This is a genomic window from Sphingobacterium sp. UBA2480, assembly GCF_002341965.1.
In the GTDB taxonomy this organism is placed as follows: Bacteria; Bacteroidota; Bacteroidia; order Sphingobacteriales; family Sphingobacteriaceae; genus Sphingobacterium; species Sphingobacterium multivorum.
Map to the genome: position 1 here is coordinate 1 of NZ_DDPA01000010.1, position 57,671 is coordinate 57,671.

A 57,671-nucleotide genomic window follows, 5' to 3' on the forward strand; every position below is an offset into this window, starting at 1 on the left:
GTCAAGGGCTTCTTGCGTTTATAATATCCCTTTTGTATATCTTTAAGTCCTTAGGTTATATGAACTCTCCCTTTACAGTGATGATAACACGAATTCCTTCTAATCCGATACCTTCAAAATCCTATTTTTTAATCCTATATTTTTTAAAAGATTTGCCCAAATTGTATTCGCATTTGGAGTATTATATAAAATTATGTTCATTTGTTTTTAATAGAGAAACATACCGTGAAAAACAAAGAGGGACAAAGTGATCAAGATTTATTGTTGGCAATGAAAGATAATAGTCGACACGCATTCGATTGTCTCTATCATCGCTATTGGAATAGATTACTGGATGTAGCGTATAGTAAGCTGGGAGATGCTGACGAGGCACAGGAGCTGGTACAACAGTTATTTGTGGATCTGTATCGAAGTAGGGAGAGTGTTCAAGTGCGTACGACTTTGGAAGGATATCTTCTTGCCGCCCTAAAATATAAGGTAATTGACCGTTATCGGAAGATCATGCGCCAAACGGAGAAAATGGATACATGGCAGTCTTTTACAAGCCAAGATGTCCCTTCTCCCGACGCCCTATTAGAAATTAAGGAAACAAATGAAAAGTTGGTTCGGATAATCAATACGCTGCCTGAAAAATGTAGGGAAGTATTCCATTTGAGCCGCTTTGAACATCAGTCTCATCAAGAGATTGCCGAGCAATTGAATATCTCCGAAAGCACTGTAAAGAAACACATCCATAAAGCATTGTTTATCTTACGTAAGGAGATGAAAACAGACTTTTTATTTTGTCTGTTGGCAACGATTTTTATATCCAAATAGGAGTCGACCTTCTCAATACATCGATCGCCTAAGCTTTTTTAGCAGTCAATTGTAGATCCTCAAAAGAAAAATTCAAAAAAAAATATTTTTTGAATAGAACCTTGCCTTCTTTCGTACGACTTATCTATAAACTGGCTAACCAAATGTATAACTATCAACGTTTAAAAGAACTCTTTGAGAAGTTTCTCTCAGGTAATCTAAATGCTTTAGAGCAGCATGAATTGGACCATTGGTACGCACAATCGGAAGATAAAACGTTTTTTGAGGAAAATCCACAATATCATCAAGCAGATGTGCGTGAGAAATTGCTCGGTAATATCCACAAGGAACTAAGAATAGATGCTGGACAGCGTAAATTGTCAAGGATCAGAAGACCTATAGTTCATTTTGGAATTGCTGCGAGTTTACTGGTTTTCTTTTTAACTGGATTGGCTGTATACCATTGGTATGGGAAGATCGCGACCGGGGGCCAACAACAGATTGCTGCAGAAACAGTAATGCCGGCAAGAGACCAGGCATTGATCCGGCTTGCTGATGGTCAAGTAGTCGATCTTGATCGACTGAAACCCGGAACCATGTTACGTGTTGGTAATTGCAATGTGATAAAAAACCGGGACGGCCAGGTGGAATATTTGCCGGCTAACAGCAATCCAGGCCAAGCGGTCATGAATCAGATCGAAACACCTAAAGGTGGCACAATTAACCTAAAATTACCAGATGGTACAGAAGTTACCCTAAATGCGGGTTCTAGATTGCGTTTCTCTCAAGATTTGGCCAGCCAGGAAATCCGTAGGGTAGAGTTGGTTGGAGAAGGACTTTTTCATGTAGCTAAATTGATGGAAAATGGGCATAAAAAGCGATTTATTGTCCATACCGCTGAGCAGGATGTGGAGGTATTGGGCACTATTTTCAATGTACAGGCTTATACTGGGGAAATGCTAACCAAAACAGCGCTAGTGGAAGGTAGTGTTGTGGTGAAATATCAGGGCGAGACCCGGACAGTTAAGTTGGAGCCAGGATATCAGGCTATCTGGGATAGCAATAAAAAGGCTGTCGATGTAGAACCTTTCGACAATACAGTTCAACTGGACTGGATCCATGGCGATTTTGTCTTTGAGAATGAATCGCTGAAAACGGTGCTTGATAAGGTTTCGCGCTGGTACAATGTGGAGATAAGATTTGAAAAGAGTTATCCAGATGTTACATTCTATGGTAGTGTCTCCCGTAAAAATAATCTTGCCGACGTTTTAGAACTCTTGAAAAAAACTTCAAATATCACATTTCGCGTTACGATGAGCAGTCAAGGAGAGAAAACTCTGATTGTTGAATAGAAGTACGCGCCTAATCTCATTGAACCTAAATAACTATGAAAGAACAATTACCTAATTTATGGACTGAAAGTCCATTAAGCCCACCTATGGGGCGAATGCTCAGAAAGGGTTTACTCGCAATGTACCTTATCGTTCCATCTTGTTTTCCCGGCATTAGCTGGGCCAATGGGCAGTCTATTACACTACATCGACAAGGTAAGCTATCGCAGATCCTAGAAGAGGTTAAAAAACAGACGGGATACGATTATATCCTGACGGGAGAACTTGCTAAAAGGGCTGGATCCGTTGATGTTGATCTGAACAAGGCAACCATAAAGGAAGCGCTCAACACGATTTTTGAAGGACAGAATCTGGATTACCTTATGGAAGGAAAGTCGATCGTTGTGATAGCCAAGAAGCCAACAGTTGCGCAGCAACAAAGCGTGAGTGGAATAGTCGTCGATGCAAATGGCAAACCGCTAGCAGGTGCTACAATTCGTGTAAAAGAAAAAACTATACAGACTAGTAGTGGGTCGCAGGGTGAGTTTCGGATTTCAGCAAAAAAAGGGGATATGCTGATCGTGACAAGTGTCGGATATCGCAGTGTTGAACAAAAGGTCGAAGAGGGAAATGTTTTAGTGCGAATGACTGTCGCGGATAACGTTATTAATGATGTCGTCGTCGTAGGGTATGGTACCACAAAACGTAGCGATCTAACAGGTTCTGTCGCTTCCGTAAATCCATCTGAAATTAAGAATGTACCCTTTACGAGTATTGATCAGGCTTTGTCTGGAAAAGCTGCCGGTGTACAGGTTGTACAGGCGGATGGTTCGCCCGGTGCAGTAGCACGGATTAGAATTCGTGGTGGAGCCTCGCTGTTAGGGACAAATGAACCTCTGTATATTATTGATGGTATACCTGTCAATGTACAAAATCGTTATGTATCGAGCAACGCTGAAGTTGTAAACCCCATGGAGTCCTATTATGGAGATGAGATGGGCAGCATGGTCTCTGGGTCTTTCAACCGTGGTTTGAATAGTTTGGCTGGCTTAAATATCAACGATATCGAAAGTATCGATATCCTCAAAGACGCATCGGCGACGGCTATTTATGGCTCGAAAGCAGCAAATGGCGTTATTATTATTACAACAAAAAGGGGCTTGGCCGATAGTAAGCCGATCCTAGATTTTAACTATTATACTGGTCTTACTTCTCCCTTCAAAGAGAAGATACTTAATGCAGATCAATATAAGATGATCATGAAGGAAGCTGCTCATAATCTCAATGTTGAACGCAGCAAATTAGGCCTTCCTCCTAGTGCAACTCCAACAGCTATCGAAAACGATCCTAGTTTTTTTGGGAACAATAATACAGATTGGCTCGGCCTGGTTTTACAAAAAGGTGTCTTGCAAAATGCTGATCTTTCTATACGGGGAGGAGGAATGAATACCAAGTACTACACCTCTTTGGCCTATAATAAGCAAAGAGGGACAATTATCGGCACCGATTTTAATCGTTTGGCTGGTAAGATAAATTTAGATGCTACGATAGCACCACGTTTTCGGATGAATACAAATATGGATTATAGTTACACGACAAACCATATTACAAACGGAGCCTATACACAGGCATTGTTTGCTCCGCCAACGGAGTCACCCTATAACGCCGACGGTACGTATGCCAATTTTGGCTTACTGCATGCCGAATATCAGGGTTATCAAAATCCATTAGCCATGGTTTCTGGAATCAATCAGGGGAAAACGGGCATGTTTTTGGGATCGTTGGCAGCAGAATGGGATATTTTACCGGAATTGAAATGGCGTTCTGTAGCCTCAATCAATTACAGTACCTATAATCAATTAAATTATGTGCCAAGCTATGTGATGATGAGCGGTTTTTATGGTGCCGGTGATTCGAATGGTGGTACAGGTAGTCAGGCCCATACCGAATCGATCAATACATTCATCGAAAATACATTGACTTGGAATAAGCAATTTGGTAAAGATCACCGCCTCAATGCGCTGATTGGAACATCCTGGGAAAATTATAAAATGAATTTTTTCTCAGCATCGGGCGCAGGTTATCCGGATGATGATTTTTTGAATAATTTAAATTCTGCTGCAATTCCGGTGTCAGTTAAAGGCAGTAGCCCTGCCCAGACCAATGCGCTTCTGTCTTTTTATCTGCGCGCTAATTATAGCTGGAAAGATCGTTACCTGTTTACTTTTACGGGTCGATCGGATCGTTCATCGAAGTTTGCTCCAGCTAATCAAACAGGCTATTTCCCTTCAGGCGCCGTGGCATGGAAAATTTCTGAAGAAGAGTTCTTAAAAGATGTGAGTTGGATTGACGAGTTGAAAGTACGGGTAAGTGCAGGTAAAACGGGGACGCAAAATATTGGAAGCAACCTCTATCGGACTTTATATTCCCCTGTAAGTTATGCTGGAAGGAATGCCTTCATTCCGACGCAGCTAGGTAACGATAAAATCAAGTGGGAAGCTACTACGCAGAAGGATGCTGGCCTAGATTATGCTTTTTTTAAAGGAAGACTACGTGGATCAATTGGATATTATGAAAAGGTAACAGATGGGCTATTGCTCAATATTACGACTGCGCCCAGCTCAGCTTACTCCAATGTGGTGCTCAATATTGCCAAGATACGCAATCGCGGTTTTGAGTTTGATATCCGTGGCGATCTGATTCAAAAGAAAGACTTTAATTGGAATTTAACGGTTAATATTTCAAAAAATAGAAATAAGGTATTAAATATCAACGGAGGACCTTTTTCCAATCCAAACAATCGCGATGGGCTTAACCTCGGGACCAGTATAGTCAAAGAGGGAGAATCATTGGGTCTATTGTACGGCTACGTAACAGACGGATTGATCCGGACAGCGGACGAACTGAAAGCTTATAAAGAAAGTTTTCCCTTTCTTGAATATATGGAGTATTACATCAATGTTGGCGATATGAAATATAAACTGGATCCCAATGGAATTGGGGAAGGTGAGCCTTTTTATAAACAGGATATTATTGGCAATGCGACCCCCGATTTCTTTGGGGGTATAACAAATACATTCAATTATAAGAACTTTGGACTATCGACCCTTTTCACATTCTCCTATGGTAATGACCTGATTTACCAGGCTGACGTTGCTAATGGTGCAGCTGACAATCTAGCCAATCGAGGAGTAAGTATATTGGGGCGTTATAATAGTGACAACATCAACGCAACACGGCCAAGGCTACTGTATGGTCATGCGCAGTTCAGACCATTGGCAGACGTCAATGTATTTGATGCTTCTTACCTGAAGCTCAAGTCCATCACGTTTTCCTATAATTTCAGTAAATCGTTATTGGAGACTTTCAAGTTAAGAAGCGGTTCGGCATATGTTTCGGCAACAAATTTATTCACCGTAACACATTACCCTGGAATGGATCCTGAAGTCTCGGATGATCCAACTTCTGTCATCGGTGGGGGACGTGATATCTCTGCTTACCCATCAAATAGGATGTTCTCTTTCGGATTACGTATTGGCTTCTAATCGTATGGATGACAAACTAATGGCGACGATGAATGATGTGTGTTAATGCTACTAAAAATAATAAACGAATGAAAAAGACCTTTCCACTATACTTCCTGTTAATTGCTTTAGCGGGATTAAATGCCTCTTGTGATAAGACGCTCAATGCGTTGCCAACACAGGAAAAAGTTGATGATAATGTTATTGTTGACCAAAAAAGCGCGGAAATTGCATTGAATGGTGTCTACTATTTACTTGTCAATGTAACTGAGAATAGAACAACAGGGCTGCCGGGAACGACCTGGGCTCCTTCTCACGAAGTGCTTCCAGCACGTTTTGCTGGGCTCATAGAAAATTATCAGGGCCCCAGTCAAGCAGACATGCATACCTTAAAATCCCGCGATGGTGAGGTGCTTAATATCTGGAGTGAAGGCTATAAACTTGCAAATGCTGCCAATGGAGTTATCGCCGGAATTGATGCCATAAATGAACAAAAGTTTGGTGGCAAAAGACGCGATGAAATACTTGGTGAAGTTCGTTTCTTGCGCGCTTATGCAAATTTTAAACTGCTGGCCTATTATGGGGAATTTTTTGATATCAATAGTAATTTTGGGGTAATGATCCGTACAAAGCCTGTGACGGTATCTACTATTGCTACGCCACGAAAAAAAGTAAAAGAAACCTACGATTTTATTTTGGAAGATGTGGACTATGCCATTACCCATGCGCCTGAAACGAATCCTAATTATTATGCAACTAAATGGGCCGCCATTTTGCTCAAAATGCGTGTTTTGATGTTGAGACAAGCCGCATCTGATTATCCGACGGTGGTCACATTGGCTAACCAGCTCATCGAACAATCCCCCTATGCACTTGAAGCTCATGTGGAGGACCTTTTCGCTACAAAAGGGTTGGCTAGCAAAGAAGTGATTCTCGGTACAAAGGCTTTTGCTAACCAAATTGCAGAAATGGAAAAGTACTATTTCCGCGCAAATTATACATATAATGCAACTCCACTTTTATTGGATCTTTTGAAAAATGATCCAAGAGCTAACTGGATGATTGGCACAGTCGCCAAACGTCAAGTTTTTAAGAAGCATACTGGAGGACAAGCGGAAGCTAAGTTTATTTTCCGTTTGACCGAAGCCTATTTATTGAAAGCTGAGGCTCTCGCCAAATCAAATGGAAGTTTGACAGAAGTCCGGGACTTACTTAAAATTGTTAAATCAAAAGCTGGAATTACAGATTTTACAGCATTAAACGCCATGAATACCCGTGAGCAACTTACGATGGAAGTTTTTAGGGAAATAATCCGGAGTCTAACTGCTGAAGATGGTTCTGATTGGATAGCCTTGCTGCGTTTACCCTTTGAAACGGTAAAACAATTCAATGGCAATATGAAGGAAAAATGGCAATATATATTACCAGTTCCCTATGCAGAATATGAAAAAAATCCAACTTTCGGAGAGCAGAATCCTGGATATGGGTGGTAAAAGTAGGTGACTTGTAAAATTAAAGCAACATAAACATAAAGAAATAATCAAATGAAACATATGCTAAAAATAGCCGCCATTATGGTATTTCCTATGATGGGAATGGCGCAGAAAAAGTTTGTTCTGGATGGCGAACTTAAAAATGGGACAACCGAAAAGCTTTACCTTTTTTATATGGACGATCAAGGTAAACAGGTATCTGATAGTGCTTCGGTTGTCAAAAACCATTTTCAATTTAAAGGCACACTTGCGGAACCTACCGTGGTGTTTTTGACCAGATCGTCGGATCCAGAGCGCGCAAATGAGGGCGATTATACACAAATGTACCTGGAACCTACCAAAATGAAATTGGGGTTTCAAGATGATAACCTAAAAAACTATACGCTGACTGGATCGAAATTGGATACTGAACACAAGCAGTTGGAACAGGATAAAGCAGCTATTAGGAAAGGAATGGAGCCCATCAGTAAGGCCTATGCTGCGAAAAATAAAGAGTATAGTCGTGCTGAGCGAGAACTTGAAGCTTTGGAAAAGAAAGTAAAGCTACTTAGTGAAGAGGCTGCTAACATCAAGAATCAATTTGAGCCTTTTAACGAAAAAGCAGCCCAGATTGATATGACCTTTATTAAAAACCATCCACAATCCTTTTTGAGCCCTTATTTGTTGCTATTCAGAATGAACAGCCTGCCTTTGGAAGAAACTGAAACATTGTTTGCGGGTTTTTCTAAGGAGGTACAAAGTAGTCATTTTGGAAAAGATGTTTCGAAAAAGCTAGATGAAAGTCGAAGTGGCGCCGTAGGCAAGATAGCTCCGGTATTTAGTACGACCGATATCGACGGCAAAGCCCTAAGTTTGTCAGATTTCAAAGGCAAGTATGTCTTACTGGATTTCTGGGCGAGCTGGTGTGTACCCTGTCGTAAAGGCAACCCTCACCTTATCAAATTATATCAACAATACAAAGGCAAAGGCTTCGAAATTATTGGTATCGCAGATGATGACAGTAAACCTGAAAAGTGGCACAAGGCGGTTGAACAAGATGAAATTGGCATTTGGAAGCATGTTTTACGTGGGGCAAAATTCGATGGAACAAATTTTGATCTTAGCAAAGATGTAACGCAGGGGTATGGCGTCAGTTCGTTACCAACAAAAGTGTTAATAGATCCGCAAGGCGTTATTATCGGACGCTATGGTGGTGGCAATGGCGACACAGATGAGCAATTGGATGCTAAGCTTGCTGATTTATTTAAGTAATCGAATATAATGTTCCTATACGTAAGGATGTCCAAAAGGATCGTAGTTACTTTAGTATTGCAGGTTATATAGCGTAAAAGCAATAAGGGGCTGTCTTAGACAGTCCCTTATTGCTTTTACTTACGCTGCTTATCTTACGAAATTCTTGCTATAAGTTGAGCAAGAATAGTTTTGTCCAGAGGTTTGGTCATGACGCCATCAAATTGATGTACCTGTCCTTCGGGAATCTGCACTGTTACTTGTGACTCGTCTGACGTGAGTGCGATAACTTTGCTGTTCCATCCCTGTTTAAGATTACTGTCTTTAACCGAATTGAGTATGTCCCAACCGCTAGGGCCATACATTTTGAGATCGGTGATAATAATATCCGTTCTATTTTCCTTCAAGTAGGCTATTGCTATGGATGAATCCTGATAGATTTTCACATCTTCGAAATGTTGCAATGCTTGTTTTACGAATAGATTATTGATCGGATTATCGTCAATGACGACAAAGCGTAGCTCTTTTGGGAGTTTGTCTAAGCTTGCCATTTGTTTCTTAATTTTCTTTTCTTCGGTAAACGGAACAACTAATGTAAATGTTGATCCTTTGCCTTGTTGACTGCTAACGCTTAAGGTTCCGTTTAGCTGTTCGGCCATGAGCTTAGAAATATGTAATCCCAATCCAAAACTATGCTTGGATTTCTGATCGGTCATATAATACTGTTCGAAAATATGTCCTTGATCTTTGGCAGAAATACCTTTTCCTGTATCCTTAACTACTATATGTAATTTGGAGCCCTGATCGTTGCTGATAAAGGCTTTCACCTCGATCTGACCCTTAACTGTATATTTAATCGCGTTGCTCAGCAGATTGGAAACAATCTGGCGTACACGATATGTACCGCTTTTAATTAAGATGTTGGGATCGATATCAATGTAACTAATGAGTTTCAGTCCTTTTTTATCTGCCTGAGCCTTTTGCATTTTAATGAGGTTGGCAAGCAATTGCGTTGGCGAAAAATACTCAGCCTTAATTTCCAGCGTGCCAGACTCTAGCTTGCCGAGATTCAGAATATCTTCAACAGTATCATTGATTACATGGATATCTTGTGTAATGGAGTCTAATAAAACGGGATCGACACGATTGTTCGCTGCATTGCTTTTCAGCAAATCAATAACACTGACCAACGAATTGACCGGTGTCCGTACGTCATGACTTATATTAGCTAATATACTGGCCTTTTCCTTTGATGTCTGTAAGGCATAGTCCCGTGCAGCGGTAAGCTTACGCTCATAGACGAGTGTATTATAGTGGTAAGACAACAGCAGTGTCACCATAATAATCATAAGAATAATAGAAGCGATGACCTGTTTGCCAAAAATGGAAGAGTTTTCCCTGTAAAGTTTGAAATCTTGAATTTCAGCAGCCCTTAATGTCTCATCTTCATGGGTTTTAATCCGCAGCAAGGCCGTGCTAATGGTACTAAATAAGTTGTAATTCGATTGTAGCAATTGTCTTTCCTTGTGCTGAAGCTCAGCAAATGAACGACGAATCTTACTGAAATCTTGCCGGTGAAATGTTTCGTTCTGTTCAATCAAACTTTGGATCTGGCTATGTATGGCCTTGATTTGATTAACGTTGAAATTCTGTTGCAGCTTATCAGCAACTAACGTGTCATTCTTCGCTTTGAAAATTCTGTTGAAAAGTTTTTCTTTCTTTCGAACAATGGTGTCCTTCTTACTTACATTGAGTGCGGTATCGCGTAATATTTTATTGACAACAGAATCTGCAAGTATCCGATTGTTCCCCGGTTGAACGGTTCTGTTTGTTTTAGTCAAGAGCGAAAGCGAGTCTTTTGCCAAAAAAATCATGTTGTCAACAGATTTTTTAATGTGAGCGAACTCGTCTGAAAGGGAGATATTTTGTTCCAAAGAGGTATTTGTAGCTGCAGTAAGTCCTTTTTGGGAAGATAATTTAGAGAGGGAGTCAATATAAAATCGTAGCGTGTCTAAACTGTTGCTATAATGCTTTAAATTTTCGGAACTGAAGTCTACAGTATAGGAACGAAAAGCATTTCCGGCAGCATTATAGGATGAGAAGAGTTCGTAGAAAAGATTGGTCAATTGATTTTTAGAACTATATGCTTTATTTAGACGAGCTTCGGTCTTTTGATACTCAATATACTGATAGGTAAATATCGAACCGATATAGACCAAGGAAAGAATCAGGAAGGCAATTAAAACTGTCCTGATAATAAATAATTTTTTACTGTTTTTCACGTTATTGTTCTTTCACCCCAATAAGTTAACTATAGCCTATTTTGTTTTGTCTGGAAGTCAAATTTAATACTAAAAAATCATATCCGCCGCTGACTGCTGTAGACAGTCAGCTACTTTTTTAAAATCTTACACAATCGTTTGATTGAAAGTTGGTGTGGAAGGATCCTATTTTATTTTTTATTTTGCATAGTGAAACCCATAGGGGGCCTTTTTAGGACCTCTTTATTTAGAAATAAAAACTTAAATTTTAATGAAAACACTCTTCTGTTCGATAGCGTTATCCCTTTTATTTGCGCAAGGACTCCATGCACAGTCTGGGGTTGCTATTATCCCCAAGCCTCAGGAAATCAATATAGGAGCGGGCCAGTTTCAGTTAAATCCACAAACTACCTTAAGTTTTAAAGGCTGCGATGTGAAGGATGTGTCTTTGTTTGTTGAGCAGCTGAGAAAAGTAACGCAATATCCCCTGAATGTGAGGAAACAGGCGAGCAATAGCATTGAATTTAGACTAGACCCTAAACTGTCCATCCCAAATGATGAAGGTTATCAGCTTGAGGTTTCCAATCGGGGAGTGGTTCTGACAGCAAAAAGTTCCCATGGGCTTTTCAATGCAACGCAATCACTGCGCCAACTTTTACCGACAGCTTTCGAGGGTAGTAACCCAACCAAAGAAATAAGCTGGAATATTCCTGCAGTGAGCATTAAAGATTATCCGCGTTATCATTGGCGCGGTTATATGAAAGACGTAAGCCGGACATTCTTTGATGTGAAAACCGTGAAAAAGTATCTGGATGTCATGGCCTTGTACAAAATGAATACTTTTCATTGGCATTTGACGGATGATCAGGGCTGGCGTATTGAAATAAAGAAGTATCCGAAATTGACTCTAGAAAATGCGACGGTATTTCATCGAACAGAAAAGCAACCTGCAGAACGCAGTGGATTTTATACGCAGGAGCAGATCAAGGAAGTTGTCCAATATGCGCGGGAGCGTAATATCACGATTGTGCCCGAGATTGATGTGCCCGGACATTCATGGCCGACCATATTAGCCTATCCTGAACTTGGGGTGAACAAGAATTCCTATCCCAATCACATTTTTCCTTTTGTGTCATCTTGGGGATATTGGGGAAATCAATTTACCCCCAATACACTGGATCCGACAAAAGAGTTTACGTATGAATTCTTGAATAATGTGTTCACCGAAGTCGCTAATCTCTTTCCGGGTAGTTATATTCATTTTGGAGGGGATGAGGTTCGCCATGATTTGTGGGAAAAAGAGACTCATGTGCAGGATTTTATGAAGCAACACCAGATTAAGGATGTCAAAGCCCTGCAGAGTTATTTCGTACAACGTGTTTCCGCTATCATTGTTCAAAAAGGTAAAAAACCGATCGGCTGGAATGATATCTTAGCAGATGCGGAAAACTTGCCGAAAAGTACAGCAATTATGAGCTGGCTTGGTGAAGAAGCGATCAAGGAGGCAACTAAAGAGGGGTTTAAAGCGGTAGCCACTCCTGCCTCTCATCTCTATTTTGATATTACCCAGGCTGATCGTAACGATGGAACAATGACTGATTTGGCCTATCCTCAAATAAATTCGCTGAAAAGAGTGTACGAATTTGACCCGTCTGCGGGGCTTAGTCCGGCCGAGGAGCAGCTTGTTCTCGGTGTGCAGGGAAATATGTGGACTGCTTTGGCGCAAGATATTAAAGATCTGAACGTACAGAATTTTCCGAGATTACTTGCCGTAGCCGAAATAGGATGGTCGTCCAAATCAGCGAAAGATTACCAAGCTTTCAATCAGCGATTGGATGCAAATCTTCCAAGATTGGATTCCATGCGTATTGATTATTATCGTCCCGGGGGATATATTGCGGGGGCATGGGGGCCTAATGATATCAGGGAATCGTATAGTTTTCTGAATTTTGATGTGACGAAGAAGATTTACGATAACGGAAGGGCTCAAGCTGGATTTTTCTTTGTGGATGGTAAGAATTTTCTGGAGATTGATGCTGTACAATTACTGCAGGACGGGCGTGTCATCGCAGAAGATGGACATCACGCACTTGCGGATAAATTTAGAGGAACCAACAAGGTCAAACCTTTTTATTACAATTTTACGGTAACAAATTATAACCCGCAATCGAAGTATGAGATCAAAGCCCGTGTCAGAGGTGCTGGTGGTGTGGATTCAAAAGGGAACTTTACATTTAATTTGTCCCCTAATACAGCGTTTGATAAGATAGAAAGGAAATAAGAGAAGAGCTAGGGCTATCCTACCGTTGGATAATCCTAGCTCTTTATAAGGTATAGAAGCTTTATTTATTTGAGCTCAATCATCTTTTGATTAGCATGCTCTTCCTTTACTTCTTGAAGGATTGCAATTTCAATAGGTGCAATCAGGCTAAGAATAATCAGTGCAATGAAAGCTACAGGGAAAATAATTCCGATGATTACAGCCAATAACAAGGAGATATTTAAGTATTCTTGTCCATTCTTGGATGAAACTTTTAAACGTGAGCTTTTGAAGGAATCAAAAAGATCTTGAAAAGCTTTAGTAATTGTTTTACTGTTGATGCTGAATGTTGTTTTAGTTGCCATGATGTTTATTTTTAATGTTTTTATTTCTTATTTGATGACTCAAAGATAGGGCGGAAATAAGAGGCGTACGATGCCCATTAGGCCAGTCTCGAGACAATCTCGGTAAACGACCAGCTTTTATCGGTTAATACTTTTCTGAAATTAAGGAGAGTGATATGATTATCACTATAACTGACAGGAGATATATCCTTAAACAAAAAACAGGGGTAGCTTTTTGGCTACCCCTGTTTTATTCTCTTTTTTACTAATGTGATTATAGACCTACATGCTCTGTTTTCGATTTTGTTGGCCCCGATGGTCCTTGTTTAAACGTTGGGTCATAGTTCCATTCAATTGTGTCGGTTAATACCTTACCGTCTTTTTGGATTACTTTTGCTTCAACAGTATTCTTACCCTGTTTTAGCTTCACGTTTTCGAAGATGTAATGTACATTGGTCTGGCCAATTTTGGCCCCTTTGATCGTTTGTCCATTGATGTTCAATGTTGGCTCTCCTCTGTTCGAATAAACGGTGATAGGGGTGATTTCATTACCTCTGTTGATCATACGTCGCTGCGTGATATATAACACCGGTTCTTTGCTCCAGTTGGCTTTGTACCAATAAAAACCATCTTTCTTCAATTTACGGTCAAAGGAAACCAGACCTTTATAATTTCTGGGATTGACATTAAGACCAGTAATTGGTGTTGCGAAATCAAAGGTGTTCCATACATAGGAACCTAAGAAAATCGGATTTTTAGCGATTACCCCCCAGTGGATCTCATGAAATTTTGTGGCATACTCTTCGGGGAAGAATGAAGGATTACTCCATTGATTGCCAAAATTACCAACTTCTTCCGCTTGGTCTTCGGGAATGGCTTCTGCACCATATTCCGAAAAGATAATCCGGTAATCTTTGAATTCTTCACTGATACGTTTAGCCCAGGAGGCGACATCATCCTCTTTGTCTGATTTGTCTTCCAGTTCGCCATTATACCAGCCGAAGTAATGATTAATGCCTTGTACATCCGCATTATTATTAACGGCGTGGTTGATAACATTGTACCCACTGACAGAAACGGTATAGCGATCTGGGTCTTCAGATTTGGCAAGATCGTTTAATTTGGTTGTCAGATCGATCGTATAGGCTGACGGTGTATACACCTCATTGTGCATTCCCCAAATGTAAATTGATGGATGATTGAAGTTTTGTCGGATCAATTCTTTCAATTGTTGTTGTGCATTATTCTCTTCGAATGTACTTACACGATTGACAAAAGGTATTTCGGCCCAGATCACCAAGCCGATGCTATCACATTTTGAATAGAAATATTCGGATTGCTGATAGTGTGCCAGTCGAATCGATGTTGCGCCCATTTCTTTGATAATCGCAAGGTCTTCGTCGTGGTCTGCATTGCTCAGGGCAGATCCTTTTCCCAGGCGATCCTGATGGCGACAAACGCCATGTAAGGGGTATTTAATATCATTCAGGAAAAATCCCTCTCCTGTGCGTAGCTCAAATTTACGAAGGCCAAGGGGGGCTGTCACCTCATCAATAACCTCGCCATTCTTTTTGATTTGCGTGACGACCTTATAGAGGTAGGGATCATCTAAACCTTGCCATAAATGCGGGCTTTTGACCAGGATTTGTTGTGTAATAATCTGGCGGCCCTGTGGTAGTAATGTATAAGGCGTATTCTGTTTGGCTTTAATCGATCCGTCTTTTTCGAAAACCGTTGTTAGTAATTCAATAGGCTGTTTTTTCCCGGATTTGTTGTCTATTTTTATTTTTACGGCAACGTCGGCTGTTTTCTTGGAGACATTTTTTTGCGTAATGTAGATTCCTTTGGCTGCAAAATCATTTACCGCAATATTGATTTCATCGGTTACAACAAGTTCGACTGGTCTATAAATACCGCCATACATGGGGAAAAGGGTATGGTTGACAGGAATGACCTGTGGGGTAGCTTCATTATTTACCTTCACCAAAATCTCGTTTTCTTTCCCAAATTGGAGCATGCTGGTCAGTTCGAATACAAATGCGGAATAACCACCCTGATGTCTGCCCACGAAGTTATAATTTCCATTGCGTTGTGTATTGTCATAGGTAATTTCATTCTTGCCTTCTTTGGTCGGAAGTGGCTGATTGTTTACGTATACTTCTGTGTTGGTATTGACTCCTTCAAATCGAATGAAAATGCGTTTGCCTTTCCATGCTGTTTCGGGCACAAATGACTTACGATAATAAGCGTCGCCGGTATAAAAGCGTTCATTTTTTCCTAAGCTACCAGACTTAATCTCTTTGGTCTGCATATCGTTTGCATTCCAGGTGTGCGGTAAATTGACAAGCTGCCATTTCCCTTCAAATAGTTGATTATAATCTAGTGTCGACGTAGAAAAAGGCCCCTTTTTGAAAGTCCAGCTGGTATTAAATGGAACTACGGTTCGTGCTTGTACGTTCAATAGCAGTATTCCAATAAAGATTAAGGTATAAAATATCTTTTTTATCATACGGTTTTAACTTAGGATATTGTATTTATGTCTTCAAATATAGCTAACAAAATGAAAATGACTAATTGGACTACCGAGGGGAGAATAGCTATTTGATCCTATTTTTAATTAAAAGTGATTATAATGTCGCTGTTAATTATTGTTTTTTCTTTATTCGCTTTATTGCGCTCGTTTACTACAACGTTTTCGAGGTTTGCGCAAACGATTGACTATACTTGGACTACTGTAATAAATAATAAATTCTTTACCATTGTACTACAAGAAAAATGTAGACAGAACCAATGTAAACCGTTCATATGCTGGGTTTTCATACTTATTTTACCTTGTGCATTGGCTATCGTGGGTCAATAATAAGCAAACCACGTTCGAAAATGAGTGATAGAGCCAATTCAGGGACAAATGCTTTTACATGAGAAGATGTAATCTGATGAATGGAAGAAGAAGGATTCTGATAAGTGGAAAAAAACTATAAAACGAATGAAACATAGATTAACAGGAACATTTCTTTTGCTATTCTTGCTGATGCAATTTGTGGAAGCACAGGTTGCTATTATCCCACATCCACAGCAGCAGGAGGCGCGGAAGGGCAAACTGATCTTAGGTAGAAATATAGGTATTGTAAGCGACCCTTATTTTGATCCCACGATCGTGTATTTCAAGAAGCTCCTACTTGGGCGTTTCGGCATTTCGGCCTATGCTACGGCCATGGTTGACGAAGCCCAAGTTAGGGTAAGCTGGGATAAAACACTTGAACATGAAGCCTATCGTCTGCAGATAGATCCTACTCAAATTCGAATCTACGCTTCAGATAAATCGGGACTTGTCAATGGAATTTCAAGTTTAGACCAATTGTTGTCCGTTGCAGCCCAGAAAGGGGATCAGCGTGAGTTGGAGGCTGTTGACATCAAGGATAAAGCACAATTTGCCTGGCGTGGTTTTATGTTAGATGAGTCGAGACATTTCTTTGGGAAGGAAAAAGTAAAGTCATTGTTGGACTGGATGGCGTTTTATAAATTGAACAAGTTTCATTGGCATTTGACGGATGAGCCTGCCTGGCGTCTTAGTATACAACGTTATCCCTGGCTGACTCAAATAGGAGGTATAGGCAATTATTTCGATCCCTATGCCGAAGTACAGTATTACACACAAAATGATATCAGTGAGATTATTGCTTATGCGGATGAACGTAATATTGAGGTCATTCCTGAGATTGATATGCCTGGACATGCAACAGCGGCAAATCGTGCGTATCCATTTTTATCTGGCGGCGGTAATGAAAAACACCCTGATTTTACTTTTCACCCAGCAAATAATACGACATATTCATTTTTAACCCATGTGTTGCGCGAGGTAAAAGCACTTTTTCCTTCGACTTACATTCATTTGGGTGGAGATGAGGTTGCTTTCGGTAGCGATGCCTGGAATAATGATCTAAAGGTGCAGGAGTTAAAAAAGGCGGAAGGACTGAAATCGAATAAGGAGGTCGAAGCGTATTTTATTCGACGTATGGCGGATTCCGTTGCCCGTATAAATGGGAAAATTATTGTTTGGGATGAGATGGTAGACGCAAAACTGAACAAGGCACAAACTGTGATGATGTGGTGGCGCCATGATAAACCCGAACAGCTCAACAAAATTTTGGAAAAAGGATATCAGGCTATTCTTACCCCCCGGTTACCTTTATATTTCGATTTTGTGCAGCAGGAAAATCACCGGTATGGGCGGAAATGGGGCAAAGGGTTTAATCCTATTCAAGATGTTTACAATTTTGCAGGCGAACAGCTGGACAGTTTAGGTGGTCGAAGAAAACAGCTATTGGGCATCCAAGCTAATCTATGGACTGAAACCGTCACGAATACCAATCGATTGGATTATCTCGTCTTTCCGAGAATTGCGGCATTGGCGGAAGCGGCCTGGACACCTGGTAAGCAACGTAATTTTGATCAGTTTTCACATGTGTTGAAGCAGCATTTAGCGCTGTATCGCGAGCAGGGGCTCTATTACTTTGATCCATTTCAGGACAGTAATCCCGAGCCGGTCGTTATGAAGAAAGCGCAAAAACAGTATATTGATAATCCCAACTAGATCAGTGATTTGTCTTTAACGGGGAGTGGTGTAATCGGCAATGATGATGTCAGATCTCTTGGAATCAAATAAATACTGTAGATTTTTTAGAAACATTATGCAGATGTGAAAGTTTGTGCTTTTGCATGAATGCGTATGAAAAGAACAAATGAGAACCTTGTAATAAAACAATTAGATAAAATATGATAAGCTATAACAGATTGATGGTGACCTTGCTGTTGGCTGGAGGGCTATTGGCCGGGAAAACTGTTTCTGCCCAATGGACTGGTCCACGCAAAAAGGTGGAGCAAAGAATTGAGGTAAAATATGGGCCTTTAACACCGGCGCATCGAACCGATGAGGCAATGGCACGTTTTCGTAGCTATGGTTTAGGACAGTTTATCCATTGGGGTCTCTATGCTATTCCAGGAAATGAGTGGGAAGGGGTAAGTGCTCGAAAAGGTGCGGCCGCTTCCGAATGGATTCGTACCTGGAGTGGACCTACGGCACCGAAGGACTGGAAAAACACCTATGATAATTTATATAAGCAATTTAACCCCAAAGGATTTGACGCAAAGCTATGGGCTAAGCAGGCTAAAGAAATGGGCGCAAAATACCTGATTTTTACCACCAAACATCATGATGGATTTGCTTTATGGCCTTCGAAATACACAGATTATACCATTAAGAAAAGCCCATATAAAAAAGATATTGTCAAGCAGGTTGTAGACGCTTACACAGCCGAAGGTATAGATGTATTTTTGTATTTTTCGATCTTGGAATGGAATAATTCAAACTATATGGGAAAGGCGCCGTCTACACCGGAAGAAAAGGCAAAATTCAACAAGTTTTTAGAGTATACCCGTAATCAATTATTGGAGCTTCTTCAAAATTACCCCCAGATAAAAGGTTTTTGGTTTGATGGTACCTGGGATCAGTCCTGGATTCAGTCCTATGACTTTACCTATAAACTGGAAAAGGAACTCCGCGAGAAGCATCCGGGGTTAATCATCGGTAGCCGTTTTCGAAACGATGAATTTGGAAAACGACATTTCGATTCGAATGGCGATATGCTGGGGGATTATGAGCAAGGATGGGAACGCAAAATGCCGAAAGAATTTGAATGGTTGGAAGGACGTGATTGGGATTGCGTCATGACGATACCTCCCAATGGTTGGGGCTACATGAAAGATTGGTCGGGTATTTATACAAAGACATCCGACGATTTGATCGATATGTTGATGAACTGTGTATCAATGAACGGGAATTTCGTATTGAATTTTGGTCCGGACGGAAATGGTCGGATGCATCCGGGAGAGGATAAACTGGCGAAAGAGATCGGTGACTGGATCAAAGTTAATGGTGAAGCTGTTTATGGGGTTAGGCATGCGGGGCTTGCGCCATCTAAATTGGGTTATTTTACAAAAAAAGAGGACAATCTCTATCTTACGGTCTTTAATCGACCCGTCAACAATATTGTCCGTATTGCTGTACCGAAGAATGCAACAACGGTTCCGGTAACGGCAGCATTACTTCAAAATGGTCAAACCTTGGTTTTAAAGCAAGCTGAAATCGGCATAGACCTGGATAAGAATATGTACTATGATATTGTACTTCCAGACGCATTTGTTGCCAATAAGGCTTTTGTTATAAAAATGAAGCTTGGTCATCCAAAAGGACAGCGTGAGCAACTAATGGATGCAAAAATGTAGGCTCAGGACATTATAGGAAATTTCCCTGATTTCATCGGATCGCCAATAGCAATGGTACCGAATAAACGACATTAGGATGGATCTAATAAAAACGGCACTTAAATCGCTATTGGTTAAAGTGCCGTTTTTCTGTTATATCAGTGTTGTTGCTGTAATATTGAGGAGCTCGCTTGGGGTATGGATAATGTATTTTGCCCCGTGTTGTCTCAATTCGTCTTCATCGCGAAAGCCCCAGGTAACACCGATTGCTGTTACCCCGGCATTATTGGCCGTATCCATATCGACCGATGAATCACCGACATACAGGCAATTTTGTTTGTTGACACCTAATGTCTCAAGGCTATCTAGGACGATTGCGGGATCGGGTTTGGCTGGATGACCAGCGCGATGGCCGAGGACAAGGTCAAATGGAATATCGGGGAAGTATTGTTGCATCAGTGGGATGACTGCCTCGTGGTATTTATTGGACGCCACGGAGATGAGGTAACCTAAAGACTTCAATTCTTGAAGCAGCGATACAATTCCCGGGTAAGGCCGTGTATGCGATACAGGTTTTTGTTCATAATAGCTTTTAAAAGCTCCAAGTAAGACTGTAATCGTCTCTGCCGTTCGTGCTTCTTCGGGCAATGCCCTTTCGATGAGTTTCTGTACGCCATTGCCTACAAATTTCTTATAAGCAACGAGTGGATGCGTTGGATATCCATGCTGTTCAAGAATAGCATTGCAGCTGTCCCCCAGGTCTTGTAATGTATCTAGCAGTGTTCCGTCCAGATCAAATATGATAAGTTTCATTTGATAAATCTAGTAAAAATTGCGGTTGAACCATGGTAGAATAGTGAGATTAAATGGAGTTTAATTATTTCCAAATGGAGGTATTTATATTTCCTTTCTGTGTATCATTTAGATCGGGGAAAAAAGTGAATCCAGTTATTTTTTCCAGTTCGCTTACGGTTAACCTATAATTTTCGAACGTGCTTCCTGAAGGTGGAATGACATTGTCAATCTTATAACCAATGGTATAATATTCGTTTCCTTTTTTCATTGCCAAGGCTTTGAAATAGTATTTTGGTTTGGCAATATCTTTTCCATCGTTGTCCTGCGCAAAATCGAGACTGTTTTCAGTGCTGGTCTTAGGTATTGCGCCAGTTACGACATACATCGTGTCACACTGTGCAGTCCAGGTTCTGACTTTCGTTTCGAGGTTTGCCCAAATACCTTGGTTAAGTCTTGAAACCTGTGCTGTCATGTTGGTAAAATAAAATGTTGTTTTATTTTGAGCAATATTGAGATTTCTGTCTGCACTTGGCAATTGGTGCCCTCTGTCGTACCCTGTTGGCTGAAATCCCTTAAATAGATTGGGTTGAAATGCTGTTGATACGGCAGGATCGTAACCCCAGGCATCCGTACGATTGCCCGACCCTAGCACACTGTTGTATAAGGGGTATGCAACCCAATATGCCATTTTTAGCTTTTTGTCATATAGCATCGCATAATTTCTGCTATCGCTTGAGTCGGGCATAAAATGTTGTATAAATACCTCATCACTGCTGAGATTGCTCATTTTGGGTATTTCCAGATAAGCTTGTGATTCACCAATCCCGCCACTTAGTTTTCCATTGTCAATGTTGATATCAAAGCTATATTGGCTTCCGGCTGTTAGATTTTTTAAATCCCGATTTTGGGGTATTGTCCAGGTATAGGTATCGCCATTAGTGGCAATAAACTTAATGGCCTTTCCTGTGATATCTTCGCCAGGAAGTAGCATAAATTCTATACGGGCGGTTTTATTGGTATTTAGTGATACCTTTTTTTGCACATCCTTTTTTTCGGTTGAATTAACAGTCAATTTTCCTGTTGTCAAATCGAATCCTCCTTGGATGCTTATAGCTGGCATTTTTACGATAATCTGATTGGCTTCCAATGCGGCTGTATTGGTTATGGATAGCTTAATGTTGACTTTGCTCAGTTGTCGTACAAAAATAAGTGGTACTGTATTATTGTTTTTACCGATGTTTTTGGCATTGTTTGCATACATCAGGTCTAAGGCTGCCGGGTTGGACTGGTCACTTATATTGATGGGATATTGAAAGTCTGCCAGTGATTTGTAAGGATAATAGGCGATAAAGTCCACGTTCTCATTCGGTAGGAAAACCGGGCTGTTACTTTGAAAAACCGAACCGTTAAAAGTGAAGGGGTAATTTTTGACCTGGTCGATAAGCGAAATTGCTGCCAAAGGTTGGTCGGCTTTGTACATATATACACCGATTTGATCACTTTTATTCCAGGAACTCTCTGTCGTTTGTGTGTTGATTTGACCGACAATAGTAGGGGTAAATTGCACCGCTGCTCGGTCAATTCTAGTTTCCGTTTTCTGACAGGAGTTAAAAGTAAGCAGTGCAATTATAATGTAGGCTATCCGGAATATATTTTGACCCGGTATCGCTTTGGTCGTGTTCGTCATATGAATAGCTAGTGTATATTGATAAAGTGATGGCAAAAATAGTTAAGTTCACTAGAAGTTACAGCGATCTTTTTAGTAATCCTGGTTATAAGGTTTGTATTGGATTGATCTTTAGATAGATATTTTAGGCACTATTTCGGTTTTATAGTATCTCACTTGTAGTATATTTAAAGATCTCAAACAGTTGTTAAGACAATAATATAGGTAATTGATAAAATATTTAACAGTATGTGTTCCATACTTGTTTAAAAATCATTTGTTTTAGGTTGCTGTTGTGCTATTATGTGTAGTACTAGGGTAACGCTTTTAATTCCTTTTGGAAAAAATTAATACGAAGGTGTTGATTTTCTTCATTTTTCCCTGAAATCAGGTAGTAAAATATATTCTCGTTTCTAATAAATTTGTCAATAGGAAAAAAATAGCACAATGTTTGCTGTTCATGTCAAAACATATATTGATTTGACAAATTATTAATCGTTACGAGGTTGTAATGGAAGAAGTATTTAAAGTAAAAGGAAAATTGAATAGATTTTATGTGATTATCTGTGCTGTTGTCATGGTATTGACGGCATCGAGCTGCTTTGATTTTGTTGAGCAGATCGACTTAAAATCAGACGGTTCCGGACATATTGCCGCCACATTAAATTTGAGTAAAAGTAAAACCAAGGTATCTTCTTTAATGAAAATGAAAAGTATTAAAGGCATCCGTATACCTTCTCAAGCGGACATGGAGAAAGAGATTCGATCTGCTGTTCAATTACTAAAACAAACTAAAGGAATTTCTAATGTACAGTACAGCACAGATTTTACCAATTATATCGTTAATATCTCCTGTGATTTCAGCCAGATAGAATCCTTGAATGCCTTTTCGGATATATTGGCAAATCGGTTTAAAACGAAGATATCGAATTCAAACCGCTATTATTATAACGCACAAAGTCATGTATTTGAACGCAAATTTGTGGCTTCTGCTGACTGGAAAGCAAAATTTAATCAACTGGGAAGCGATAATACAACTCAGTTTGCGGACGCATTCTATACGCAGATTGTACGTTTTGAAAAACCGGTTGTATCTCAGACAAACAGTCTTGCAAAGGTTGCCGGAAATAAGAAAGGGGTTTTGCTAAAACTACCATTTATGGATTTGGTCTATGGTAAATCGAGCTTGGCAAATAAAATCACATTAACAAAATAACCTATAACATTGGTGAAACCGGGACTTCATTTAGTTGCTGAAAGCGCTTCTATAGAGCAGGTTCGGTGTAGCTGAAAAATTATTTATACGATGAAATCAAAATTTATACTGCTAGGATTAGCCTGTTTGTCTTTTGGGACAACTGTAAAGGCGCAGGACTTGATCAAACAAATCCCCGAGGATGCAGAAATGATTGCAGCTTTCCATATGAAAGACATTGTGCAGAAAGCAAATGCCAATAAACTGAACGAGTTACTCCAAAAGACTGGTTTTTTTGAGAAATCGGGAATTTCAGCGAACAATGATATTAAAAATTTGGGGGTAGACCTGTCCCAGACAGCCTATTTTTATACCAGGAAAACCGATAGTATCAGTTTTACGGAATTTATATTTTCCCTGAATAACAAGGGGCAATTTGAGAAACTGCTTCATGAGGCGGGTGAACCCAAGGCATTTGCAAATGGCTATACGAGCATAGGCCTCAAGGCGGGGAGTATGTTGGTATACAACGATCGGATCGCTCGATTTGTTTCGGCGACGACAAATACCACCTTTTTGGACAATGATTCAATTGCTAGTCGTTATGGAATCAAAAAGGTAGACTACGTCGCGCGTCCAGCTGATGACGAAGATGCTTGGGCAGATACGACTGTAGCCGCAATGGACTCTGCTGCCGTAGTCTGGGATGCAGATGAAAGATTGGCGCCGCCGGTTGCTGTTGCTGTGGAACCAGATACTGTCGTATTAGGTGCGACGGAAGTATTACCTCCAGTTGTTGATATTGCTGCGGCTGCGGATGCAGCGGCTGACGCGGCAGAAATGCATGATCCAAGTTACTACGATTCGCTTTATACGGCCTATGAAGATCAAAATCGGAAAAACGATTCGATTCGTAACGGCTTACGTGATAAATGGTTATTGAACGAGGTTACCCGTTTGGTTTCAGGGAGTCATAAGTCTTTGTCAATTGCAGATCAGCAGAAGGTTTTAAAGAATCTCGGGCTTATCCGATTGTATGTTCCTCATGTAGAGGATCTGTACCGTGGTCTTATGCCTTATACCACCTCTCTTCCTTATTATTATATGGGAATCAAACTGGATAAGTTCAAGACGGGTTATCAAGACGGGGTATTGGATTTAGTGCAAGAGGGCAATGTGCTGAAATTAAAGGGATCTGTAGGTTTAGATAAGGACCTTGCTGAGATGACCAAAAGAATGTATGCGCGAAAGCCTAATTCGAAGTTCAGTAAATATTTAACGGATAAAACACTAGGGTTTTTTAATGTGAATATTAATTCGGAGGCTTATCTGAGGGAGATGCCTGCTTATATGGCAAAATATTATAGCGGTCTATTGGGACCTCAACAGGACGTTTTGGAATGGGGATTGATGGCTCTCGAAATAGCGCTAGATGAAAAGGCCATTGCCGAGGTGATGCCAGGAGACCACTTGGTCGTCGTAAATGGTCTTCGGAAGTTCAAAAAAGATTATATCGATTACACCTATGACGATGATTATAATGCAACCGAAGTGAAAAAGACGAAGGAAGAAACACTTCCGGTGTTTATTTGGATGTTCACATCGAAAGATCAACGTCTGATAAAAAAAGGTTTAGAAATGGCAGTTTCAAAGCAAGTTGGACAGGTGCATGATGGTATTTATGCGTTTTCAAAACAGAAAGCCAAAGATTTTCCAATGTATGTTCTTTTGAAAGAAGATCTGGTCATGGTCAGTAATGATTCCTTGTCATTAAATGATATCCGTCAGAATAAGATGAATGCTCCCGTAAATAAAGATTTTGCAAAACTAATGAAGCAAAATAAGATGTCTGCAGCCATTGATCTGCAAAAGCTACCGGCTATGTTAAAGGAAATGGGCGTAACACCGGGAAGACAATGGGAAGCAACGGTGGCGCAGCTCAATCAATATGGTAGTACTGCAGTTACTTCCAAGGGTGTAGTGGGCAACCGTGCTGAGGTTGAAATGTCGACACGACTGCCGCAGACGAGCGACGGTGCGATCAGCTACTTACTGGATCAAATTATGGCGGAATTAAATAAAAAGTAACTAAAGAGGATTCAAAAACAATTTTGTTGCACTATTGTTTTGGTTTCTTTTGTAATATTATGGTTATATTTTTATAATGTTAAAATAATATTAAGGTCGTTTAACTTGTTTATGGTACTTTTGACATTTAATTCACTGCATAAATAGACAAATTAAACGATTTATACATCACAATATGGGGATATTTTCAAAACTGTTTGGAAACAAAACTCAGGATTCAAAAGTAAAGGTTGTCGGTAAACTGGCTTTCTTGGAAGTGGATATGCATAACCATATCCTTCCTGGAATTGATGATGGGAGTCAATCTATCGAACAATCATTGACATTGTTGAAAGGACTTGGACGAATGGGCTTCGAGAAATTTATCTGTACACCGCATATTATGGATGGCGTGCATCCAAATTCGATTCGTACGATTGAAGCTGCTAAGGACAAGCTATTAACTGGTCTAAAAGGTCTTCCAAATATACCCGAAATTCATGCCGCTGCCGAGCATATGATTGATGACGGCATTGTGAATCTCATCGGATCAAATGAACTCTGTGTTATGCCCGGTGGTTATGTGCTTATTGAGATGTCCTATTTACAAGAATCCAAAGCGCTATTTCAAACGATATTGGATATTCAAAACCTTGGTTATCAACCTATCTTGGCGCACCCAGAACGTTATAATTACTATCATTACAACTTTAACATGTATAAGCAGATCAAGGATGCGGGTTGTATGTTGCAGCTGAACTTGTTGTCGATCAGTCGGTATTATGGTGTTGAGGTAAAGTCTGCAGCTTTGACAATGATTAAGTCTGGGATGTATGATTTTGTAGGAACAGACGTGCACCACGAGCGGCATTTAGCTGCGCTGGAGGATGTGGTGGCTAAATATCCTGTGCGTGATTTACTCAAAACATGCACTATATTGAATCCGACATTGCTGGACCATTTGGGAAATAATAAGAATGTAATTGCTACAGGCTAGCATTAAAATATATTAATTAGAGAAAGAGATACCCTTTGAGGTATCTCTTTTTTTGTGACAATTTTATTCTCCTAGCAGATACCGCCTGCTTTTAGTCCAGTCAGTCTCCTTTACAGTAAGGACATATCTAAAATTGTACAAGAGATTTAGGTGTTCTTGGCTGTTTGTGGTTGCTATAACTCATGTAGATTATTTTCGTCCGCGTTTGTGTTTTGCCCGTATGGATATTTCGAAAATTTGGCTACTTTTGGTTTTAGCATTTTTCATATGAGAGGAAACAGAATTTTTATTCAAGACTGGATAGCACACCATACTTATCAAAAAACAAACGAAATAGATAGTTATTACTTACGCGTTGCAAATGAAATCAATGATAGTTTATCGACACTATGGTTTGAGGAGCAAGAGACAAATGATCTCATCCATACCGATGCTTTAAAGACATTGAGTATCTATCTAACGTGTTACTTAGAAGATGTTATTGCGAAAACAGGCATTTTTGCTGCTTTTAGAACGATCCATACAGAACTATACAATCAACTTTTGCCTTTTTATAATGATAATGACCTGACGGATTATTATGCTGAGGATATTAATAGTGAAGATATTGCTGTATTGACCTGGTTGTTTTTCAGTGAACGCAATCCACATTTATTTATTGATCCCCGTGGTCGTTTGATCCAATTGGTTACAGATTTGGCCTATTCGATCTTGGAAGAACATTATGAAGTTGCTCCTGAAAATGAAAAGTTAAAACTAGAATATGTTTTGGACGAAGGAGCGAACTATTTTGAAGTCCGTAATTTTATTGAGAAGCTTGTCGCTACAAATTACCTGACAGCGGGTGAATATAACACCAATCTTAATCATTTGATGCAAGTTGCAGAAATAGGGCGATATCAGCACGATCAAAATCAGTTGCAACAGATGATCTATCGGGTTCGAGACAACCATTTCAATAATTATAGACTACATGTGTTTGCGTTGAAGGCATCTGAGTTTGTAGCTGAGGTGGTTGGCAAAGAACATGCGCTATATGATATTGTCAAGACATTAGGTAATCGCATTAATAGCTTTTTCGAATTCGTTAAAACGGATGAGCTTTATGTACATGTAAAACATATCGGAACAAAAACTGCATTTAAAATCTTTAAGGACTCTATACAGCAATTTGTTGAACCAACAGAACCCCTATCTTTCTATATGGAAATTGTGCCTTGGAAAGATGCCTGGAACCTGTCGGGAATTATGACTGTTGTGAATGCCGATGAAGTGAATTTTGATTTACCTGAGCAATATGAGATGACCTATCGCATTGAAGCCTTAAATGGTAAGGATAAGAGCTTGAAGAAAACGGAAAAGCAGCTGAAAGATATGGGTAAATTGTTCCAGTCGGAGCATAAGGCTGCAGTGGCGTTTATGGAAGGAAAGGAAGTGAAGGAATTTGCAACGGATTTCTTTAAGAAATATCAGCAAAAATACCCGAGTAAAGAAGAGTCTCCACTTCCAGAATCAAATTTGGACCTTACGGAAGATGCTAAAGTCACCGTGTTCTTTAATCCGAAAACGGGTTTAGAAGTTTTTGGCGGTATAGCGGAATTTTTCCCATTAAAGAATAACGACTTCGCGGAGAAAGATGGTGAAATTGAGGTGCCTTATGCACGCTACTTTTTGAATCTTTTGGTCGAAGATTTTTTCCCAAGTGAGTTGCCGAAGTACTATGTTAATCTATTCAAGGCGGAAGTGGACAAACAGTTCTTCTTTCCGGTGAACGACGAGGTCCTTGATTTCTTTCTCCGTTTCTATAAACGAGGAACTTACTTCTTGGGACCATTTCCATTATTAAAATAACTCGTGTATCGACTGTAGAAATACAGGAATACATAAAAGTTCCATTGCCTACCTGCAATGGAACTTTTTTATGCATCTAAGTCAGGCTATCCTTTGCTGTATAAGATGGTGTGGTCCTTTAGACAGTATTTTGTTGATCGAATATCCCATGAAATTGGTGTTAATTTAATATAAATTGATTATAATTAAATTGTTATCACTTGTGAATCTGGGTCTACATGTCGCATATCCCACGCATTTATGGGCATATTTTAAAAAATTCTCACTAAACTTGTAGGATCAATTATATGTGATGAAGAATGCCTATTGAAAATAATAATGCCTTGGATTTTAAAACTTTCTTTTTGTTGTATAAGGACAAAGTGTATAAATATGCTTATTTACATCTGAAAGAAGAACCAGCTGCCGCAGATTTAGTCCAGGAAACATTCTCTCGAATTTGGAAAAAATGGGCAGAATTAGATGGGAATAAAAATCCGCAGTCTTACCTCTATACGATTGCCCGAAATCTTGTTTTCGACGAATTGCGAAAACAAAAGGTCAGATTCCAATTTCAGGCTACAGACATCGATCAGACCAAATTGGTAGACAATTCGAATGAGGAAGCTATTCGGTTTAAAGATTTGGAGCGCGTTTATCGTGAGGCCATTTCAAAACTCCCGAAAGCGCGACTCGAGATTTTTCTTTTGAGTAAAGAAGAGTTTTTGGATAATCAGGAAATTGCAGATAGGCTTGGGATTTCCGTTAATACCGTCCGTGATCAATTGGTTAAAGGCAACAAGTTTGTTCGGCAATATATTATTGATCATTTTGAGATTTCAATAGCCCTATTGATTTTTTTAAATATTTTTTAGAGCCGCATCGTCTTCTGGTCATCGAGGTACGTATATGTATTTAAAGATGGGCATAGATGATGAATTCCAAAATAGCTGCTTTATATAGAAAATTCCTTAAGGGAGAACTTAGTCCCGAGGAAAACGCCATATTTCTTGATTTACTGACTTCTTGTGACAGGGATGAACTTCCAGATGTGGAGGAGGTTGTTGCGCTAGACGATCGTGATTGTGAACTGAACAAAACAACTTCTGAAGATATCTTCTTTACGATTACAGGTACGCCATTGACGACGCGTGTAGTACCTATTTGGAAAAGACGTTGGTCTGTCATTTCCACCGCTGCCTGTTTACTGTTGATCGTTCTTGCTTTCTTATTTCAATTTAAGTTTGGGGAGCAGCATAAGAACGCAGCCTACGCAACTGTCCATTATTCTAATCCGACAAAATTTGTGAAGAGGCTGGTACTGCCAGATGGTACACATGTTTCTCTGCGACAGGGAGCACAGATTGAATTGTTGTCAGATTTTGATACAGACAGTTTACGTCGGATCAAACTTTCAGGCGAAGCCTTTTTTGAAGTCGCCAAAAATCCTGAGCAACCTTTTGTGATAGCCAGTTCGGGCGACTTTGATGTTCGTGTGCTGGGCACAGCCTTTAACTTAAACTGTTCGCAGGGGCACAGTCGTTTGGTATTAAATCATGGCCGCGTATGTGTATCTCGCGGGAAGGAATATTCCATTGTGAAACCTGGGCAGCAAGTTGCCTATGATGAGCGACAAAAGCAATTTGATGTATCCAAAGCAGATACGACCAGTGCAACAAATTGGAAGAGTGATCTTTTATCGTTTAATCAAGTTCCTCTTACCCAGATCGTCGCCGATCTCAATAACCTTTATCCGGATAGTAACCTCGAATTGATAGACTCTTTCCGGACGGAAAGTTATACAGGTTATCTACCAGCAAGTGATCTAGAAAAATCACTTACGATGCTTAATACCGCATTTAATCAAATAATTATCCATAAAAAGTAATTTATGAAAAGAACCAATTACTATTTAAAACTTATGGGGAGTGCTTTGCTCTTTCAGTCGCTTGCACTTCATACCATGGCATCACAATTTTCGACCAGTGAAGGAATTGGGAAAATCCTCACACGAATGGAACAAAAATTTAATGTCAAATTTGGCTATGACGCTTCGATATCAAATCAAAAAGTCAATGACTTAGCTGATTTGAGTACATTGAAAAAGGAGCAGATTGTTCAATTTATTCAGACCATTTCGGACGGAAATCTGGAGGTCAAGAAAATTGATGAGAAGCTGTATGTGGTCTCGAAGAGAACCAATAATGACGTTAGAAGTAAGAATGATAAGCCGATTTCCGCTGTTTCCAACGAGATTAGGGGTAAGGTTGTCGATCAGGAAACAGGTCAGCCTATCGCTGGTGTCACAGTACGTGTGAAAGGGACTGCTGTTGCTGTTACTACGGATGGCAATGGTGTTTTCAAATTGCCAAATACCGCTGACGATGCGATCCTTCAGATTTCCTATATTGGTTATCAGACAAGTGAAGTTTCTGCTTCAAATGCTGATGTCATTAAGTTAGGCAAATCGTCCGAAGAGCTTGGTGAAGTTGTTGTAACGGCACTGGGTATAAAGAGAGAACAAAAAGCACTGGGATATGCAACGCAAAGCATTAAAGGTGATGACCTGACACGTGTAAAGGGGGTTGATGTAGGAACTACATTGACCGGACGTATTTCGGGTGTCCGTGTTTTGAACAGTACGGAGTTTAACAGTACACCTCAAATCCAAGTAAGGGGACTAACACCTATTTTGGTGATCGATGGGGTTGCCTATGAAAATCTTACCCTACGTGATGTGCCAGTAGATAATATCGAAGATATGAACGTGCTGAAAGGAGCAACCGCAACGGCATTGTACGGTAGTATGGGGGCTGGTGGGGCCATTATGATTACGACAAAAAAGGGACTTGCGGAAAAAGGAACGGAGATCTCAGTCAATAGCAATAACATGTTTTTTTCGGGTTATCTAGCTTTGCCCGAAGTACAACATGGGTACTCGTCAGGTGAAGGGGGAAAGTTTAATAATGATGACTATGTGTGGGGGGATAAGCTGGATATTGGGCGTTCAGCCAAGCAATGGAATCCACTGACAAAACAACTGGAAGAGATGGAATTGCTTTCCCGTGGCAAGGACAATTTTAAGAATTTTCTTGAGCCGGGATTTATATCCAATAACTCCGTTAGTTTTACCAACCAGGGTGAACATGGAAGTATTAGAACATCGATAAATCATATCTATAACAAAGGGCAGTATCCAAACCAAAAGCTGAATATGACAAACATGTCTGTCGCTGGGCAGACTAAGATTAGTGAAAAAGTTGATATAGAAACACGCCTTGCCTATAATCGTCGTTCAGCAACAAGTAATTTTGGCGCAGGATATAATGATCAGGGATATATTTACAATATTCTCGTGTGGACCGGGCCTGAGTATAATTTACAGGATTATAAAGATTATTGGTTGATTAAAGATCAATCGCAGAATTGGATGTATAAGGCATGGTATGATAATCCCTATTTAACGGCTTATGAGAAGGTTACCCCTGAGCTGGTCAATAAGATGAATGCTGCCTTGACCTTGAATTATAAGGTTTCTGATTGGGGGAAACTTATGGTACGTACAGGGTATGATTATTATGGACAAAGACGGGAGCAACGTAATCCCATGGGCATTTATGGTACGAGGGGCGGATATTCAGGCTTTGACAGTAAAGGAAAGTATTGGATGCAAAATCAGGATGGTTTTAGTACAACCAATGACGTAATCTTTACAGCGAAAAAGAAAGTTGGTGATTTTGGCTTCGACGGATTATTGGGCGGCGCTCTTTTTTATAAACGTGACAATGCGGTTACAGCAACGACAGTAAATGGCTTGTCGATACCAGGATTTTACTCGCTTCGAAACTCAATTGACCCAGTGTCGACTATTGAAAGTAAAACAAAAGAAATGGTCAACAGTACCTATGGACGACTTTCTATCTCCTGGCGTAATGCTGTTTTTGTAGAAGCGACCGGTCGTAACGATTGGTCTTCGGCTTTATCCAAAGAACAACGTTCTTATTTTTATCCTTCTGTTTCAAGTAGTGTTGTCGTAAGTGATTTAATAGCGAATAAACCTACTTGGTTGGATATGTTCAAGGTCCGTGGGTCTTGGGCAGTAACTAAGACGGTTCCAGTTCCATATGAAATAAATCAGGCCTTTTCAATTAGCAACAATGTTTGGGATGGATTGCCAACGGCTTCTTATCCGAATTCAATCAAGGACTACTCCATATCACCTACGCAGCGTGATTTGACGGAGTTTGGTTTTGATTTTGGGCTATGGAAAAATCGATTCTATGGTAATTATACCCGTTATTATCGTCTGTTACATAATGTAACAACTTATGCGACCATTTCGGGCTCATCAGGCTTTACGTCGCGGTTAATCAATACACAAGAAGAGAAAATGACGAAAGGTCATGAAATCACTTTGGGTACTGCTGCAATCAAAAAAGAAAACTTTCAATGGGATATTATTTTAAATATGTCTCAAAATCTGGAATTCTATCACAAGCTTGATCCTGTATATTCTGCCGACGCATTATATGTTAAAAAAGGAGCTAGAACAGACTATATTACCGTAAAGGATTGGGAGCTCTCTCCTGATGGGCAAATCGTTAACAATGCCTCCGGTATGCCGATATCTGCAAAATATGCTGCTCAGTTGTACGGTTATACTGCACCGAAATGGTTCGGTGGTTTGACAAATCAATTTCGTTATAAAGACTTCTCGCTTTCTTTGAGTGTTGACGGGCGAATAAAAGGAATGTCTTATTCAGGTATGAACGCCCGTTTATGGCAGACAGGGGCTCACCCGGATTCGGATAATCCTTATCGCTATGAAGAGGTTGTTAATGGAAACAAAACTTTTGTTGCTCCTGGTGTTAAGATCGTTTCTGGGGGAGTTACCTATGACAAATATGGTCAGATTGCTGAAGACACGCGTGTGTTTGCGCCAAATGACAAAGTGGTCTCTTATGAAACCTATTGGAAATCGGCGTATTCAGGTAGACGAAATTATTGGGATGAGACATTTATCAAACTGCGGGAGCTATCGCTCAATTACCGCGTCCCTGAGAAATTAGCCTCTAAATTCAAAGCGAAACGTGCCAGTGTCGGTGTTACTGGACAGAATTTGCTTCTTTGGACAAAGGAATATCGTTTTTCCGATCCCGATGTAGGTTCAGAAGATTTGAACTCACCATCGATGCGTTACATAGGTTTTAATTTAAATGTAACTTTCTAAAAACCAGTAAAATTAAGATGAAAATGAAAAAATTGTGTATATATATCGCCATGGGGAGTTTAATCTCATTGGCGAGTTGTTCAAAATTTGATGAGATAAACACGAATCCTGAAACTCCTGTGCAAGTGAATTCTTCCATGCTAGCGACGCGTATTATTCTGAATTTGGCAAATCAGCCGACACAAAAATCATTTATGCAGCCCTATTTGTTAACGAAGGAGATTGCATGGACGGAATTGGTTGAGGGGTATCAATATAATGGATTCGGTGAAGGGGGTATATCAATGAACGCAATCAATGATGCTCACTTCATGGGACAGTATGCTGCAACAGATGTGTTGGCAAATTCCTACAATGGGTTAATGTATTTTGCCAGAGCTGTGAAATTTTATGAGGCGACAATGAGTGTAGGCGATGTGCCTTACAAAGAAGCTTTAAAAGGGGAATCAGACAAAACATATTTTCCAAAATATGATACTCAAAAAGAGGTCTTTTTGGGCATACTTAACGAGCTAGAGAAAGCAGACCAGCTCTTTGCAAGCGGAGCAAAATTTGCGGGCGATCCCTTGTACGGCGGAGACATAACAAAATGGAGAAAGCTCGTCAACAGTTTTGCGTTAAATGTACTGATTCAACTGAGCAAGAAGGAAGCTGATGCAGACTTGAATTTAAAAGGACGGTTTCAATCGATTTTAACGAACAAGCCTATATTCACTGCGAATGCCGATAATTTTCAGTTGGTACGTTCGGATAAAAGTGGCCAAACCTATCCTTTTTATAAAATCAGTAATAGTTTCGTTATTTATCCCGTTGTGTCTACGGAGATTATAGACCGTTTGAAGCAATATCAAGATAGAAGGCTATTTTTCTATGCAAACCCATCAGCTTTGCAAATTGCCAATGGCAAACAAGTAAGTGATTTTAGTGCGTATGTTGGTATTGATCCATCCTTGGCGTTTGGCGATATTGCGGACTTGAAAAAGAAAAACGATTATTCTAAATTAAATGACCGCTATACCGAGCTTGTAAGTGGCGAACCAACACAACAATATAGCTATGCGCATCTATGTTTTGTGGTTGCTGAAGCAGCTGCAAGAGGATGGGTTACAGAGTCTTCAGTCAATTGGTATAAAAAAGGCATTGAAGCAGCGATGAAATTCATTGCGGACAATACCCCAAATACGAGCCAGTACACACATAATATGCCATTGGATGGGACCTATATCGCCAGTGCTATTGCTTCCTATGGAGATCAATTCCCTACAACTAAAGAAGGACAGATTGAGGCAATTATGACGCAAAAGTATTTAGCTAGCTTCTTGCAAGGACGAATAAATCCTTACTATGATTATCGTCGTACAGGTTATCCAAAATGGAAAATCAACCCAGCATCCAGTTTAAATGCCGATGATCCAACTAAAATACCTGTTCGTTGGCGTTATCCAGCCAGTGAGTATAACTATAACGGACAAAATCTGGATGAAGCGCTTGCACGTCAATATGGTGGGAAAGATGAAATCAACCAATTGATGTGGCTTTTGAAATAAGCCGTTCGAAAAAACAATCCCCGCAAATGAAATCAATCGTTTGCGGGGATTTTTGTTAAAAACGTTACATTAAAAACGACAGCGAATGAATATATTCGCTGAGGACCATTGAATTTAGTAGAGAGACAACAAATTTATTTATGGATAGCAGAAGAGATTTTATCAAGAAGGCTTCGTTGTTAGCGGGTGTTTTTGGTTTACAAAATGCCATGCCTGATGCGATACAGCGTGCATTAGCGATTGAACCTATAACAGGAAGTACCTTTTTAGATGCCGAACATATTGTCTTATTAATGCAAGAGAATCGTTCTTTTGATCATAGTTTTGGAACCCTTCGCGGGGTTAGGGGATTTAATGATCCACGGGCGATTAAATTGCCTAGCAATAATCCCGTATGGTTGCAGTCGTCGGCTGCAGGTAAGACCTATTCGCCGTTTCGACTGGATATCAAAAACTCCAATGCTGCGTGGACCGGAAATTTACCACATTCCTGGGAAAACCAGATGGCAGCCCGTAATGAGGGAAAACACGATAATTGGATCGAAGCAAAACGGCCAGGAGGAAAGGTTCTGAAAGAGATTCCGCTAACAATGGGTTATTATACACGTGAAGATATACCTTTTTATTATGCATTGGCTGATGCCTTTACGATCTGCGATCAGCACTTCTGTTCGTCTATCACAGGTACAACAACCAATAGGCATTTCTTCTGGACTGGAACCTGTGTGCCACATAAAGGGGCGAAGCCATTGGTGCGGAATTCCGATATCTATTTTAACCGTTGGGCACATTGGAAGACTTTTCCTGAACGCCTGGAAGAAGCGGGGATCTCCTGGAAAGTCTACCAAAATGAGGTCAGCATAGAAAGTGGCTTAGACGGCGAGGATTTGCTGGGTAATTTTACAGACAATAATTTAGAATGGTTTGCGCAATATCATATTGAATTCAAGAAAAGCCATCTTGGTTTTATGCGGAAACGTGTCGCGGAATTACCAGCGGAGATTCAAGAACTTGAGAAAGCATTAGCTAATAATAGCTCCGAGAGTGTCCAGAAAACACAGAATAAACTCAAGCAGAAGCAGGAACAGCTGAATAGCTACCAAAAACATTTGGCACGCCTTACGGAGCATGCTTTTCAGCAGCTTCCCGAAGAGCAGCGTGCTTTGCATGAACGTGCATTTCAAACGAATGAGGGGGACCCCTTCTATCGGGAGACAAGCGTTGTGACACATGAGGGTGAAAAAATTACCGTTCCTAAAGGCGATGTACTCCACCAATTTAGACATGATGTGAAGTCAGGGAAACTGCCAGCAGTGTCGTGGCTTGTAGCACCACAAAGCTTTTCAGATCATCCGAGTGCACCTATGTATGGCGCTTGGTATGTATCGGAGCTATTGAATATTTTGACAGAAAATCCGGAAATCTGGAAGAAGACCATTTTTATTCTGAACTATGATGAGAATGATGGTTACTTTGATCATATTCCTCCTTTTGTAGCACCTAACCCCGCAGACAGCCGTTCTGGAAAAACTTCTCCGGAATTAGATTATAGTGGTGAATATGTGAGTTTAGCACAGGAGCTTGCCGATGGTGAAGAAAAAGATAATGCAACGGAAGGCCCAGTGGGGCTTGGTTACCGCGTCCCTTTGATTGTGGCTTCGCCTTGGTCAAAAGGCGGTTGGGTCAATTCGGAGATCTGCGATATCACGTCGACGATTCAATTTATGGAGCATTTTTTCGAGAAAAAGTTGGGTAAGCAGGTAAAAGAGGAAAATATAAGCTCTTGGCGTCGAGCTATTACAGGTGACTTGACATCGATATTTCGGAAAGCTGAGGGATCGAATGCTGTTGATTTGCCTTTCCTTGATCGGAATCAGCAGATCTATGCGATTGATCAGGCGAAATCGAAACCACTACCCAATAATTTTCACGTTTGGTCGAAAGAGGATGCCGCAGCATTACGGTCTAAGGGGCATTCCACTTTACTGGCGAGACAGGAGAAAGGTCAAAAAAATTCTAGCGCGTTAGCCTATGAGCTCTATGCTAAAGAGTCATTTGCTAAAGAAGACAACCGAATTCATTTAACATTAGAAGCGGGCAATAAGGTGTTTGGTGATAAATCGCTCAGTAGCCCTTTTAATGTCTATAGTGGACCAAGTTATAAAGAAGGGGTTAAATTTTGGCCTTTTGCAGTTGTTGCTGGTCAGAATCTGAGCTTTGACTGGAATCTGGCTGACTTTAAAGATGGGCATTACGATCTAACCGTATATGGCCCAAATGGGTTTATGCGGGGATTTAAAGGACATGAGGAACCATTGACTGTTCGTGCAACTTATGAAATCGGGAGGAAAGGGCACTTAACGGGTAATCTTGTTTTGGAGATTCAAAATCATGGTAAAAAATCATTCCGTCTACATGCGGAGGATAATGCTTATAGTACATGGAAGAAATCCATTGTACTTGCTGCCGGGAAATCTACCAAGTGGATTGTGGAATCTCATAAAATCCATGGGTGGTATGATATAACAGTACATGCTGAGAATACCAAATTTGTACGCCAGTTTGCAGGACGTGTGGAAACGGGCAATCATTCGAAAACTGATCCACAATTGGGATGAACGTAATTCGTTAATTATTTAATAACGTTAGATGATAGATGTGCTGTCTTTATAATGGAAGATCCCAGTTTTATTTCAACTGGGATCTTTTTGCATAGGTAGGTTGTAATTCGGTTTTTATTTTTTACTCCATTCTTCAAGCAAAGCTTTCAATTTAGGGTCGCTTGGCCTTGGACTATCTGCAGAGATTAAGTTTCCAGATTTGTCGATGAGGATATAACGTGGAATGGTATTGACTTTGTAAGCGTCGGATAAAGTATTTCCTGATCCGGCATGTAGTTGGATACCTTTTAAGTTTTTTTCCTTGACGTAGGCTTCCCATTTTGGTTTGTCTTGGTCTACGGATACGCCTACAAAAGCGACCTGTTTTCCTATGAATTCTTCGTTCAATTTTTCCCAGTGAGGTTCTTCTGCACGGCATGGACCACACCAGGTTGCCCACATATCGATTAAAACAACTTTACCTTTTAAGTCCGCAAGGCTAATTTTTTGACCGCTGATATTCGGATAGCTAAACTGAAATGCAGGTACACCAGTTTTTGTTTCAACAAGCTTAGCTTCAACAATCTTTGCACGTTCAATCTGCTCAGGTAAAGTAAAGTATTTTCTATAGGTATTATTCATTTCCTGAAAGTCGCTGTAAGAGCGTGCTCCTTCCAGACGTTGTAGCACATATTGTCCTTTAAGCACATCTGGACCTATCGCGGCAACCTGTTGATCAAATGTCGGTTTCGTTGCCAAGTCTAACTTCCTGTACAGCATATTACTCATAAAGCGATCGCCATAAGGAAATTTAAGTAGCTCAGTTGTGAGAAAGCGATCGGCATTGAATTGTGTATAATAATCGCTCATTTCTTCTTTGCTTGGGTGCGCTGTACGAGGCATGTATAAATAAGAGATCGAATAATAGGCAAAATCGTAATCTACGATTTCGGGAAAAAACTTGTCGAAGTTAGCGTTTCCAGTGTTAATGGATTTTTTTATTCCAGTGAGTTTTTCTTTAAACTGTTCTACTTCAGGAAAGAAATCGACGTAAGTACTCATTCCACCTGGCGTTGTTCCCTTATCGCGGAAACTTTTTGATTGTTTATCCCATGTATAAAGCGCTTCGTTTTCGGGGCTGTTTTTGCCCGTAAGTTCATAATCGCTTGAGGTCAATTTTAGGTTTAGGTCCTCATTTCCTTTGAAATAGAAGCGAAATAATCCTTGTTGATTTTGTGCGGTTCCGCTACCGATCGAATATAGACCCTCGTACTCGGGTGTGAAACGGAATCCAAATCGGCCAGCAGCATCCGGAATAGCTGTTGCGATTTCTTTTAGCCGTCCATTAAGTACTTTGAATAGGCCTACGCGTTTTACTTTAATAGGATCTGTGGTACCGGTGACATTGCTTGGTTGTTGCGCCAGTGCTGCAAAAGTTGAAATAAATGTGGTCAATAATAAAATGGTTTTTCTGATCATGATTGTGTGGGTTTAACTGATATTAAATGGAATAATTTTCTTGATATCTCTCGCTTGAAATAAGTCTGGATTCTTTTTGTCTATGGCAGCTTTCAAGGCAAGTATTTCTTTTTTTAGTGTGGAATGACTGGAGTCAGACAGATCAGCGTTTAAAAGTGTTTGCACAGATTTTGTCGCGTTTTTAAAGTCTTTTAGATAGTAATAAAGTAAGGTCAAGCGGTAGTTATCGATGGCATCTAGTTGCTGCATACTTTGCTGTTGCTGGTATTCGGATAATATTTTATTTAGTATTTTAGGCTCCTTTGCTTGGTCTATGATGACTTGTCCCAATGCGTTGCTTCTAAGATCCCAAGTCGTATAAAGATTGAATTGCGTGATCAATTTCAAATAGGTACTGGCATCTTTGGAGCTTGTGTAATAATTGGAGATAAACGCGGGTAAGAAGGTATCCCATAATTTGTCATTAAAAGTTGGACGAATATACGTGAGCATGCTTTCTAAGCTGTCCAGCTGTTGCTTAGAACCATATTGTTTGCTTTTCTTTGATGCCATTGCTGAAATTTTATTCCGAAGTAGATTACTACCATACATCTTGATGAGTTGAGGTAGGTGTGTGTAAACCCAATCGTTGTATTTCGGGAATGAGGAAACGCTATTGGCTAAAAATGCTGTTTCGCCGAAAAGGTCTTTTTGTTGATCCAGATAGCCTTCTAATTCTGCAAAATCGTGCTTCTCACCGGTCTTGATAAATCGCTCACTATAGGCCGCTGGATACTCATTTTCCAGACTGTTATTAAAGGCTAGAAATAATTCGGATTTGTTGCGTTGAACGGCTTCTTTCAACAAGGGGACAAATCGGTCTACCCCAAAGAACCCTGATTCGGTCAATAGCGTTTTTCCATCTGGATTTACAATAACATAAGTTGGGAAACCGGGGGCACCGTATTTTCGGGCCAGCCTTTTGCCATCCACCTCCTTCATCACGTCGGTTTTGTAGAGAATATAATTGGCTTTGAGTTCACTGACCACAGCAGGGTCTGGGAATACTTGTTTATCCATTTCCGCACAGGGCATGCATCCGACAAAGTAAAGGTCAATAAGGATAAGTTTGTTCTCTTTTTTTGCCAGCGCTTGACATTCGGCATAAGTTCCTTGAACTATTTTTTCCTGCGCATGCAACAGGCATGACAAGAGCAGACCACAACAGGTTGTGACCATATAAAAGATATTTTTTTTCATCTAATCTGTGTTTTGGGCGATTGTATATTTAGGGCCTCTCAGTTGTTAAATTGTAATTGTTTTATTGTCCGCAACAGTAATGACAATGGGCTGTTCCTTTGTTTTTAGTCTTATTTCTTCAATCAGCATCGGTTTTTTCTTAAGTTGATCTTCGGTGTAATTGTCGATCCTTTGAATTATGGTTCCTGCTTTTAAGCCATCGGGGTTTTCAAGGGCACCTATTATTCCTAAAGCTTTCAGTCGACCAACATTGTCCCATCCAAATTGATTGTTTTTTACCAGAAAGTCTTGCGGGGCGGTATGTAGCTTATTCGGCGAAAAATGGACCTCATTATCTGCTAGATTGATTGTGATATTGTATCTGCTGAGGAGGCGGACGCCTATGGATCCGTCAAACCCTGGCTTCCATTGCTCGTTTGCGGAACTACCTCCCATTAATGTAATGGGTAAACCTTTTATGGCGGGTAGTGGTGAAATCGCAAATTGATAACTGTTTCCGGAGAAGGTCGGTGAAGAGACGCCCATGCTTACGGTTGCTGCCTGAGCTTCGGGCTTAAATCCACTGACAAGTAACTTATTTTGGCGTACAAAGGGACGGAAACAGATGAGGTCATAGGATGCTCCGGTATCGAATACAAAATGTCCGGTATACGTTTTGCCTTGTATGATTTCAAGTTGGCCGGGAAGAATCATTACTCCAGCGGGCATTGTAATCGGAACGGTAGTTCCTTTGTCTTTATATTGAAAATCTCCAAAATCATACAGCGAAATTAAGTTTTTGTCGTAATCGATGTGGGTAATAAATTGACGAATTAATGTATTACCAATGATACCATCCCCTTCTTTACCCATTTCTGGGAATATTGCAATACCCTGTCCGTTTAATTTTAAGGTATCTAATAGAATGCTGTTATTGTCTGACACTTGAATTTTGGTATTGCCACCAACCACAGAAGCATTATTCTCTCTTGTGACCTTTAGGCCAATAGCATCGGCTAATTGTTGATTTACAGCCATGCCGTCCGCACCTGTATCAAACAGTAAGCGTAATGGTTTTTCGTAGCCATTGATTTTGACCTGGAGATAGATGGATCCATTTTTGTTTTCGAAAGGAATAGTTGCCCGTAATTGTGCTTTTTCCTTACGTTGCATGCCATAAAGTTGGTCAAATAAGGAAAGCCGTACTAACTTGCCGGATTTATCGAGTAAGGCCTCAGTATTTCGCTTTTTATCTGTCTCAGCTGTAACGTTTAATTGTAAGAGTGTTCCCTTTACTGTCTTTTTTTCTGTTATAACCTCAATTTTTGAAACGGGGTAATTTTTGATAATCTGGTTTAACCGAAACTTGGCGCCAGCATCGGTGTGTCCTGCTATGGAGAAATTTGGAGCCAGTTCAGCAACAATTAATGTGGTGTCTTTCTGTTGGAAAGTTTGGAACAGTTTTTCGCCGAATATGTTTTTGGCTTGGGCATGACAATAGGATCCTGCCAATACATATAACCCGAGCAAAAATGACCTTTTAATTTGAAGATATTGCATAAAATCGTTTATAATCGCTTTCATTCCCCGATGCTCATTGGCTTAGGGGAAGATTTAATCTGTTTAGTATAATACAATGACTATTTATTTATCGACCAAGCTCGTAATCCACTTCGGGCTGAACCTTGTTAAAATTCATACTATTCCCTCGAATTAATTAAGGATGAGAATAGTATAAAGTAACGTATAGTTAGAATATTAGCGTTCGCGATAAGTTAAATTTTTGAGTCGGCCAAAACCTGTATAGGATTTATCCAGCACAATATTTGCGTTCAGCCCTGGGACAGTATAAATATTTAAGCTCCCTTCGGTACCGTCTGCCTTGTTAGGGTCATAAAATCCTACCATGAGTTTATTTCCACTGGTATATTTTGTGGAATTCTTGAATTCATAAAAATTCAGATAGCTTACTTTTTTATCTCCTAGATCGACCATCAATTTGGAAGTTTTATAAGTCATATCGTATTCATAAATTTTACCTCCAGCATTATAAAACAGGTAGCCAAATTCAGGATTGAATGCAAAGAATTCTGCTTTATCGATGTCTGTGCCGGTGATTTCATTATAGTAAGTCTGTGCCGTGCTGACAGCGTTGAACCTTGCGAGGTGTTTTTTTGACCCATTAGGCTCTTTTAGGATAGCGAAGATCTCACCACCGTTGTATGCCATCCAACGCATGTATACCATATCAAGTCCTGTTTTAAAACTGAATAACTTGAGATCCTTGTCCGGGTCGATAAGTGTGGTACAAGTTGAAGCGGTAGATACATGGCGCACAAATCTTCGATTGGTTTTATCATATAATGTAACCGGATTGGAAACATCCGTATGTCTTCCTCCTATAAAAGGAGCTACCTCAAAACTTTTTTCTTCAGCTGCGATGTAATTGATCGGGGATGAGTAGAATATATTCAATGCCCGATCATAAAAGTAAGCGTTTCCACCACCTATTAAATAGGAAGATGAACCATTTCTTTGTTGGATGACGTCGGCATAAAATCCTGCCGGAATTGTACCAATCATTTCATAAGATAGCCCCATGGTATTTGTCCATTTAAAGGTGTTGGGATCTACTTTTGTTGTTCCGGTGGTTGTACCAAAATACAGCCCATAACTGATCTTGTCTGGTCCGAGTAATAATCCTGTCGAATAGGTATAGGTCATAACAGGTTTGCCGGTTAATTTCAGCTCAGATCCGGTATAGGCTAAAACATCATTGTACAAGTCAAAAATATTGTTGGAATTTAATACGAGCATATCAACTCTGGCCTTTCCATTGGCTTCGTTCATCATAATCCAACCTTCGTTGATTTCGTTGACGACTTTGAGTTTGAATGGACGTGTATATTTTATTCCTGTCTGTTTTTCTGTCACTGAAAAATAGGCTTGATAGCTTCCCGCAGTAAGATTTATTTTAATATTCAGATCTTTTTCTTCACTTAATGAGAATATCGTCTGGCCTCCGAGGCCGTTGGAACCGATATAAGTCCACTGGTACTGATAATTATCTTCAATAAATTTGCTGTCTTCTGTGAATTGGATTTTAGGCGTCAACTGGAGGTCTTTACCGACAAGAGCAGTGACTTCGTTGGGTAGTTCTGCAATCGTATCCAATTCATTTATTTGAACATAATTATAATTTCCAAGATCTTTTTTACAGCCCCCCAAGAACATACATGTCATCAAGAGGCTAATGATCGAATATGAGATATTTAATGTCATTTTTTTCGTTTTAAGTTTGTAGGCTATTGAGCAGCACTCCCCATACTCATTGGTTGGCCGTCTTCGTCCAAGATAAGGTTGCCAGCCGCCTTTTGTTCATTCAGATACCGCTGCATAAATTTGCCATAGGCTAATGTTTCAGCAATTGAGATATTGGTATCCATATACTGGGGGTCGACATTCAGGACTTCCACCATTAAGTTGAGCTTTTTACGCGAAAAGGTTCCGAGATAGAAGTCCAGCCAACGGGTTGGCTTTTTTATTATATCATTGATAAACCATCTATAATTGATGAAATTCAGTCTTTGGCCTGTAGTTTGGTTCGTCACCTTATACTGCATGTCGACCGAGAAGCTTTCATTTTCAAGAAGGTCAAAGCTGAGCAGGAAATTTTGGTCTTTCATGTCAGAAGTTCGCATAAATCTGAGCCATATGGTATCCCGAAGTTGATTCTTTTTGATCGAAAAATCCTTGTTGATGATTTCGTAGTGTTTGCCCTCAATTGCAGTAGATGATGCATTTGGGACAATTTTATACGGTCGGTCGTTATCTGCTACGTTTCCTATGGTGGCAATGACCATATGCACAAGGGAGTCGACTATTGCCTCTTTGGTCAGACTGAAAGAGATCAGGGTAGAATCTTTAAGGACCTCAGAGGAATAGGCGAGGGGCCGGGCCGTTTCATTAAAATAAATGGTTGGCTTTCCTTCATACTTGTGAAGTTCTTTCTCACATGAACTGAGACAAGTAATAGCTGCGAGAGCTAATAATAAGTAGCATATATTTTTCATGTGTAGCATTTTATTGTCTATAAATTGATTCAGAATCTGGCAAAGGAACGTTATAATTTATCGTTACGTTACCACTTGTCGAAGAGCCATTGGCTACAGAGGTTACGTTCCTTCGTTTGTAATAATAAAAAAGCTGGCCTTCTCCGAAAAGGTCCTTCTGATACTCTTTTTGAAGTTCGGTCGAGATGTTTACCGTCGTTGTCAAGGGCAGTAAGCCTCTGTTGGCACGCACAATATTCAGCAAGGTTATTCCGTCGGCAACATTGGGCTCGCATTCGGCAGCGATGTAATAGATTTCGCTTATTTTGAGCAAAGGAATGCTGAAACGAAAAGTTCTGGTTTTGTCTACGACATCGGCATATTTAAGAAACGTTTTATAAGGTTTGGAGCCATTGGATGGCATCTGCCAGTTCAGATTATACCTGTAATCATTTTCATTGTTTTCGTATACGGTAGCTAGCCGACTTGGTGTAGGTGCTAATATTTGCCTGTCACTAAGAGATGGATCGAACCAATTCAGATAGCGATTGTATAGCTGGGAATTCATCACGCCAAATAGCATTTCTGATGAAAATACGCGATCGGGATTTTGCTTTTCAACCAAAGCATTGGCAGAAGTTGTCCAAGGAAACTTGCCGCTTATAGCGATCACCTCTTTGGCCGTGGTTAAAGCATTGGCTTTGTCGCCACGATAGAGGTATACCCGTGCTTTGAGACCTTTTATGGCATAATAATTAAGGCGGTAGTTTCTGTTATTGCTTAGAAAGTCAACTAAGTCTTCTGGTTGGGCAATATTTACACCAGTCGTGATGATGGGATCGTTTTGCAGTAAAGTTTCAGCAAGATTTAAATCAGCCATTACATTATCTATAAAATCATTGGCTGGTAATAAAGGATTTACTTCGGTTTTCGTGTTTCTATAATAGGGCAAACTCTGTTTTGTAGAATCTACAGTTGAGTAGCGAGGGCCATATAGCCGTAATAGATCGAAATGCAGGAATGCGCGCATGGCGATTGCTTCGCCTCTGTAAACGTTTTCTGTGGATTGATCAACAACACCTTTGTATTTATCGAGATTTTCCAAGAAGACATTAATATTTAGGATCGTCGAATAAGCGGCCGACCAGATATCTTCCATACGGTCGACAGTTGGTTTATCTTTGTAGGCGTAAGTTGACGTCTTATATTGGTTATGTTCAGTACTGATATTATAGCGCTGACCAAGGATTTCGATGGTAGAAAGTGTGAGATTATCTCCATATAACTGGTTTGCTGCGAGATCCAAATAGATTCCATTGAGCACGGATCGAATGCCATTTTTGGTGCTGTATAACTGAGATTCTGAGACCTTGTCTTCCGGTTGAACATCCAGGAATTTTTTACAGGAGAAAAAAGAGACAGTTGTCAGCAGAATTAGGAGTATTTTAATAGTGCGTTTCATAAGTCAATAATTAAAATGATGCTCTGAAAGAGAAGGCAAATGTTCTGGCATAAGGGTAGGATATGCCACGCTCTCTTCTGACGGTGGAGAAATATAGGAAGTCATTTGCCATCAGGTTGACAGATAATGCTTTTAGCCTCATGCTCTCCAGCCAAGGACCTTTGTCAAAGAGATAGCCAATGTTTAAGGTTTCACTACTGAGCGTATTGAGTGATTGGACAAATCGTGATGATATCGGTGTCGTTGCCGTTTGGGAAATCGCTTTAAATTGCGCAATATCCCCTGGGTTTTGCCAGCGGTCGTATAAGGCACGTTTGTCCTGGTTGTTTACAATGTTGGTAAAGTTGATATTCTCCACTTTGTCAAATAATGCTGTATTGAAGATATCACCACCTAATCTATAGCGTAGGCCCAGTCCGAATGTAAATCCTTTAATCCGGAGGTTCGTGGAAATTACGCCCTCCACCTTAGGTGCTGTATTACCGACATTGGCTACATCAGCAGCGTTATAATCAAATGTATATTGCCCATCTTTAGTCAAGAAAACTTCTTTTCCGGTGGTTGGATCAATTCCCAGGGATTGGGTCGCCCAAATGGCTTCAGCGCTATTTCCATCTATATATCTGATTAAAGATTTGGATGTTTCCTGCTGCTTGTTAAGGGTTCGCAGGATGTCGCCAAATCCACCGTATTGGCTTTTGTAACTTGCTGCTGTAAGGCCAATATTCCAAGTGATACCTTTTTCAAGGTTATAGATCGGATAAATTGTTAGCTTAGTCTCTAATCCTTTATAGGTCAGGTTGCCGATATTATAAGGATAGGAAAATACGCCAGTTGAGGACGGTAAGTCTACGGGAACTATTAATGGATCTGTTTTCTTGTTGTACGCATTGATATAACCTGTAAAACGATTGTTGAATAGGCTGAAATCTAAAGAGGTACTTATCTGTTGTGTCTTTTGGGGTTCTAGATTGGGATTGCCCAGCATATTAAGAGTTACGCCCTGACCGAACTGATTGTAATTTGTACTCGTATAATTGTATAGCGAAATTGAGCTGATATTAGCAAAATTCTGATTACCTGTGATACCCACATTTCCTGTTAGTCGTAAAGAGTTTATCCAAGGCATTTTTTTTGCGAATGCTTCTTTGTGGATATTCCAGCCTAAACCGACGGCATAATAAGGAGAGAATTGCTTGTTACTGCCATAAGCCGTTGAGCCATCCAATCTGTATACAACATCAAACAGGTAGCGGTTATCATAAGAATAATTTGCGCTTAATGTTGTATTAACCGTACGATATGTGCTACTGGATGCTACCGGAGCTCCGTCGAGTAAATAACTATAGGCAAAGCGCGGGTTGCCCGTGTTTCCTGCGGGAAATCCTTCAGCTACAGTTGTGTAGGCGTCATTTTTATTTTCAGCGATTGTATTGCGCCAGTTAGCGTTTAATTGATGCTTCTGGGCAAAGGTTTTATAAAAGGTCAACATAAAATTTCCTTGATAGGAAAAATTGTTATTTCGACTGTCTGTATATCTTCCTTTCCGTAAGGTTGGTGTTTCAAAGAAATCACTCATCTCGGGCGACTTATAGATTTTACCTTCTGTTGTTCCCTTAGTCATTTGTAGCGCAGCATTCGCTCTTAGATAACCCGTAATGTCATAGTTGGCATTAAAGTTATTTTGTACTTCTAAGTTTTTGGATTTATTATATTGCGGCAGCATGGCATCATATAATGGGTTGGAAATATAGAAATCGACAGAAGAGTTGGATTTTCGACTAATTTCCAAAAAGGGGTTTTCCCAATTTTTTTCATAATATGGATTTGTATTTACCCAAGTAGAAAATAAGCCATATTGCGATTCGGTTGTCTTGTTGCCTCTGATATAGGTAATATTGTTAATATTTACCTTATTTTTTCGATAAGTTAGGTTGATACTACCGCTATAACTATCTCTTCCTGACCCAATCATGGCTCCTTTTCCTGTCCGATAGTTTAAGCCAAGATTGTAGATAAAGGTCTCGTCGCCGCCAGCTGCATTGATCGAGTTGTTAGTTGAGAAGCCATTTTGTAAAGGTTCGCTTAGCCAGTAACTATCAACTCCTTTTTTTACAAATGAAAGGTGTTGATGGTATAGGCTATCGAGATATACTTGTTGTGTGGGACCTGATGATGAGTTGTAACGTCCAGAGAGTCTTTCAAATTCCAATTTTTCAGTCGCATTCATCATATTGTATGCGGACAAATCGGGCATTTCAAACCTAAAGTCTTGGGTGTATGTAAACTGTAATTCGCCAGGTTTGGGTTTAATTGTCTCTATAACAACAACACCGTTAGATGCTTGTGAGCCATATAGTGCTGTTGATGCAGCATCTTTAAGTATGGTTACTGATGCGACGCGATTCATGTCAAGGTCAACAATAGTCTGTATTGTTGTTGGGAATCCATCCAATACAAATAGTGGCTGATTGGGATCAGCGCCGAATTGGTCCGTTAGCGTGGAACTAGGGATGCTGCTCTTGCCGCGAACTTCAATCACTGGCATGACGTTTGGATTTGATCCTGCCAAATTGTTTTCAATTTGCAAAAAAGAAGGATCCAATGTCTTCAAACTTTGAATAATATTGTTGTTGCTCACTGCTTTTAATTCAGCACCAGAGAATTTTGTGGTTGCACCTGTAAAGCTGTCTTTACTTCTATTGATTCCTGTTCCTGTGACCACGACTTCTTCGATCACGTTGTCTTTCTTGCGAAGTTTGATAAACATTCCATTGATAGAAGAGGTTGCTTTAATTTCCTGATTTTCGTAACCAATGAAGGAGACAATAAGCATTTCATTCAATGAAGTAATTGGCAGATTGAATACTCCATCCGTATTGGTTTTCACTGATTTTCTATCGTCATCTTTTTGGCGTATGGATGCCCCTTCAACGGGTTTTCCATTTTCATCAAGTACCTTTCCAGTAATGTATTGTTGCCTGATTTGGCTCAAGTTGCTGTTATTCGGGCTTTTTTTTCGCGCAGGTTTAATCACAACCGTATTATTAACAATCTCATAGTCGAGACCATTCGGTTTTAGAATGGCATCCAATGCCTGCTGTAGGGTGCCATTTTCGAATTTAACACCGGTATCCTTGATCTTTTCGAGTACAACGTCTTTATAGAAAAAACTATAACCCGATTGTTTTTCCAATTGTTGGAAAACTTGCTTGATAGACAACTGATTTGAATTGATAGAGATGCGCTGCGCATTGGTAGTTCCGTGGAGCTGCATCAGACTGATGGTCAAAAGCGCCGAAACAAGGTGAAAACGCAGTTTGTTTTTTCGGTTAAATACGGTGGGTAATTTGCTGTCATTACTGCTCTCCACAAAAGCCCGAGGCCAGGTGATGGCAGCTGAGTTTGCTGGAATTTGGACATGGTTATCCCATGGGACCGAAGGTTTGGCCTTCCTGTTGTTTTGCATTAGGTTAATGTTTTATAAGTTCAGTATTAATAATTTAGTTTTTCAGTAGGATTGTTTTTTGTTGATTTTTATTCTGTACGATATCGAAATTCAATCCAGCAGTTTGGAGGACGGTTAGGATTTCCTGCAAATTCATCTGCTTATTGATTTTTCCACTGAATCGTTCGTTTATTTCGGAGTCGTCAAGTCGGACGTTGAGATCGTACCATCTTGCCAACTGTTGCATGATTTCATTTGCTGTGGCATTATGGAAGGTAAAGTAGCCTTCACGCCAGGTTATATACTCGGCGGCATCCACATTTTTCTTAACGAGCAAAGTGCCTTTAAAATTCGCTTGCTGGTTGGGGGTCAAGAGTATTTTCTGCTGCTGATGTTGTACTTCAACTTTACCTTCAACAAGTGTTGTCTGCGTCGTAAGATCATTATCATAGGCATTGATATTGAAATGTGTACCCAAAACTTTGACTTGTTGATCGGTTGTTTTTACAATGAATGGTTGTTCCGGATTTTTGCTAACTTCAAAATAGGCTTCACCATGTAATTCAACTAAACGCTCTGGGCCTATGAATTTCGAAGGGTAGCTCAAGGAGCTATTCGCATTCATCCATACTTTGGTTCCATCGGGAAGTACAATTTTAAATAGTTGCCCTCGAGGTGTTAAAAGCGTATTTTGAACGATGTGATCTGCGTTATCGTTATAGATAAGCTCTCCGTTTTTGACTTCCTGTACACCTTCAATTGCCCGGGTAGCTTGCCCTTGTTTATTGAGTATGACGACTTCTCCATCCTCAAAAGTAAGTTGTACATTTTCCTGTACTGGGCGGATCGTCGCTAATTGTTTAGGGCTTATTTTGTCGAAGATGGCATACTGGTAATAATAATAGCCCATGGCAAAACCAAGCGCGATGGTGATGGATGCCGCGATACGAATCCCATACCTATAGCCAATAGATTTGGGTTCAGGGAATGCCATACTATGATTTAGACGTTGTAGTGTACGGTGCTGACTTGCTTGAATATCGTTTTCCGTGGGCATATTGTTTGCCTCGGCTTCTTCAAACCATTTTTTCAAGGTATCATATTCAGCTTTATTTTCAAAGCCCAATAGATAGTTTTTGATTAGTTTTTGCAGCGTATTAGGTACTTTCATCTAGTTAAATCTGTTTATTCATTAGTAAGCAGTCTCTTTAAGAGATTTATGTTGCCTTCGACTGTTTCAGCTATGATGGAGTTATCAGTGATATTCATTATCCTGTATCACTTGAATACATCATGATGACTTCACAGGTCGTTTGGTTAGCCTTGTATAGATATAGTCATCGAAAAAACTGAAAGCACCTACGCTAAAATGAAAAAAAATTAAAAAAATGAGAGAAAGGTGTGGAAGTCTTTGGTAACTAGGCGTAAACGTTTGAGCGCTTTGTTTATTTGATTCTCAACAGTACTTTTTGATAGGCCGTATTCTAGGGCTATCTGGTTGATGGATTTGTGGTTGATGCGGCTTTCATTGAAAATAACTCGGCAACGTTCAGGAAGATTTTGTATTTCTTCTTGAATGAGGTCCAATAGATAGCGGTAATGTAAGCGATCTTCGATTGGCGCATCATCGAGGATGATATCTACTTTATCGATATCCACCCTATGATGTTCGCTATTTTTATTGAAGTAAGAGAAGGTGAGGTAGCGTGCGCCAGTTTTGAGGTAGGATTCGATATTATTGATTTCTTGCAATCTACTTCGATTTTTCCAGATGCTCAAGAATAGGTCATGTAGGATGTCTTCCGTTGCTTCTGTATTTTTAGTTTTGGGGTAAACATATTGATAGATCTGTTTCCAAAAATAATTGTATAGTGCATCGAATGCAGTTCGGTCGCCTTCTGCGATTTGTTTCAGCCAAAGTGCAATTGTACTATCCATTTTTAGTTTCCAATTATGGCACAAATGTATCTAAAAAAAAGATAGTTAAAAAAGGTTAGACCGAGAACTACTTAAGATGAGTCCTGATCTAACCTTTTCTGTTGTAATCTACGAGATCAAAAAATGCATGTAAGGAAATCTCTGTTATTTACCTCACTGCGTATCGTCGCAATAGTTACAATTTTGTTGATATTCGTGTTATTTGCTATATTTCTGTTCTGTAAAAGCAGTATAAAAATAGTCGATAGAAGCTTGTACAGGTTTGTAAACAGTCCTATACTTGACCGTGCTTGGACTAAAAATATTTTTTAAACTTGCAAAATCCTCATAGGGTGTAATACGCACAGTTGTGGAATCTCCGGAATTGTTACGATAGGTGACCTCTGTAAATTGCATTGGATAAAATGTGCCCTGTCTGGGCAAATTGTTCTCTCGTGCCAATACCAAGAAATGCTCGCTGGCGTTCGCTTTGTCAAATTTTGAAAATGAACGATTTACAAGGGTACGTATATAACTCTGACCGTAAATAAACTGACTCGAGGCTACTGATCGAGAACTATCACCTTGACTGGTAAATGAATAAACGTTTGCCGTGTATGTTGCTTCCGAAAGTGCATCTAAGGTGATGAGTTTTATTTTACCATGTTCGCTGGCTTCTATCGGGTAATTTTTTACTTCTGCCATAGGTGAGAGGCTGCTCCTGAGATATACTCTCACACTATTCACTTTGGGGTCTGTCGTTACTTTAAAACGCAGTATTCCCCTTTGATTGCCCGGGATAATAGATAGCGAATCTACGCGACCCGGATAGTAAATTTCCCCATTTTTTAGGTATTCCCCATAATAATAGTCTGATGGCTTGCAACTGTAGGTTAAAAGAACAGTCCCCAATACGATCAGCATATAATTCAATATCTTTTTCATAATTTATCAGTCTACGTATTTTCCATATAATTTCAATTCCGATATCGCAACTGTGAGGGCATTACCTAAAGGTTGTTCTCGAACGCCGTTCCACGTACAGTTTACTTTTATGCGGAAATATTTGAATCCGCTCGGGTTATCCCAGTTGACTTCAAAATCTTCTCCCTTACGTGCATAATCTTGATCCTCACTATTTGCGTTAGTGCCAAAGGCTAGGCCGGATGGACGGACGCCTTCAAATGTTCCGAGTAATGTCCAAGAATCCCAAGAACCATCTTGTGCCGGTGAATTACTGCCATAAAGCTCGAATTCTTTTGGGTGTGTAGCTTGAAACAATAGCCCATAATTGTCGTTCCGACCCCAGAGTTTGACCCGACTTATTTGTGCCTTTTTACGGGCATCTAAAGTGAATTGGAATGGGATCGGAGCAGCCTTACCCCACCACTGCTTGTTTGTGATATAATAGGGTGATCCTTCAATCCCGTCAAATAGTGATACTTGCATTTCGGCACTTCCACCTTGTGCATTATAATTGCTGATGTAATCACCGTTTCTATTCATATCGCTATAGGCCGTGATACCGTTATAGATCAATAAATTGTTGATTTCATATTCTTCTTGTGGTGTTAAATTGCGACGAACGGTGTCTGATACGTTACCCCATTGATCGCGTATCACAATACCGTAGGTGGTTGCGATCGGTTGTTCTCCACGAACGCGAATAACACCTTCTTTGGATTTTGTATAGGTCTCGTTCAGGACATTCCAGCCGATCTCTTTGGTGGTCGGATTTTCCCCGTATTTGAATACACTTAAAATGATATTTGCGGCATCTTTATTTTCAAATTTGAGGTTCACTCCACCAAATGTGCTATAGAAAAAATCGTTAGATTTAAACGATTCGGCTAAAATAATATAATTGGGCTTTCCTGTCTTGATTTTAATAGTAACAGGATCAGATTCCACGTCACCAACCGCGACAGCAACAAGTTTAACTTCATGTTCACCGATTGCAGCATATCCTTGCACAGCAAGTTGATTATCGTATATGCTGGCCTTAGTGACCATTTCTTTCCCATTTTCCAATGTATATGTTGCCTTGACATAGCGTAAGTCTGCTGATGTTGGCAAATCGTAACTGATCTTTGCTCCCCCGGGAGCTTCTTCATAGGCAAGGTTCTTTAAGGTATTTGGTTTTTCTCCTTGCCTTGCTGCGGTAATGCCAATGTCTTCCTTGCAACTTGTCCATAGTAATGGAGTCATCAAAAGGATTGCTAGCATGATGGGAGCGATTTTATTTATTAAATTTTTCATGATGCAATAGTTGTAATTTAGACTACCATCCTGCACTTTGTACAAGATTTGGGTTACGTCTTCTTTCATTTAAGCTTAATGGCCAAAAGTAATCCCGATCCATAAATGACCGTGTATATAATAGTGTTGTCCGATAGTAAGAGCCTTCGGATGATTGATTGATATCCCATCCTAAAATTGGATTGTTTAGTTCCTTGACCGCATCTTTCCAACGGCGAAGATCCCAAAAACGTACACCTTCCAAAGCAAACTCATTTGTACGTTCACGTTTGATAATTTCACGCAGTCCATCTTTGGTTGTGGGTTTGTTTGGTGCAGAAGAGTAATTTTGCCATGATTCTACAACACCTTTAAGACCACTGCGCGCTCGGACGGCATCAATGTAGGAATAAGCCTCTGCTGAGGGACCATTTGCTTCGTTTAATGCTTCTGCGTAGTAAAGGTAGAGATTGGCTAAACGCATGATAGGGTGCCCAAATAACCGAGCTGTGTAGGCGTTACTTGCACCTACGGTACTCCGATAATTATAGTGTTTTTTTGACGCATATCCTGTCCAATTGAATCGTGTGGGGTCCACTTTTCCCGACGATCCCGAATATTTGAGATCAATATTGTAGGCATTTGCATCCGAACCGGCTTGCAACATAAAGACACGTCCGGCATCAAACATTAAGGTGCCATAAAATCTATTTTCCCGATTTAGATTCATCCGGGCTGTTTGTTTCCCGGCGACCAAATCGTATTTATAAGCATCTGTGTTGGGAACTGTAATCAAATCGAATCTCGATGTGTATGGATAAGTAATATCCTCCTCAATAGGGACACCATTGTTGGAATAAAATTTTTCAACAATATTTATTGTCGCAGACATAAAGCCTAATAAAGTTCCTGATGTGGCATTAGCCGTGTAGCGGGGAAGCATAAAATAACCTTGAATGGTTCCATTGGCGGTGGATTTCGTATCCAGCCATAAAACTTCTGGGTTGTCTGTATTTTCGTTATAAGCCTCCCGAATATTCATTTGAAACTGTGTACTCACCTGTGGAGTGAATCCTCCCGTGGGCGTCCAGGTATGTAATTTTTTACCATGTTCGGTAGCAAAATCAATGGCCTCTTTACAGGCTCTCGCTGCCAATTGCCATTTTTCGGATGAATAACTGTGGTTGAATAGCTCCTTGCCATCGTTGTTTTTAATTGAAGCTTCTGTACCAACGTTTCCGTTGAAAAGTGGACTGGCGGCAAAAACCAATATCTCAGCCTTCATTGCTTTGGCGACGATTTTTGTAATGCGTCCTGTTTCACTGTTCACTGCAGTAACGTCATCCATTAAATTAGGGATGGATTCATCAATCATACTGATAATATAGTTGAAGCATTCATCGACGCTATTTCGAGGCAGCTGGGATGATCCTGGGCTGTCATAGATAGGGATATTCTTGTCTCTGATAGGTACAGGGCCGTACTGTTTCATTAAGAGAAAATGATAGTAGGCTTTCAAAAATTTGACTTCTGAGATCCACATCTGTTTTTCTTCGTCTGTCATATCCGGTACCGACATAATATTGTCGAGAAATGTATTGCAGTTTGTGATACCCACCCAAAGATTTGTTGCTCCATTGTTCCCATCCCAAGCATTTAACAAGGGGTTGTCACCATTTTGGTTGCCCAAAGCAATTCTCCAATTGAAATACCCTGAATAGGTTGATTCGGAGTTTAGCCAGAATTCGTCGCCCGAAAGCCAGCCAGGGTTATTGGTCATTGAAAAGCTTTGCGGTAATTGACTATAACAGGTCACTAAATAACGTTCGGCCATTGTACGCATTGCGAATGCTTGGTCGAGTACAGGTGCATTATCTGGAACAACATCCAGAAACTTATTACAGGAGGTCGAAAGACCCACTAACAACCCTAACACGATTATACTTTTCTTAAATCTCATTTTCATAGTTTCTTATAAATTAGCATTGATACCAATGTTAAATACTCTTTGTAGTGGATAGTTGAGCGCGTTACCACCCATTTCAGGATCCCATAATTTGAAAGAGCTAAATCGCAATAGATTTGTTGCACTGGCATAAATACGCAGGTTTTTGAATTTGTATCGTTGCGTTAGTTTTTTGTTGAATGTGTAACCTAATTCGACTTGTTTTAAGCGAAGTAGACTGCCATTACGCATCCAAAAAGTACTTTGAACTGTATTATTGGCCATTGGCATGACGCTTAAACGAGGCCATGCTGCATAGATGTTTTTATTGTCTTCGGACCAATAGTTATTTGCCCATTCCTGGAAGACAGCGTTGGGTGATGTTTCAACACCGAATGGAGCAATTCCTCGACTCAATGGACTGCTTGTATTATTCGTCGTTGGATTAATAAATAACGATGTTCTTCCAACTCCGCTAAAAAAGAATGAGCAGTCGAAACCTTTATAGCCTGTGCTTAAACCAAACCCATAATTGATTTCTGGAGTCGTAGGATAGCCTATTGGCATGCGGTCGTCGTCATTGATTAAGCCGTCTCGATTAACGTCCAAGTATTTGATATCTCCACCACGGACTGTTGATCCGAATTCTTGGGCGGGACTATTATAGACTTCGTTGTCATCGATAAACAATCGCTCAGCTATATAGCCAAACTGATTGCTGACGGAAGTTCCTTGACGTTGACGGTACTCGTTTTTATATGCTGGCTCTTCGAAGAATGCATATTCTCCTGTTGCAAAAGTGAATGTTCCTCTACCTTGGAACCATAAATCACTGTTAACAGACTTATTGTAAACCAATTCTCCGTCAAATCCCTTACTCTTATATTTTCCGACATTGGCAAAAACAGAAGCGGTTAGACCATTGATTGAGGATAATGAACGGGCTTGAACGATATTGTCGCGTTGTTGTTGATAAAAATCACCTGTAAATGTCAATGCGCCTTTAAATAAGCTTAAATCAATTCCTAAATTGGTTTGTTTGGAGATTTCCCATCTAATGTCAGGGTTAGCATACCGGTTTACCACAATACCGTTGACTGTTCTACGTCCTGATTCGGCAGGTAAGCCAAAAGAATAACCATAGTCTGTGCTATTCAGGTTAACATCGGAAAGATAGAAGAATCTGGTATCAAGTATCTGGTCATTCCCGAGAATACCACGCGTGAAGCGGAATTTTAAATTACTGACAACCTCCTTAATTGGTTCGAAAAACTGCTCATTGGAGACATTCCATGCTAAACCGAAAGAAGGGAAGAATCCCCAACGAAATTTGTCTGAAAACTTCTCCGAGCCATTGTACCCAAAAGCAAATTGGGCATGATAACGATTATCATAGCCATAGGTGAAGCTGCCTGACAGGGACACATTTCTGTTGGGAAGCGTATTGATTAGGGAAATGTTATTGTCGACGGGTGTTTTGACATTATCTCGAATGGTGTTGATCAACATGCCAAATACATTATGCTTCTCATTAAAGGTCCGTTGATAGGAGAGCTGGTTCTCCATGTAGAAAACAGCGGATTGGGTTCTTTCGCCAGGAACAAAGTCGAGATATTCTGTTCCTGTTTCTGGATTGATTTCGCGAAAGAGCAAAGAGTTGTTTTTTGGATCAGTTCCTATTGGCTCATAATAAAACGGGTTGTACTGGCGCGATTGGGCAAAATAAGAATTTCTGCTTAGATTGAAGAGTCCTCTATAATTTAGACCTTCCAAAAGAATTGTTGAAAAATCTTGTTTTAATTCCAATTGCACCTGAATATCACTTCGCTTTCTTTCCGAGTATCCGCGCATAATCTGTGCGTAAGGGTTGGCATACTGTCCCTTGTCGGCATTTCCAAAGAGTGGATGCTGAATATAGGACTGACTAGGGCCAGCTTGATATACAGGAAGAAATAAAACAGGATTTGCACGAAGTGCAAGATTGTATGCCTCTGCTCCATTTGTCGGTGGACCACTGTAATTTTGCAGATTGGCCACGGTGCGAACCATAGCGAATGTTGATTTGGTTAAGTTGATACCAATATTGCTCCGCAGGTTCATAACCTTGAAATTAACGTTATTGTTAAAGTTGTTCAAAGCATCCATTTTAAGTAGACCATTGTCATTGGTAAAATTTCCGCTCACATTATACGTTGCAATTTGTCCACCGCCAGATACGCTTAAGTTGTAGTTTTGGGTTGTTGTGGTCTTCTTAGTAAGCGCATTGAGCCAATCTACTGCTGGGTAAGTAATCGGATCATCTCCAGCAGCGGTGCGTTCAATTTTGTATTGCCCATAGGGTTCTACTCCCAAGGGGTCACGTGTTGTAACAGCCTCATTGTACATTTTCATCCAAGTGACGGGATCAGCAAATTTCAGCGTATGGGTAGGTGTCGATATGCGTTGTTCGGCTCTAAAACTGATCGTTGCGGGTCCGTCACGTC

The 57,671-nt window shown here is 40.2% G+C and carries 35 protein-coding genes (1 of these 35 running past the window's edge); 17 read left to right on the forward strand and 18 right to left on the reverse strand.

What is annotated here, in order from left to right:
* Positions 1-225: 225 nt before the first annotated feature.
* From B3600_RS24015 to B3600_RS24035, 5 genes are all read left to right on the forward strand, one after another.
* Entirely contained in the window at positions 226-816 is a 591-nt protein-coding gene (locus B3600_RS24015; RefSeq protein ID WP_286754702.1) for an RNA polymerase sigma factor, read from the forward strand.
* Between the two features lie 89 nt (positions 817-905).
* The gene (locus tag B3600_RS24020; protein WP_286754703.1) at positions 906-2,147 is read left to right on the forward strand and encodes a FecR family protein; all 1,242 of its coding nucleotides are present in this window, start codon (positions 906-908) and stop codon (positions 2,145-2,147) included.
* Between the two features lie 35 nt (positions 2,148-2,182).
* Positions 2,183-5,671 (forward strand): TonB-dependent receptor, encoded by a 3,489-nt coding sequence (locus B3600_RS24025; protein ID WP_286754704.1) that lies wholly within the window; start codon positions 2,183-2,185, stop codon positions 5,669-5,671.
* 68 nt (positions 5,672-5,739) lie between these two features.
* Complete coding sequence (locus B3600_RS24030; RefSeq protein WP_286754705.1) at positions 5,740-7,143, forward strand: RagB/SusD family nutrient uptake outer membrane protein; 1,404 nt, start codon at positions 5,740-5,742, stop codon at positions 7,141-7,143.
* A 51-nt stretch (positions 7,144-7,194) separates the two neighbouring features.
* Entirely contained in the window at positions 7,195-8,394 is a 1,200-nt protein-coding gene (locus B3600_RS24035; protein ID WP_286754706.1) for a redoxin domain-containing protein, read from the forward strand.
* A gap of 134 nt (positions 8,395-8,528) precedes the next feature.
* Here the strand turns inward: B3600_RS24035 and B3600_RS24040 are convergent, their stop codons facing one another.
* Positions 8,529-10,655 (reverse strand): ATP-binding response regulator, encoded by a 2,127-nt coding sequence (locus B3600_RS24040; RefSeq protein WP_286754707.1) that lies wholly within the window; start codon positions 10,653-10,655, stop codon positions 8,529-8,531.
* 250 nt (positions 10,656-10,905) lie between these two features.
* Between B3600_RS24040 and B3600_RS24045 the strand changes: the two genes are divergently transcribed.
* Positions 10,906-12,915 carry a beta-N-acetylhexosaminidase gene (locus tag B3600_RS24045; protein WP_286754708.1) on the forward strand — a complete coding sequence of 670 codons (2,010 nt, stop codon included), beginning with the start codon at positions 10,906-10,908 and terminating at the stop codon, positions 12,913-12,915.
* Between the two features lie 65 nt (positions 12,916-12,980).
* On the opposite strand, the gene B3600_RS24050 is transcribed toward B3600_RS24045, so the two are convergent.
* Positions 12,981-13,259 carry a DUF4342 domain-containing protein gene (locus B3600_RS24050; protein WP_286754709.1) on the reverse strand — a complete coding sequence of 93 codons (279 nt, stop codon included), beginning with the start codon at positions 13,257-13,259 and terminating at the stop codon, positions 12,981-12,983.
* Positions 13,260-13,512: 253 nt separating this feature from the next.
* Positions 13,513-15,747: a glycoside hydrolase family 2 protein gene (locus B3600_RS24055; protein WP_286754710.1), complete on the reverse strand. Its 2,235-nt coding sequence runs from the start codon at positions 15,745-15,747 to the stop codon at positions 13,513-13,515.
* A 477-nt stretch (positions 15,748-16,224) separates the two neighbouring features.
* Here B3600_RS24055 and B3600_RS24060 point away from each other — a divergent pair, with 477 nt between their 5' ends.
* Together B3600_RS24060 and B3600_RS24065 are read left to right on the forward strand one after the other, a co-directional pair.
* A complete protein-coding gene (locus B3600_RS24060) occupies positions 16,225-17,832 on the forward strand; it encodes a beta-N-acetylhexosaminidase (protein ID WP_286754711.1) in 1,608 nt (535 codons plus the stop codon).
* 182 nt (positions 17,833-18,014) lie between these two features.
* Complete coding sequence (locus B3600_RS24065) at positions 18,015-19,523, forward strand: alpha-L-fucosidase (protein ID WP_286754712.1); 1,509 nt, start codon at positions 18,015-18,017, stop codon at positions 19,521-19,523.
* A 132-nt stretch (positions 19,524-19,655) separates the two neighbouring features.
* Here the strand turns inward: B3600_RS24065 and B3600_RS24070 are convergent, their stop codons facing one another.
* Both B3600_RS24070 and B3600_RS24075 read right to left on the reverse strand, forming a co-directional pair.
* Entirely contained in the window at positions 19,656-20,315 is a 660-nt protein-coding gene (locus tag B3600_RS24070) for an HAD family hydrolase (RefSeq protein WP_286709596.1), read from the reverse strand.
* A gap of 64 nt (positions 20,316-20,379) precedes the next feature.
* Positions 20,380-21,984 (reverse strand): DNA/RNA non-specific endonuclease, encoded by a 1,605-nt coding sequence (locus B3600_RS24075; protein ID WP_286754713.1) that lies wholly within the window; start codon positions 21,982-21,984, stop codon positions 20,380-20,382.
* A gap of 490 nt (positions 21,985-22,474) precedes the next feature.
* On the opposite strand from B3600_RS24075, the gene B3600_RS24080 reads away from it, so the two are divergent.
* From B3600_RS24080 to B3600_RS24120, 9 genes are all read left to right on the forward strand, one after another.
* Entirely contained in the window at positions 22,475-23,179 is a 705-nt protein-coding gene (locus B3600_RS24080) for a hypothetical protein (RefSeq protein ID WP_286754714.1), read from the forward strand.
* A 90-nt stretch (positions 23,180-23,269) separates the two neighbouring features.
* Positions 23,270-25,246 carry a hypothetical protein gene (locus B3600_RS24085; RefSeq protein ID WP_286754715.1) on the forward strand — a complete coding sequence of 659 codons (1,977 nt, stop codon included), beginning with the start codon at positions 23,270-23,272 and terminating at the stop codon, positions 25,244-25,246.
* A gap of 175 nt (positions 25,247-25,421) precedes the next feature.
* Positions 25,422-26,222, forward strand: coding sequence for a tyrosine-protein phosphatase (locus B3600_RS24090; RefSeq protein WP_286754716.1), 801 nt, complete (start codon positions 25,422-25,424; stop codon positions 26,220-26,222).
* A gap of 267 nt (positions 26,223-26,489) precedes the next feature.
* A complete protein-coding gene (locus tag B3600_RS24095) occupies positions 26,490-28,073 on the forward strand; it encodes a DUF3843 family protein (protein WP_286754717.1) in 1,584 nt (527 codons plus the stop codon).
* Positions 28,074-28,372: 299 nt separating this feature from the next.
* Positions 28,373-28,927 (forward strand): RNA polymerase sigma factor, encoded by a 555-nt coding sequence (locus tag B3600_RS24100; RefSeq protein WP_112374012.1) that lies wholly within the window; start codon positions 28,373-28,375, stop codon positions 28,925-28,927.
* Between the two features lie 56 nt (positions 28,928-28,983).
* Positions 28,984-29,940: a FecR family protein gene (locus B3600_RS24105; RefSeq protein WP_286754718.1), complete on the forward strand. Its 957-nt coding sequence runs from the start codon at positions 28,984-28,986 to the stop codon at positions 29,938-29,940.
* A gap of 3 nt (positions 29,941-29,943) precedes the next feature.
* Positions 29,944-33,282 carry a SusC/RagA family TonB-linked outer membrane protein gene (locus B3600_RS24110; RefSeq protein WP_286754719.1) on the forward strand — a complete coding sequence of 1,113 codons (3,339 nt, stop codon included), beginning with the start codon at positions 29,944-29,946 and terminating at the stop codon, positions 33,280-33,282.
* 23 nt (positions 33,283-33,305) lie between these two features.
* Positions 33,306-34,829 (forward strand): SusD/RagB family nutrient-binding outer membrane lipoprotein, encoded by a 1,524-nt coding sequence (locus B3600_RS24115; RefSeq protein WP_286754720.1) that lies wholly within the window; start codon positions 33,306-33,308, stop codon positions 34,827-34,829.
* Between the two features lie 140 nt (positions 34,830-34,969).
* Positions 34,970-37,447, forward strand: a complete 2,478-nt coding sequence (locus tag B3600_RS24120) for a phosphocholine-specific phospholipase C (RefSeq protein ID WP_286754721.1) — start codon at positions 34,970-34,972, stop codon at positions 37,445-37,447.
* A 117-nt stretch (positions 37,448-37,564) separates the two neighbouring features.
* Here B3600_RS24120 and B3600_RS24125 read toward each other — a convergent pair whose 3' ends face one another.
* The 13 genes from B3600_RS24125 to B3600_RS24185 all read right to left on the reverse strand — a co-directional run.
* Positions 37,565-38,908, reverse strand: a complete 1,344-nt coding sequence (locus B3600_RS24125; protein ID WP_286754722.1) for a TlpA family protein disulfide reductase — start codon at positions 38,906-38,908, stop codon at positions 37,565-37,567.
* 12 nt (positions 38,909-38,920) lie between these two features.
* The gene (locus B3600_RS24130; RefSeq protein ID WP_286754723.1) at positions 38,921-40,147 is read right to left on the reverse strand and encodes a thioredoxin family protein; all 1,227 of its coding nucleotides are present in this window, start codon (positions 40,145-40,147) and stop codon (positions 38,921-38,923) included.
* Positions 40,148-40,192: 45 nt separating this feature from the next.
* A complete protein-coding gene (locus tag B3600_RS24135) occupies positions 40,193-41,710 on the reverse strand; it encodes a retropepsin-like aspartic protease (protein ID WP_286754724.1) in 1,518 nt (505 codons plus the stop codon).
* A 174-nt stretch (positions 41,711-41,884) separates the two neighbouring features.
* Positions 41,885-43,408, reverse strand: coding sequence for a PKD-like family lipoprotein (locus B3600_RS24140; protein ID WP_286754725.1), 1,524 nt, complete (start codon positions 43,406-43,408; stop codon positions 41,885-41,887).
* A gap of 23 nt (positions 43,409-43,431) precedes the next feature.
* Entirely contained in the window at positions 43,432-44,199 is a 768-nt protein-coding gene (locus B3600_RS24145) for a DUF4843 domain-containing protein (protein ID WP_286754726.1), read from the reverse strand.
* Positions 44,200-44,209: 10 nt separating this feature from the next.
* Complete coding sequence (locus B3600_RS24150) at positions 44,210-45,640, reverse strand: RagB/SusD family nutrient uptake outer membrane protein (protein ID WP_286754727.1); 1,431 nt, start codon at positions 45,638-45,640, stop codon at positions 44,210-44,212.
* A 10-nt stretch (positions 45,641-45,650) separates the two neighbouring features.
* A complete protein-coding gene (locus tag B3600_RS24155) occupies positions 45,651-49,109 on the reverse strand; it encodes a SusC/RagA family TonB-linked outer membrane protein (protein ID WP_286754728.1) in 3,459 nt (1,152 codons plus the stop codon).
* Between the two features lie 34 nt (positions 49,110-49,143).
* Positions 49,144-50,259 carry a FecR family protein gene (locus B3600_RS24160; protein WP_286754729.1) on the reverse strand — a complete coding sequence of 372 codons (1,116 nt, stop codon included), beginning with the start codon at positions 50,257-50,259 and terminating at the stop codon, positions 49,144-49,146.
* A gap of 209 nt (positions 50,260-50,468) precedes the next feature.
* Complete coding sequence (locus B3600_RS24165; RefSeq protein WP_286754730.1) at positions 50,469-51,026, reverse strand: RNA polymerase sigma factor; 558 nt, start codon at positions 51,024-51,026, stop codon at positions 50,469-50,471.
* Between the two features lie 198 nt (positions 51,027-51,224).
* The gene (locus B3600_RS24170; protein WP_286754731.1) at positions 51,225-51,950 is read right to left on the reverse strand and encodes a DUF4998 domain-containing protein; all 726 of its coding nucleotides are present in this window, start codon (positions 51,948-51,950) and stop codon (positions 51,225-51,227) included.
* Between the two features lie 6 nt (positions 51,951-51,956).
* Positions 51,957-53,264 carry a DUF5000 domain-containing lipoprotein gene (locus B3600_RS24175; protein WP_286754732.1) on the reverse strand — a complete coding sequence of 436 codons (1,308 nt, stop codon included), beginning with the start codon at positions 53,262-53,264 and terminating at the stop codon, positions 51,957-51,959.
* A 22-nt stretch (positions 53,265-53,286) separates the two neighbouring features.
* Complete coding sequence (locus tag B3600_RS24180; RefSeq protein WP_286754733.1) at positions 53,287-55,203, reverse strand: RagB/SusD family nutrient uptake outer membrane protein; 1,917 nt, start codon at positions 55,201-55,203, stop codon at positions 53,287-53,289.
* Positions 55,204-55,215: 12 nt separating this feature from the next.
* Positions 55,216-57,671 carry the 3' portion of a TonB-dependent receptor gene (locus tag B3600_RS24185; protein WP_286754734.1) on the reverse strand. Its footprint extends 1,003 nt past the window's final position, so 2,456 of the gene's 3,459 nt are visible here — the last part of the coding sequence; its start codon lies off the right edge, out of view; it ends in the stop codon at positions 55,216-55,218.

Excerpts from the sequence above, each read along its gene's own strand:
- B3600_RS24155 (WP_286754728.1), bottom strand. The coding sequence starts at position 49,109 with ATGCAAAACAACAGGAAGGCCAAACCTTCGGTCCCATGGGATAACCAT.
- B3600_RS24090 (WP_286754716.1), top strand. The coding sequence starts at position 25,422 with ATGGGGATATTTTCAAAACTGTTTGGAAACAAAACTCAGGATTCAAAA.
- B3600_RS24130 (WP_286754723.1), bottom strand. The coding sequence starts at position 40,147 with ATGAAAAAAAATATCTTTTATATGGTCACAACCTGTTGTGGTCTGCTC.
- B3600_RS24095 (WP_286754717.1), top strand. The coding sequence starts at position 26,490 with ATGAGAGGAAACAGAATTTTTATTCAAGACTGGATAGCACACCATACT.
- B3600_RS24060 (WP_286754711.1), top strand. The coding sequence starts at position 16,225 with ATGAAACATAGATTAACAGGAACATTTCTTTTGCTATTCTTGCTGATG.
- B3600_RS24065 (WP_286754712.1), top strand. The coding sequence starts at position 18,015 with ATGATAAGCTATAACAGATTGATGGTGACCTTGCTGTTGGCTGGAGGG.
- B3600_RS24025 (WP_286754704.1), top strand. The coding sequence starts at position 2,183 with ATGAAAGAACAATTACCTAATTTATGGACTGAAAGTCCATTAAGCCCA.
- B3600_RS24045 (WP_286754708.1), top strand. The coding sequence starts at position 10,906 with ATGAAAACACTCTTCTGTTCGATAGCGTTATCCCTTTTATTTGCGCAA.
- B3600_RS24135 (WP_286754724.1), bottom strand. The coding sequence starts at position 41,710 with ATGAAAGCGATTATAAACGATTTTATGCAATATCTTCAAATTAAAAGG.
- B3600_RS24055 (WP_286754710.1), bottom strand. The coding sequence starts at position 15,747 with ATGATAAAAAAGATATTTTATACCTTAATCTTTATTGGAATACTGCTA.
- B3600_RS24030 (WP_286754705.1), top strand. The coding sequence starts at position 5,740 with ATGAAAAAGACCTTTCCACTATACTTCCTGTTAATTGCTTTAGCGGGA.
- B3600_RS24180 (WP_286754733.1), bottom strand. The coding sequence starts at position 55,203 with ATGAGATTTAAGAAAAGTATAATCGTGTTAGGGTTGTTAGTGGGTCTT.
- B3600_RS24085 (WP_286754715.1), top strand. The coding sequence starts at position 23,270 with ATGAAATCAAAATTTATACTGCTAGGATTAGCCTGTTTGTCTTTTGGG.
- B3600_RS24080 (WP_286754714.1), top strand. The coding sequence starts at position 22,475 with ATGGAAGAAGTATTTAAAGTAAAAGGAAAATTGAATAGATTTTATGTG.
- B3600_RS24175 (WP_286754732.1), bottom strand. The coding sequence starts at position 53,264 with ATGAAAAATTTAATAAATAAAATCGCTCCCATCATGCTAGCAATCCTT.
- B3600_RS24105 (WP_286754718.1), top strand. The coding sequence starts at position 28,984 with ATGATGAATTCCAAAATAGCTGCTTTATATAGAAAATTCCTTAAGGGA.
- B3600_RS24115 (WP_286754720.1), top strand. The coding sequence starts at position 33,306 with ATGAAAAAATTGTGTATATATATCGCCATGGGGAGTTTAATCTCATTG.
- B3600_RS24150 (WP_286754727.1), bottom strand. The coding sequence starts at position 45,640 with ATGAAACGCACTATTAAAATACTCCTAATTCTGCTGACAACTGTCTCT.
- B3600_RS24160 (WP_286754729.1), bottom strand. The coding sequence starts at position 50,259 with ATGAAAGTACCTAATACGCTGCAAAAACTAATCAAAAACTATCTATTG.
- B3600_RS24165 (WP_286754730.1), bottom strand. The coding sequence starts at position 51,026 with ATGGATAGTACAATTGCACTTTGGCTGAAACAAATCGCAGAAGGCGAC.
- B3600_RS24125 (WP_286754722.1), bottom strand. The coding sequence starts at position 38,908 with ATGATCAGAAAAACCATTTTATTATTGACCACATTTATTTCAACTTTT.
- B3600_RS24120 (WP_286754721.1), top strand. The coding sequence starts at position 34,970 with ATGGATAGCAGAAGAGATTTTATCAAGAAGGCTTCGTTGTTAGCGGGT.
- B3600_RS24140 (WP_286754725.1), bottom strand. The coding sequence starts at position 43,408 with ATGACATTAAATATCTCATATTCGATCATTAGCCTCTTGATGACATGT.
- B3600_RS24170 (WP_286754731.1), bottom strand. The coding sequence starts at position 51,950 with ATGAAAAAGATATTGAATTATATGCTGATCGTATTGGGGACTGTTCTT.
- B3600_RS24100 (WP_112374012.1), top strand. The coding sequence starts at position 28,373 with ATGCCTATTGAAAATAATAATGCCTTGGATTTTAAAACTTTCTTTTTG.
- B3600_RS24145 (WP_286754726.1), bottom strand. The coding sequence starts at position 44,199 with ATGAAAAATATATGCTACTTATTATTAGCTCTCGCAGCTATTACTTGT.
- B3600_RS24035 (WP_286754706.1), top strand. The coding sequence starts at position 7,195 with ATGAAACATATGCTAAAAATAGCCGCCATTATGGTATTTCCTATGATG.
- B3600_RS24075 (WP_286754713.1), bottom strand. The coding sequence starts at position 21,984 with ATGACGAACACGACCAAAGCGATACCGGGTCAAAATATATTCCGGATA.
- B3600_RS24070 (WP_286709596.1), bottom strand. The coding sequence starts at position 20,315 with ATGAAACTTATCATATTTGATCTGGACGGAACACTGCTAGATACATTA.
- B3600_RS24110 (WP_286754719.1), top strand. The coding sequence starts at position 29,944 with ATGAAAAGAACCAATTACTATTTAAAACTTATGGGGAGTGCTTTGCTC.
- B3600_RS24050 (WP_286754709.1), bottom strand. The coding sequence starts at position 13,259 with ATGGCAACTAAAACAACATTCAGCATCAACAGTAAAACAATTACTAAA.